The sequence below is a fragment of the Lysinibacillus boronitolerans JCM 21713 = 10a = NBRC 103108 genome, assembly GCF_000772935.1.
In the GTDB taxonomy this organism is placed as follows: Bacteria; Bacillota; Bacilli; order Bacillales_A; family Planococcaceae; genus Lysinibacillus; species Lysinibacillus boronitolerans.
Map to the genome: position 1 here is coordinate 115,343 of NZ_JPVR01000073.1, position 50,247 is coordinate 165,589.

Here is a 50,247-nt window from a genome sequence, read left to right on the forward strand (position 1 = left end):
ACGATACAAAACGAGTTTGCCCGATGGCTTTAATAACAGCATCCACTTCAATGATAAAATTGGAGCCCTTAACTTCTTCTGGGCGTTGTCGACCATCAGGACCCGCCTCACCGAGCTTCATTTTCACACATTCAATCCCTGTCACCTTACCTGCTTCATCGCCGATAATTTTCTTTGGTGCCGTTAGCCATTTAAATTCCACGCCATCCTGCTTGGCAAATTCATACTCAAATTTGTATGCCGTCATTTCTTTTTGTGTTCTTCTATAAAGAATTTGTACATTGTCTGCGCCTAAACGTACCGCACTTGTAGCACCGTCAATCGCCGTGTTTCCAGCACCGATTACAGCTACCCGTTTCCCTACAATATCATTTGTAAGCGGTCCCATTTTTGTTTTTCGAATAAACTCAATTGCATCATGTACCCCTTCTAAATCTTCCCCGTCAATGCCCAGATTCGGGACAGCACCCATGCCAACAGCTAAAATCACACTATCATAGTGCGCCAAAATTTCATCAGCAGAAATATCCACACCTACAGCTGTATTCGTTTGAATGTCCACCCCGAGCTGTTCAATCTGCTCGACTTCCCAATCTACCACATCATTTGGTAATCGAAACGCTACAATTCCATAGCTTCCTAAGCCACCAGCCTTTGCTTCAGCCTCATAGATAGTTACTTGATAGCCTAAGCGACTGAGTTCACGTGCTGCCGACAAACCAGCAGGACCTGCCCCTACAATGGCTACTTTCTGTCCATTATGTGGACCTGCCTTAAATAGCTGAGCATTGGTTTCCATTGCCCAATCCGTTGCATAACGTTGTAACTCACCAATTTTAATGGGCTTTGTTGAAGAATTTAAGACACACGCCCCTTCACACAGTTCTTCCGTTGGACAAACTCTTGCACAGCTTGCACCAATTGGGTTTGCTTCTAATATAGTCGTCGCAGAACCCTTCATATTACCAGATGCAATTTTTTTTATGAAATTTGGTATTTGAATACTTGTTGGACATGCTTTAATACATGGTGCGTCGTAGCAATACAAACAACGATTGGCTTCCTCAATAGCCTCATTTTTTGTCATCTTACCTTTTAATTCTACAAAATTACGTCTAAGCTGCACGGTCATTGCATTTTCTTGAATCGGAGCCATTTCCACATCCCCCTCATGTGTTCATTTTTTCCAATACTCTAATTACGAAACCGATTGCTTTGCTCTCCAGTCAAAACAATCGGTCCTATCCTACAGGAAGCTAAATGTTTAGTGCTTCCGCAGCTACTGTTTTTAATGGACGTTTAATGTATCGCCCACTGCCAAGTACCCCTACAAATTCTTTATTTTTAATGACATATTCCCCACGTACGAGTACACTAACAGGCTCACCTGTTACCTCCCAGCCTTCATATGGGTTATAGTCCACATTCATATGGTGTGTTTTAGCCGAAATTTGGCGCTGTGCCTCTGGGTCAAAAATGACGATATCCGCATCTGAACCAATTGCAATCGTTCCTTTTTGCGGGAATAAGCCAAATATTTTTGCGGCACTAGTAGAGATCATATCAACAAATTCATTGATGGAAATTCTACCTTTTGCCACGCCCTCTGAGTATAAAATACTGAAGCGGTCTTCAATGAATGGCCCGCCATTTGGAATTTTCGAGAAATCATTTAAGCCTAGCTGCTTTTTACCCTTAAAGCTAAAGGAGCATTGGTCTGAGCCGATTGTCTGAAGCTGTTTCGCCTTTAAGGCATTCCATAAATGTTCCTGATGATATTTAGGTCGAAGTGGAGGTGACCAAACATATTTGGCTCCCTCAAAGCCAGGTTGTGCTAATGCTGATTGATCGAGCGTTAAATACGGTGGACAAGTTTCACCATAAACATCATAGCCCTTCTCACGGGCAGCGATAATTTCATCTACCGCTTCTTTACATGTCACATGCACCACATAGAGCTTCGCACCAGCTATATGAGCTAATTCGATAGCACGCTTTGTTGCCTCGCCCTCCAATTCAGCTGGACGAGTCAGTGCATGATAGATGGGTTCCTTATGTCCTGCACGTCTTGCTTCCTCTACTAGTTCATCAATAACAGAGCCATTTTCACAATGGACCATCACAAGCGCACCGAGATCCTTGGCGATTTTAAAGGCTTTAAATAGTGTACGATCTGTCGCTTGAAATTCTTTTGCATACGCCATAAAAACTTTTACAGAGGTAATGCCCTCTTGCTCCAATAGCTGCGGTAATTCGGCTTCGGTTTCAGGTGTTAAATCACCAATCATCAAGTGGAAGCCATAGTCAATAGCTGACTTTCCTTTTGCCTTGTCATGCCATTTCTCTACTGCTGTCGATAATTTTTCTTCCCCTGCTGTTAAGCAGAAATCTAAAATAGTAGTTGTCCCACCAAAAGCTGCTGCAATGGTGCCTGATTTCCAATCATCATCTGTCACCGTATTATTAAATGGCATGTCTAAATGCGTATGGGGATCAATGCCACCAGGCAATACGTACTTGCCTGTAGCATCAATAATTTCAGCGCCAGCATCCGTTAAATTTTGTCCAATTTGAACAATTTTACCGTTATCAATTAAAATATCTGCCTCAAATACATCAGCAGCTGTTGCTACTCTTCCACCTTTAATGATTTTTTTCACTATGCCTCTCACCCTTCATCACAAAATTAGAGAATGCTTGATAGTTAATGCAGTGTATATGTTTCGCCCATACTAAACTTCGTTTGTAGCGTTAACACCGTTTCCAATAAAATATCTGCGCCCTTTGCACAATCTTCAAAGGCTGTTTCCTCTTCTTCACAATGACTCTTTCCTTGAATACTTGGAACAAAAATCATCGCGGAAGGAACCATACTTGCCATATACTGTGCATCATGTCCAGCGCCACTAAACATACGAAGAGATGAATAGCCAAAGCTTTGACAAGCTCTTTCTACTTCATTACAAATCGCACTATCAAAATACACGGTATCCCTGCCCCATAACTTGACAGGCTGAATATGGCATCCGCCTGCTGTCTCTGGAAGCGCGTTGAGAATATCCTCAACCTGTTGCATGACCTCTGGTTTCTGGTGACGTGAATCAATTGTAAATGTCACCTTATTTGGGATGACAGTATGAATATTCGGGGAAACATTCATACGACCAAAAGTAAAAACAAGTTGTTCGTCAATTTTTCCTAATTGCTCATATAGCTCTGTAATGATGGTCGATGCCACAATCATCGGGTCTTTACGCATTGACATTGGTGTTGTACCTGCATGGTTTGATTGCCCACTAATTGTAATTTCATAGCAGACCATGCCTAGTACACCCTCAACCACACCAATTTCCTGCTGTTTTGCTTCTAATACTGGCCCTTGTTCAATATGCAATTCGATATAAGCAAGTGCTTCCTTCAGACGATTGGCTTGCTCTCCCTCATAGCCACTTGCTTGTAAAGCTTCTTGAAAACGTATGCCATGTTTATCTGTGGATTGTAGCATTTTTTCTTTGTCGAATTTCGAGGTGATAACGCCTGAACTCATCATGGCTGGATCAAAACGTGCCCCTTCTTCATTCGTGAAATTGATAATCGTAAGTGGAATGTCCACCTCAATATCATTTTCCTTTATTGTTCGAATGGCCTCGATCGCTGTTAGTACACCTAACACGCCATCAAATCTTCCACCTTTTTCAACTGAATCTAGATGGGAACCCATGACAATGGGTGGCACATTTTTTTTGCCAGGGAGAGTGGCATAGATGTTGCCCATATCGTCCACCTGGATAGCCATCCCTAACGCTTTGCAACACTCACAAAAATAGTTTCTTGCTAATACATCCTCATTCGAAAGAGACAAACGTGTGACGCCACCATTTTCAGTGGCTCCAAATTGACTAAATTGTTCAATTAACTCTTGCAATCGTCTACTATTACATTTATACATATGCAAGTCCTCTCTTTCACAGTAGTTAATAAACATTCTAAAATAGATAAAATTTGTGAGATATGGATAGTAAACTAAAAAAATATGTGCAACTGCACATCATATATGGTAAGTTATGTTCATAATTAAGGGGGGGAAGTATGGGGACGATTCGTAAAATTGTAGAGGGAGTTCAATTCCCAATGCTCACATTAGTCGCTGGACATAGTGGTACGTATCGCAGAGTTACTGGTATTAATGTTGTGGAAAGCAGTGATTTAATCATGTTTTGTAGACCCAATGAATTGGTCGTCACAACAGGCATTCATTTAGATGCACAGCAAGATTCCTTGGAACAGCTTGTCAAACAGGCTTACACGAAAAAAGTAGCTGGCTTTATCATTAATACAGGACCATTCATTCCTAATATTCCAGAAGCCGTCATCTCTTTTGCCAATCAACATGATTTCCCTATTTTTCAAATGCCATGGAATTATCGCATTGCCGATCTATTAAAAACTACCTTTCAATTTATTGCCAATCACCATCAAGAGCTTTCTATCGAAGAAAAGGTTCTTTTCAATCTACTATTTCATTTCAAACAAAACGCTAACACAATGAAAGATCAACTAGCACAGCTAGGATTTCCTCAAGGAAGAGAACTAGCGATCATAACTTGTACAACCATTGGCTCTCAGGCAGCTATTGATCGTTATGAGGTGATGATCCAATTCGCTTTTCAAAATCGCTATCAACGCTTCTTAAAATTAAAGCATAAAAATCACCTCATCTTTTTAATTGATAAAGCACAAATCAATACACCTAATATACCTTTCTCAAAAGTTGTAGAAGAAATCTATGAAAAAATCACGTTAAAAAATGGCTACTTGGATATTATTATCGGCAAAGGCAACTTTCATAAAGAGCTAGAAAATGTTCGCAAAAGCTATGATGAGTCCTTAACCGTCATTCATTTCGCACAGCTTCATAACAATCGTTATTTATATAAATACAAAGAAATTGGTGCCTATAAAATATTGATGGCTGTAAAAAACCAGCCCCTCATGAAGTCGTTCAGTCAGGACATTTTAGGACAGCTTTATCGCTATGATGAATTACATGGGACAGACTATGTACCTTTTTTACGTATTTTTGTTGAGGAAAATGGCAGTACAAGCAGGATTAGTGAACGTCAATTTATACATCGTAACACGGTCCTTTATAAAATTAAGAAAATTGAAATGCTATTGGATATGGACTTAAGCAATCCCTTTACAAAGACTAATTTATATATTGCCTTTTTAATTGAAGATGTCTTAATGCATCAGTAGCCTGTTACGCCTTTAAATTAACTGAATTTTCTTTCTCATTAAATACTCCTTCTAAAATTCTTGAAGCATACATATAAAGTACAAATGGGGTCGACTGTGCATTTTTGTTGTCCACATCTGACGAAAACATATGCATGCTAATCAACTACCTGTTCAGAAGGAGTGAAGCTTCGTGACAAATGTAACAAGTCCCAATTGGCAAGTAAAAGATGAACAATTTGTATGGCACTCTATGAAGCCATACAATCCAAAAGCAACAATGATTGTCCAATCCTCTAAAGGGGCATGGATTACCGACATTGAAGGCAAACGCTATTTAGATGCAATGGCAGGTTTATGGTGTGTAAACGTTGGCTATGGACGAGAGGATATTGCCAAAGCTGCCTATGAGCAATTGCTAGAAAATACGTATACACCCTTATCTGTTGGGCATATCCCTGCTATTCAATTAAGTGAAAAAATTAGTGAACTTTTAGGGGATGATTATGTTGTCTTCTTCTCCAATAGTGGCTCCGAGGCAAATGAGGCGGCCTTCAAAATTGCTAGACAATATCATCAACAAAAAGGTCACGTCAATCGAACAAAAATTATTTCTCGTTACCGTGCCTATCATGGTAGCTCCATGGGTGCACTAGCAGCAACTGGACAAGCTCAACGAAAATATAAATATGAGCCACTGGCACCAGGTTTTTTACATGTCACACCACCTGACACTTATCGTGCCAATGAAGACCATATTCAAAGTAAGGACCCTTGTGCATTACCATCCGTCCAAGCAATCGATCATGTCATGACTTGGGAAATGTCAGATTCCATAGCAGCAGTCATAATGGAGCCTATTATTACTGGCGGTGGTGTAATTATGCCCCACGACAGCTACTTACAAGGAGTTAAAGCTGTTTGTGAGAAGCATGGCGCACTACTCATTGTCGATGAAGTCATTTGTGGTTTTGGTCGTACAGGCAAAGCTTTTGGATTCCAAAACTACGGCATCCAGCCAGATATTGTGACAATGGCGAAAGGCTTAACAAGCGCTTATATGCCACTATCTGCCACAGCGGTTCGTCGTGAAATTTATGAGGCGTTTGCTGGAACTGAGGACTATGACTTTTTCCGTCATGTCAACACATTTGGTGGATCACCAGCGGCATGTGCCGTCGCATTAAAAAATATTGAAATAATGGAGAAGGAAAATTTATTTGCCCACTCGGCTGCACTAGGTGCTACATTACTCACTACATTACAGGAGCAATTAAAGGAGCACCCGAATGTTGGAGATATTCGCGGGAAAGGCTTATTAATTGGCGTAGAGCTAGTGCAAGATAAAGTCAGCAAAACACCACTCGACATTACTCTTGTGAACAAAGTGATCACACAATGTAAGGAACAAGGGTTAATCATTGGGAAAAACGGTGTAACCGTTGCAGGCTTCAATAATGTGTTAACCTTATCTCCTCCTCTGGTTATTTCCACAGATGAGAAGAATTTCATTGTTGAAAAATTTGTGCAAGCCTTACATTCTATTAAACTGTAGGAGGAATAGCTAGATGGTAACGAATACAGACATACAGGAGTTAGGTCATTTTATCAATGGTCAAACAGCTCTAGGGAAAAGCGGTCAGTTTTCAGATGTTTACAATCCAAGCACTGGTGCTGTCATTGCTCGTGTTCCTTTGGCAACAAAACAAGAGGTACAGGAAGCAATAGCTGCTGCCCAAGCGGCTTTTCCTGCTTGGCGCGCCTTATCCGTTGGTAAACGAGCTGAAATTGTCCTTAAATTCCGCCAGCTCATAACAGAAAATATCGATGAGCTAATTGATATGATCTGCACGGAGAGTGGCAAAACGATTGAGGATGCCAAGGGCGAAATTACACGCGGTTTAGAATCTGTTGATCTAGCGATCAATGCCCCACATTTACTTAAAGGAGAGTATTCTGTGAATGTTGGTGGTCATATCAATGCTTATTCTCTGAAAGAACCATTAGGCATAGTAGCAGCTATCTCACCATTTAATTTCCCTGTCATGGTACCACTAGCAATTACAAGCATGGCGGTGGCTGTAGGGAATTGTGTGATTCTGAAGCCGTCAGAGCGGGTTCCTTGCTCTGCTTTATTTTTATCAGAGCTGTGGAAAGAGGCTGGCTTACCAGATGGGGTATGGACGGTTATTAATGGGGACAAAGATGCTGTTAATGAGCTATTATGTCATCCAGCCGTTGAAGCGATTTCCTTTGTAGGCTCTACGCCAGTTGCAGAAGCCATTTATGCTACAGCCTCTAAACATGGGAAACGTGTCACAGCACTAGGCGGAGGTAAAAATAATATGGTGGTTATGCCAGATGCTGACTTAGAACATGTAGCAAATGCTTTTTTAGGGGCTGCCTATGGAGCTGCCTCCCAGCGTTGTATGGCACTGTCAACCATTATTCCTGTTGGTGAGGATACAGCGAATAAATTAGTGGGTATTCTTGCCGATAAAATTGCCAAATTAAAAGTGGGTCCCTATACAGATGCCGAAGTTGATTTTGGACCAGTCATCACGCAGCAATCAAAGGACGCCATCATTGGCTATATTGATCGTAGCCTAGAAGAAGGCGCTACACTGGTCTGCGATGGGCGAAATCCGGAAATTGCCAAACAATCGAATGGCTTCTATCTTGGACCTACATTACTCGATCATGTAAAGCCTGGAATGGAAATTTATGAGCAAGAGGTTTTTGGGCCTGCACGTAATATCGTCCGCGTGGCAACATTAGAGGAAGCTATCGCCCTTATTAATGCCCATGAATTAGGAAATGGTGTAACCATCTTTACGAACAATGGTGCAGCCGCTCGAAAGTTTACTACTGAAATTGAAGTAGGTATGGTAGGCGTTAATGTACCGATTCCTATTCCAGTAGGCTATCATAACTTTGGTGGCTGGAAACGTTCGAGATTTGGGGAGGGACATATGTTTGGACCTGACCAAGTACGTTTCTTCACTAAAGCGAAAACCATTTCAGAAAAGTGGATAGAACAAGGGAATGATGTTACCTCATCCTTTGCATTTCCAAGTAATCAAGACTAATCATAAAAAACAAATATTCGCGTAGTCAGAAGCTACGCGAATATTTATGCTTGCTAGTGAAAAAACTGACAAGCCAAATGGTCACCAATTTTTACAGTTTAACTACTTGTTCTTTTTTTTCACTTCTTTTTCTCTTACTTCAGAGAAATCTGCTTCTTCCCCAGCCTCCATGCCATAGCTAGGATTTCTATCCATACGAGTGAATGTATCCACATCATCCTCGTCTTCAAATCGCTTTACAAGAATTGGAATCGAAATTAGCCCAGCAAGACCAACGAGTGCATAAATCCAACGAGATAAGACCGCCGTTTGTCCACCAAATAAATAAGCAACTAAATCAAATCTAAAGAATCCAATGAGTCCCCAGTTGATTGCACCTATAATAACTAATACTAAGGCGATTCTATATAGCACGCTCATGTGTACACCTCCTTTATCATCAATACTCCAAGCTATATTTCTTAGCAGGGAGGTGTCATAAAAAGCGATAAAATGACAAAGACTAGTCATTACAACCGCCGTTTTGACGGTCTTATTTTTTGCAATAACAACTTTTTTATACTGTGTACAAATGGCGTAATGACGTACTCTGATGAACGGTATTACTTGGATGGATTTTTATGTGTTTGCTCATGCTGAAGCAGCCATTCTTTGCGCCACATCCCGCCTCCATAACCTGTCAGCGTTCCATTAGAGCCGATAATTCGATGACATGGCACAACAATGCTGATATTATTTTTACCATTCGCACTGCCAACAGCCCTTACAGCTTTTTCATTGTTAATGGCAATGGCGATATCCTTATATGAAGCCGTTTCACCAAAGCCTACACTCGGTAATGCATGCCATACAGCCTGTTGAAAGTCTGTACCTTGAAATACATAAGGAAATGAGAACTCCTGGCGTACACCTAGAAAATACTCATGCAATTGCTTAACACACTCTAGTAAAACTTCAGGTGTGTCATGCTGAGGAGTGTTGACGACCTGCTCTCGCTCTGCAAAGTTAATGGCATCAATTGCTGTATCATTTCCCTCAACTTCTATAATTCCAATTGGTGATGGATAATCTAATTTATATCGTTTCATACAGTGACCTCCATAAATAAAAGGTGGCATACGCTTGCCAGCCTTGCCAATGTTTCGCGTAGTTCTTCATTTCTTCCATCGTTGGTTTTCGTTCGAATGCTAGTTGTATTTTTAAAGCATTATGCAGACCAACATCTGCTATCGGAAATGCTGTCGGTTGTTGCAGACATTTCATAAGCACATAATCTGCTGTCCATGCACCAATTCCTCGAATGTCCATTAAACTTTTTTTCATGGCTTCGTAGCCCTCTTTTTGACATAGCAAATCTTTTGTCAATTGACCGCTTGCTATACTTTTGGCAATATCAATAATGTATTCTGATTTCCTCCGTGTAAATTGGAGGTTTCTCAAATCATCTACCTGAATAGCCGCTATTTTCTCTGGCGTTGGAAACAACCAATAGCTTTGCCCTTCAAAGTAAACATATTCTCCAAAATGCTCGACAAATCGCTTTTTTAACGTATAGGCAAAAGTTAAATTTATTTGTTGACCAATTATCGCCCAAGCGATTGCTTCAAATAAATCAGGAATCCCGATTAACCGTAATCCGCTATATTTTTTCACAAGTGGCTTTAAGATTTGATCGTTTTTAGCCATCTGGTAATACCCCTGCAAATCCGTTGTTAAATCAAACCACTCTGCGACATATTGTGCGATGATTGCCTGTTCATGGCTAGATGGCTGTTTCATTGGAAATGTGACTATTATTTTATGATCTTGCTCAGTTATTTCACATAAAATAATTTGGTCATTCATCTTCAATAATTTGTAGAGCACATCATCCTTTATATGATGAAGAATTTCGTGAGGTGAACGCTTTAAGAACTGCAAACACTCTCTATAATTAAATGCTTGTGGTAACTCGATAACTAAATAACCACCATCGTTCGTCCATTTCATATCATCTCCACCTGCTACGATAGGTTACGATATTCTGTAGGTGAACAATTTTTCAGTCGTCGAAAAACTTTATAAAAGTTAGATGGACTTTGAAAGCCTGCTTCATAACAAATTTCTAAATTTGTATAGTCTGTATGTTTTAATAGATGGGCAGCCTTATCAATTCGAATTTTTTCTAAATATGTTCGGGGCGTCTCAGCTGTCTCTTGTTTAAATAGTCGTTCTAGATGAAAGGGACTGAGGCCAACATGTTCCGCCATATCCTGTAAAGTCACTCTTTGCTTATATTCGTTAATGATAAAAGTTGTGACACTTTTAATTAATTGCGTATGTGGGGAATGTTCGATTTCAGGCTGACATCGTTTACATGCCCGATAGCCAGCCGCCTCCACCTCTTGGATATCTTCATAAAATTCAACATTCATTTTTTTCGGTTTTCTGGATTTACAGGAAGGACGGCAATAAACCTTAGTAGTTTTAACCGCTGTATAAAAAAGCCCATCATAGGTTTGATCACAAGCTATAATTTTTTCCCACTTCTCCTCAAAAGATAAATGGATTGCATTGTCCACGATTATCTCACCTCATTCTTATTGGCTATACATATAACGAAGAAGTATCTTGGTCTTTTAATAATTGTGCAGCATGTTGTGTTAAATGCGCAATTATTTTATCTGAAAGTGCGTTGCCAATACTAAAACGCTTTACCCCTAATTCTTTTAATAGCTTGACATTCGTTAAACCAGGTAAAGAAAGAAGATTAATGGGCGCAATTACATTACAAGCCATCGCTTTTATTTCATTGACATCTGTTAAGCCTGGGATAAATACACCGCTTGCCCCACTTTCGATATAAGCTTTTGCTCTTGTCATTGTTTCCTCAAATGGTCGCTCCAATTGAAAATACGTATCTGTCCGGGCATTTATAAAGAAATTTTTATAACCATGATTATCTAATTCTTTCCTCACATTTGTTATCAAATGACAGTGTTCAATTATGCTTCTTAAGCCTGCTTGATGTTTAAGGGAATCTTCAATGTTAATTCCTGCTACCCCTACATCTGCCGCTCTTAAAACATTGTCGATAATTTTCTGCTCATCATGGCCATACCCCGCTTCAATATTTGCTGATACGGGGATATTCACTTGCTCTGTAATGGATTGAATAATGGTGAGATGTCGTTGAAAATCGATCTGTTCACCATCCGCATAGCCAAGCGAATTCGCTATGCCCCAGCTTGTTGTCCCAATAGCTTGAAAGCCTGCCTTTTCTAATGTTAATGCGGATAACACATCCCAAGCATTCCCAATAAATAATAGCTCTTGTGAAAAATGTAAATCATGAAATTGCTGAATTTTTGACATAATATAAGCCTCCATACTGTTTGTTAGACCTTATATTATCAGGAACTATCCGTTTATTTCGTCCTCAATCTTGCTGTTATGGTCTGTACTATTTTTGTGATATGGATAAGCCGTCAATGATGAATAAGACCAACTGGTGGTGCTATCGTGTTACAGAATGTAGCAGAGCTATTGAAAAATAATGTACGAGCCGGATACATCGTTGGTAGAAGGGGTGATGAAGTGTTTTAGTCATTTGTCCATATACTTATTAAAGGATGTTGTGCAGCTATCTGAAAATCTAAGACTGCAGCTTGAACAGCATTCGTTTCCAGTTGTTGGTCACAAATCAAGTAGCTTTGGTGTGATATGCTTTGTGAAGGATAATACATTCATTCCTTAATATTAAGATGTGATAAAGCTTTATATCAGGCCAAATACCATGGTAGAAATCGTTTGGAATTTTTACTAGATGATACAAGTCGGGAGATGAATAAAGAGGCATCATTAACATGACACCTCTTTGTAAAAGAAAACCTATTTTGATTCTAAAAAGCTGGCTTTGGAAAGAAACCAAAGTCAGCTCGCTATCCTTTTGAAACTAAATTAAGTAAGTGCCTGTTCCTTCGCAAGCTTTCGTTGTAAGGCAATTTCTTGGCGTTTTTCTTTCGTTACTCGTTGCCAAATGACTACTGTAATGAATCCAATAATAGCTAAGCCTAATAAAATACCAAAGAATACTTTATAGCCCGCTGTGCCACCCCAGTAATCTAAACAAGCACCTGCAATAATCGGCATAAAGATTTCACCACTATAACCAATTATCATCAGTGGCATGGACACCGTTCCTGTTGATTCTACTGGATAATCGCCTTCTACTAGGATTGCAAAATGCATAGCTTGCAAAGCATACATAGATGTATAGATAATCCCAATGAACACTAAAAGCATAAGGATAAAAGAAGCTTTTCCTGGCAATAAAATGAGCCCTACTAAACCAAATGCTAATAAAATATAGCCAATTAACACCATATTCGACACACCAATGCGGTCGCCTATGATTCCTGCACCAAAACTACCAATTGGACGACAATATTGCGAGAAATAGCCCAACGCTGCAGCAATTAACGTAGACGCACCAAATGCCGCTGTAGCATAAGGTGTGATGTAATAATAGCTTATAATCATTGCATAAGACGTAAAGATAAGGATCGTTGCTAGCCAGGTAGTTGGCATCTTCAATACTTTCCAAAGTACTGCCCAATCAAACGATTTACTGCTCTCCTTGTCTCCAGGACTGACAGTTGCTTGGTCTGGATCTTTATACAGCATCATAATCATGAAGCCCAACAAAAGACAAATCACAGAATACACCGTAATAACTGCTGAGAGAGCCATTTTATCACTCATATGTTTTGCAAAAAAAGCAAAGATCCCTAAAATCACAGCAGATTGAATAATATTGGTTACACCACGTCCGCCTTCAAAAAATCCAAAAGCTTTTCCTTGTTCATTTTCAGAGCCTAAAGAACGAACCGCTTTTACTAATGCTCCCCAGAACGTCATAATGGACGTGATGCCCCAAGCAGCATGAATCAGTAGAAGTACTGGATAGGGTGGATACAATAATAATGTAAACCCTAATAATCCTGTGGCTACTAAAGAAATAGTTAATAAATATTTCGTTTTCCAACGATCTGCACAAAATCCTCCAAAAATATAAGAAATTAAACAACAAACACCATACGCACTACCAAGTGTCCCCATTTGTGTATTGGTTAAATGAAACGCATCCAGAAAGACATCATAATAGTAGTTTCTAAAATAAGGCAATGCGTAAATTAATGCACCTGAAACAGCTAAAATAACTAAAGTAGCTGTATTCTTTTTTAACTTAGCCTCCATATGTTTACCCCTTATATGTTATTTACAAGCCGTGACGTTTAATTTTTTGATCCCATTCCTTATAGAAGACCTGTTTATCATTTTCTTTGATGGCCATTTCGCCAACAATTTGGAAGTTTTCCTGATCGGATGTTTTGGTAACAGTAATATCAGCGTCAATCCACCAGCCTTCACGACCAATTTTCATCTTTTGATAGATTGTATACTGAGCTGACAGTGGATCAGCATTCGTTAAGGTCAATTCTCGTTTCAAATTATGTTCTACAGTGACATCAATATCATCAAAGCGATAAATGCCTTCACCAAATACGCCTCCAACCCCATCTGTAATGCATGTCCATGTATCTGTTAAAATATCATAGGATATAGAACGATCGACTCTTCCTTCTTGTAGCGTTGTGATTGGCGTTAATGGTGCACTTTCAGCATTCATATTAGGCCCTACTACTTGCTGACCATGGAAGGTTGGCAATGATAAGGTAGCCGTTTCTAGATTTAATGTCAATGTAGCGTCTTCTGGCATTGGCCAAAACATCGGCCAAAACGTTGTAGCTAAGGATAGACGTAAACGATGCCCTGCTTTAAATTGATGTCCACAGCAATCTAACTGCACAAAGGCCTTCACTTTTTCACCAGGTGTTAACGGGTCTACACGATCATGCCCATTTAAGTGTGTGAGGTTCATCACGCCATAGGATACACGTGTGACAGCTCCGTCGGGTGCTACGTCTGATAGCTGTGCAAACAGCATTGCATGTGGTTTGTCACTCATTAATTCCACTTCAAATTTTGGATAGCCCACAATCTCTAAGGCATTCTCTAGAATATCCGTTTCAAAAACCATTGCCATTCCATCGTCTAATCGTTGGTCTGCTGGACTTTCCCCTAGTACGCCAGCGCCCATCCATTCACCAGATAAAAGACCATGATTTAAAGGGGTTTTTAGTAGGACTTGCTCTTGTTGCTCGCTACGATTTTCTATTAGTTTTCCATGTGTCAATTGATAAACATTTGTTTGTACCGCTTTCGCATCTGGCCATGCTTCTAATCCAACCCAATAGCCTTTGCTTATTGGTTTCTTAACGGATGGCTCCATGCTTTCTTCTACCCAAACATTCACCATTGGTCCTTCCATTACATCATTATCTATTCCTTTTAACCAATGATCCCACCATTTCACAGCTTCTTGTAGAAAGCCCATTGCAGGACCTGGCACTCCATCATGTGGATAAACATGTGCCCATGGGCCAATGATGCCTTTTCTCGGAACAGAAAGCCCTTCCATTAAACTTAGGACGGTATTCGTATAGGAATCTTCCCAGCCATCCAGCGCAAAAACAGGGATTTCTATGTCCTGATAATTCTCACAAACGGAACCATGTTTCCAATAATCGTCTCTTGTTTGATGCTCCATCCATTGCGCCATCCACAAAGGCATATTCTCTAATCTTTCCATCCATTTATCACGCCAGCCATCACCAACAATATGGGGATCAATCGGACGTAGCTGGTAGGCTAACATAATAGCGCCCCACCAGAAATTATCGTTTAATAAACAACCACCCTTATAGTGAATATCATTGTTATAACGATCATCTGTAAAGCCTACTGTAATAATCGCTTTTAACGCCTTTGGTCGACGAGCTGCTACTTGAAGAGAATTAAAGCCGCCCCACGATTTCCCCATCATCCCGATATTACCATCACACCAGCTTTGATTAGCAATCCATTCAATGACTTCAAGGGCATCATCCTGCTCTTGCTTAAGATATTCGTCCTTTAATAAACCATCTGACTCCCCTGAACCCCGCATATCCACTCGCACAACAGCATAACCATGTCCCGCAAAATAACCGTGCATAGGCTCATCTCTTGCTCTTGTCCCATCTGTTTTACGATAAGGAATATACTCTAAAATGGCTGGTACTTTCTCTCCCAATTTCACATTTGGTAGCCAAATACGACTAGAAAGCTTTGTGCCGTCTGCTAACTCGATCCATGTGTTTTCAATCGTTTCATATGTACACGCAAATTGTGTCACAATTTTTTTACTCATTGCATAATCCTCCCCTTTTGTCTAAGTGCAAGACTCCCTGTTATAGCACCCTCTTCGTCTAATTATTCAGAATCTTGATTATTTAGTAATCATGATTATAAAATAATTGTGATTAGTATATCACCTGAAATTCTAATGCACAACTCTGAAAATGATAAAAGCTAATGCTATAATGAAAGAAGATAATTAAAATTGTTATGCTATAATAAGTTTAAACTAGTTATAAATAGGTAAATATATACATTTAATTAATGATTTTACATTACTTATTTGTTCGTTAGGGGGATATTACTTTGAAGAAAAAGGAAATACAAAGGAGTCGTATGTGGAAATATTTTGTAGACGCTACTGCGGAAATCATCGAAGAAGAAGGGCTGGAACATGTCACGATCCGAAAGGTTGCTGATAAAGCCGGTTACAACAGTGCTACTATCTACAATTATTTTTCAGAAATATCGCATCTTCTATTTTTTGCATCCATGAGATGTATGCAAGACTATACCAACGAAGTTGCTCGCTACATAGAAAGAGGCAAAGACCCTATTGAGAAATACTTATTGGCTTGGGAATGCTTTTGCCAATATTCCTTCAAACAACCTCAGATTTTTCACGCCGTCTTTATTATGGATTTAGGGGAAACACCAGAGGCACTATTGGAAAATTATTATAATTTTTACCCGAATGATTTAATCAATATCCCTGAGGATTTAAAAACCATTTTATTTCAACACAGTCTAACAAAACGAGGGCGTTCTATGTTAGAGATCGCTTTAAAAGAAGGCTACTTAACTGAAGGTAATGTAGATGCCATCAATGAAATTACACTTTTAATTTGGCAAGGTATGTTTACAAACCTATTGAATAATCGTAAAAGTTATGATGCTGAACAAGCAACGGCAATCGCTATGAAATATATTACAGAGATTGTTCGTAATGCCAATCTTTTTGATGAGCAAAATAAAAACAAACAACAATAATTATGCAAGTAAATATAACATTGCCACTCTTCAAACGTATGTAAGAAACCCCTTCTAGCAATGCTAAAAGGGGTTTCTCCTATTTTTGCCAATGATTTAGTTCCTTTAACAATTCGGGTAGCTGCAATTTCTTGACATCGATAGGTGGCAATGCCTTAATAAACTCTTTCCCATATGACTTACTAGTAATGCGTCGGTCTAGGACAATAAAAGCTCCTTTATCCTGTGAAGAACGTATTAATCGACCAAAGCCCTGCTTAAACCTCATGATCGCTTCTGGTAAGGAAAGCTCAGTAAAGGAATTACGGCCTTGAGTAGCTAGATGCTTTGCCCTCGCCTTAAAAACAGGTTCTTCTGGTGAAGAAAATGGTAATCGTACGACAATGACAGAGGCCAGTGCATCTCCTGGAACATCTACTCCCTCCCAAAAACTGTTTGTGCCAAATAGAACGGCATGACTAAATTTTTGGAATGATTTTAGAATACGCATACGGCTACCGCCTGTAACACCTTGTGCAAATAGCATGTAATCATCTAATAGTTCACTATCTTGGATAAGCTCGACTGTTTTTCGTAGCATATCCTGTGCCGTAAAGAGTACAAAGCAACGCCCTTCTGTCATTCGAACAGTCCGCGTAATTGCATGGGCAACAGCCTCAATGTATTCCTCCTGGCTGACATGCTGAATATCTGGCATATCGGTGACGATAAATGCCTTTGCCCCAGCATAATAGGCTGGCGGAGCTTGGAGTTTCAAGACTTCTACATTATCAGAGATACCTAACTGGCGTGTAACAAAGCGCTCATTGCCTGGTACCGTTAATGTGCCTGATGTCCAAACAATACTTGCTTGCTGACGTAATGGTGCTAGTACTTGTTCAATTATTGGCGTTACATTGACAGGCTTCTTAAAGACATGGAGACTGCCAGGGACACTCCGTACATCAAATTCTAACCAAACAGAATTGCCGTCCTGTGATGACAGAAAAATATCGTCCCATTCAGCAATTTTTATCTTCACTTCTCGAATCCAATATTGCCATTCAGATAATACATATTGATCGTTTTTATCTAGCTGCTCAATCGCATTTTCGAACGAGTGCGTAATGCTAGTAGCAAGATCCAGCCATTGTTGGGTTAGTTTGCTTACTTGTGCAAACGATTCTTTCGCAAGTGAAACATCCTCTAAAAACAAGGTGCATTTACTACCTGCTTGTTTCCCTTTCATTTGTTGCTGCAATTTTTGAATAGTTCTCTGGATTGTTTCATCAAATGTCCGCTGCAAACGTATAAATTGTGCATCTAGATGCTGTAAATTTTGCATGGCCACTCGCTGTTTTTTCTTCGCTGCCTGGCAAAACTGTTGAAATAGAGCCGTGTCCTCCATCGTACCAATTTGTCCAAAAATATACTTCCACTGTGTATACGAGAAGACCACTTCATCCTGCTGCATAGCAGCCTGAATAAATTGATGCGCCTCATCAATAATCCAGCCATCTATTTCAGTAAAGAGTGGTGTTTGACGCACTAAATCACTTAAAACCATGGCATGATTCGTTACAATACAGTCAGCAACTACACTGTTCTTTAAAGCTTGCTCATAGAAATCAAAGCCCTTTGAAGGCTTGTCATTCGGTATTTTTCGGATTTTCTCTAAAAACAGTTGTCCACCACCAGAAACATTGAGCTCGCTCAACACACCTGTCTCTGTTTTGGTCAACCATACAAGTATTTGTAAAATAGTAAATGTATCATCATAGGATTCATCAGCATGTGCCATACATTGCTCAAAACGTTCGAGATCAATATAATGCTGCATTCCCTTCAACACACACAAATTCACTTTTGTCCCAAGGATTTTTTCGATCTTTGGTAGTTCTTCCTCTACAAGCTGTTCTTGTAAATAGGAAGTATACGTACTAATGGCTATCTTTTTATTGACAGCACGAGCAAATAAGATAGCTGGAAGTAAATAGCCAGCCGTTTTACCAATACCTGTAGAAGCTTCAATCACGCACTCCTGTTGTTCATGTAATGCCTGCCAAATCGTGTCCATCATGTCAAATTGTGCAGGACGTTCCTCAAAATTCGGCAGTGCCTTTGACATTAAAGCTATTTTCTCATCTACGGATTGAGGGTAGGCAATCGTTTCTGTCACATGCTCATGCTTATTTCGGCCATTACCAATCGCAAAATTACGGTAATAATGCACATTTTCGCGGCCCGTTGTATGCTGGCGCTTAATTTGCAACGCCTCAAAAAAAAGCTGAGAAATATTTGATTTCAAGCGAAATGAACGCTTATGCATCTGTTCAAGCGTTAGCTGTGGTAAACTTAGTAGCTCCTTCCAGCAATGCTTGAATAGCTCTGCTGTCGCGCGTGCATCGTCATCCGCTCGATGTGCATTTGCTAGCTCAATATTTAAATCAGCCGCTAAATCGCCTAGCTTAAAACCAAGGGACATAGGGAATAAAATTTTAGCCAGCTCCACTGTATCCATTTTTTTACCTTGCCACTTTGGAAGTCCAGCACGTTTAAACTCTGCTTGTAAAAAGGATAAGTCAAAATCTGCATTATGTGCGACAAATACACAGTCAGCAAGTAGCTCATATATGTAATCCGCATGCGCTTCAAATGGGAAGGCATCCTTTACATCCTCATTCGTTATATGCGTTAAATCTTGAATGAAGGTTGGAATAGCTTTCCCCGGATTAATAAACTTCGTATAGGTACGCTCAATTTCCCAATCCTTCATAATAACAATGGCAATTTGAATCATCCGGTCCCCATTGGCTGGTGAATGACCAGTTGTCTCCAAATCTACAATTGCATATTTTTGACTTTCCATCATACATCTCAACTCACAGTTCACATTAGATAAGTTGAATTTTATCATATAATGATCGCCGCGGCATCCTTTCTCCTCCTTTGTTGACTAACCGCATCCATACAAAAAAACGCAACCTTAGAGAAATCCCCTAAGGTTGCGTTGTGGAATCGTTATTAAGCGTTTACTCCAACAATGTTAAGCTTATTGTTTTTTGGCAACATCAACAATACGACCCTCTGTTGTTGTTTTCACTTCTTTAAGTGATAGTAATTGCTCTTGAAGGTTTTCCCAATCAGATAAGCCTAAATCTGTAACACGACCTTCTTCATATGCTTTAGCAAACATATCGAAGCCGTCTCCACCTTTAGCTGTGAAAGCATTTGTCGCCACTGTATACTTTTTACCATCTTCTAAAGCAACATATTTACCAGTCGCTTTATCTAAATATTCGATAGAAACAACACGTGAGCCTACTTCTTTTGAAGAGTCATATTGTAGTTTTGCTCCACCGATGTGTAAGAAGCCACCGTTTTCTTTTGGCGCATTTTTCAAGGATACTTCAAATGCTGCTTTAAGCTCTGCACCTGTAACATCCATTAATGCTAAAGTGTTACCAAATGGTAATACTGTAATCACTTGACCAACAGTAATATTGCCCGCTGGAATTGCAGCACGAATACCACCGCCATTTTGTAATGCCATTACAACTGTTTTATCTGTATATTTTTGTGCCTTTGCTAGCATACCGTCTGTAATAATATTTCCTAAAGCTGTTTCATTGCTACGAACACTGTTTAGATTGTCTTCAGTTGCACGTGGATTCGCTAATTCCTCAGCAATTTTAACACCGATCTCCTTGTTGCTAACTTCATTTACTTTTGCTGTAAATGGCTCAAGGATTTTCACTAACGCTTCATCTTCTACTACTTTACCAAGATCGATTAATTCTCCTTCATACTTCGTGACAATACCATTGCCATCAAATGTTACATCAAGTGTACCTAAATAATTTACATATTCATTAGCTTGTACGATTAATGTAGCATCTTTTGCTTCACCAACTGTATTTGTATCCACAACAAATGGTTTTTCTAGTTTTGTATGGTCATGGCCACCAACGATGACATCAATCCCTGGTACATTTTTAGCTAATAAAATATCATTATCTACATTTGGATTATCATTATAGCCAATATGTGTTAAAGCGATAATTTTGTTGACACCCATTCCTTCAAAGGCTGCCACTGCTTTTTTCGCTTCATCAATATAATTTGTAAATGTTATTTTATCAGGAGAAGCAATATCCATCGTTTCCTCAGTCGTTAAGCCGAAAATACCTACTTTTTCTCCATCAATTTCTTTCACAATACCAGAATAAATTTTACCATTCTCAGGCTCACTTGAAACTAAATCTGTAAATAAGCCTGTGAATTTAGCATCTGCTGAGAAATCAGTATTAGCATCTACAAATGGGAATTTAGCGCCTTTAACAAAATCCGCTAATGCTTGATGGCCTTCTGGTGATGAACCTAAATCAAATTCATGGTTACCAAATACCATTGCATCAAAGCCAATTTCATTTAATAGTGCTAGGTCTGCTTTACCATGGAACTCGTTGAAGTATAGTGTACCACTAAATGCGTCCCCAGCATGTAACGTTAAAACATTTTTCTTCGTTTCACGTTGTTCTTTCACTGCTGTCGCTAATTTTGGTAATTTATCTGCACGAGCATGTGTATCATTCACATGTAAAATCGATAATGAGAATGCATCTTCTGATTCAGGAGTTTCTGGTTTTTCTGGTGTTTCTGGGTTTGATTTTGTTAGAGCTTCTGCAATGAATGTTGCCAGTTGTCCACGTGTAACTTTTTCACTAGCCGCATGATTTTTTGCACTTTCTAGCTCTGGTAATGTTGGAATTGATGCTAAGATTTTTGCTAAATCACCATGTGTAATTGTTTGGTTTGGACGGAAAGTATTATCTCCATAGCCTGTAATGACATTTAATCCTACAAGGGCTGCAATTGAGCCATAATAAGGATTTGATGTACTAATATCCGTAAATTTTGGATCCACTACTTCTTTTGTATCCAATTTTAATGCGCCTGCAATCATTTTTGCAGCTTGTCCACGTGTGACATTTGAATCTGGTTTGAATGTACCATCTGGGTAACCACTAATAATCCCTGCTGCATAAAGTGTAGCAATGCTTTCAAAATCTGCATGACTTTCCTTTACATCCGAAAAAGGACTTGCTGCTGATGCTGGTACTACCGCTACCGCTGTTACAGCTAATGCTGCCGCAGTAACTGTTAAAAATTTGTTACGTTTATTTTCCATGACAAATGATACCTCCACTAGTAAAATGATGTACTAACAACTAAATTCTACATAAATATGACGCAAAATACTAGAACATTTGTAAAATTATAATTTTATAAACTAGTTTAATAGTAATAAAAGCAAATTTTTGCCAGTAACTTTTGGTATAAACGTAATCGCAAAAAAGGAGGATTGGCTATGCTTTGCCATCCTCCTTTCTAGTATTAATTTATACTATTGCTGAATTCACATCACCGTTGCCTCTGGCTCGTGTGCGATCATTTCCTTAATCGTGTTGCCCTCTCCCATGATGGCTACAGTTGGTTGATGGTCTTTAGCCTCATGATTATCTACATACACATAGGAAATAATGATGACAATATCACCACGCTGTACAAGTCTTGCTGCTGCGCCATTGACACAAATGACACCTGACCCTCGTTCACCCGCTATAATATATGTTTCAAAGCGAGCGCCATTATTATTATTAACGACATGTACTTTTTCGTTTGCCAGCATACCTACTGCATCTAAAATATCTTCATCTATTGTTATGGAGCCTACATAGTTTAAATCTGCCTGTGTCACTGTTGCACGGTGGATTTTACTATTCATCATCATACGAAACATTTTATAATCCCTCTTTCACAGTAAAAATACAATTATCAATTAAACGTGTTTTACCTATATAAACAGCTGCTGCCAACAAGACTTGCTGTGTTGTAGCTGTCACTGGTGTTAAATCGGGGTAGGCTAATAATTCAATATAATCAATTCGGCCATGTGTTCTTGCCTGAATATGAGCTTTTGCTTTAGCAAGTGCGCTATCAGCATCACCATTCGCTAAAAAGCTATCGCGTGCCAACTGCAATGCTTCATTGATCGCTGGAGCCTCTTGTCGCTCTGACCCACTTAAATAGACATTACGTGAAGATTTTGCTAAACCGTCCTCTTCGCGTACAATTGGGACAACACGTATTTCTAAAGGGAAATTAAAGTCACGTACCATCGTCGCAATAATCGCAACCTGCTGCGCATCTTTTTGCCCGAAATAAGCTCGATTTGGCATTGTTAAATGAAATAATTTAGAGACAACCTGTAAAACACCATCAAAATGACCAGGGCGACTCGCACCACAAAGAATCGTGGCCTGCTCACCTGCATGTAGGCGAATCCCTCCATCTTGGGGATACATTTCTTCCACATTTGGTGCGAACACAATATCCACACCGACAGATTCAGCTAATGCAGTATCTCTAGGCAAATCACGAGGATAACTTTCAAAATCTTCATTTGGTCCAAATTGCGTTGGATTGACGAAAATACTCATTACAACGACATCATTTTCTGCACGAGCTGTTTGTGCTAATGTTAAATGACCCTCATGTAAATAGCCCATTGTCGGAACAAGTCCAATCGTTTTTTGAGACTGCTTAGCTGCTTGAATTTCTTTGGCTAATGCCTGTATCGTCGTAACGACCTTCATCATTTAACGCCTCCATATAGCTGATCTAACGCTTCCTCTTTCATTGTGAAGAAATGCTTTGGAGCAGGGAAAGTACCCGCTTTCACCGCTTCTACGTAACGAATCATACCCGTGCTTACCTCTTTGCCCATATCAGCAAATTGTTGAACAAATTTCGGTACATGGTGCGAACCGTAGCTTAGCATGTCATGATACACGAGCACTTGTCCATCAGCCTCAACTCCAGCGCCTATGCCGATGGTTGGAATAACAAGACTAGCTGAAACGATCTCTGTCAGCTGATGAGGAATACATTCTAACACGACTGCACATGCACCAGCCGCTTCGCATTGTTTTGCTTCTTCAAGCAGTGTAGCAGCCTGCTCAGCTGTTTTTCCTTGTACCTTATAACCACCAAGCACGCCCGCTGATTGAGGCAACAAGCCTAAGTGAGCTACTACTGGAATACCAGCTGACGTTAATTTACGAATGACAGGTATAACCTCTCCTGCCCCCTCAACCTTTAAAGCATCTGCTCCTGTTTGCTGCATCATCGAAATGGCTGTTTTTAGTGTCTCATTGACATCGCCATGATAAGAACCGAATGGCATATCAACGACCATAAACGTATCCTTTGCCCCTCGTCTTACTGCTTTTGCATGATGAACCATATCCGCTACAGTCACAGGCATTGTAGAATCATAGCCAAGCACGACCATTCCAAGTGAATCCCCGACTAGTATCATCTCAACACCAGCTTCTTCCGCGAATTTAGCAGCTGGATAATCATAGGCTGTTACCATCACGATTTTCTCGCCTGCCGCTTTCATCTTTAAAAAATCTGTTGTCGTTTTCATTTTGTAGTCCTCCTTTTTTAAAGGAAGAAAACAGAAAAACCCTTCTGTGTCGAAAATGGACAGAAGGGTAGTGTGTCGTTCAATGATAAAAAGACCCCATAAAGAGGCAATAGCTTGCAAAATGAAAGCTATATTTGAACGTATCGTTTTCTTCCGTCCCTGTCTAAAAGATCAAGGCAGATATTTGGTAGTATAGTCTATTGCGTTTTTGAAGGTGCCGTTCACAATGGATACTGCCCTTCGCACATACTATAACAGATTTTCCTACTAATCTTCAAATATTATTTTCTTACAATATCTTCGTCTAACAACATTGGAAAAAATTTTCTTTTAGAATTGACATTCCATGTTATACGTCATATACTATCCCCATACTATATGCCATATAATATAAAATGAAGTATAGGTATTACATGTGAGGTGAAAAGATGACATTTCAGCTTGGTTCAGCTTTACTTGATGCTTGTGTACTGGCTATTGTTGAGAAAGAGGACGCCTACGGTTATTCTTTAACACAGCAGGTACAATCAGTCATGGAGATTTCAGAGTCTACACTGTATCCTGTATTACGCCGCTTACAAAAAGCGCATTACTTAACAACGTACGATCAGCCTTATCAAGGTAGAAATAGACGCTATTATCAAATTACAGAGCAAGGACGTATACGATTATTAGAGCTATTAAAAGAATGGCAAATGTATAAGGAAAAGGTTGATTGTGTACTTTTAGGAGGGAATTTAGATGGATAGAGCAAGCTATTTGAAACAGCTACGAGGAAAATTACGTCGGCTTCCTGCGCATGAGTTAGACGCTGCGCTTGCCTATTATGAAGAATACTTTGAGGAAGCTGGAGAGGAAAATGAACATCAGGTCATTTCACAACTTGGCTCTCCTTCACATGTCGCCTCACAAATATTAGCTGATTTCGCATTAAAGGATTTAGAAACCTCCTCGGCAAAATCAACAAAAAAGAATATGTCTGCCATTTGGCTCATTATTCTAGCTATACTGTCTGCGCCCCTTTCATTGCCATTACTTGCAACAGCCATTGCACTCATTTTTTCATTTGGCGCAGTCATTATCAGCTTAATCTTTGCTATTGTCGCAACTGTTATGAGTATTTTTGTCGGTGGCGTTGTGGCGATCATTTCAGGTTTCTTAATTTTAACAGAGCATTGGCCGACTGCACTGCTTTTTATGGGTGTCGGGTTAATCGTAACGGGCTTGGGAGTCTTACTGTTCCCAGTTGTTGCTCGTGTTATCAAGAAAACCGTTGTTGTCTCTGTTGAAACATTAGGCAGACTATTCCACAAAATGACAAAGAAGCGAAAAAAGGGGGACTTCTAAAATGACGTCAAAAAATACCCTTATTGCCATGACAATGATTGCATTAGGCATTCTACTTGCATTGATTGGCTATTTTTCAGGGGGTCGCTGGCTGATTCTAAAAGATTCAGAGGGGCTTTACGTCCCAAGTAATACTAAATTAATAAGTCAGTCACATGCTTTAGATGCATTCACAAGTATTAATATCGTAAATGATTATGGAGATGTGGAAATTGTTGCAAGTGATAGTGACTATAAATTAGACACAAAGGTCCTTGAGCAAGAAGATGTAACATATCATATTGATAACGGAACTTTAACCATCAAAACAATGGCAAAGAAAAAGGATGGTATTCAATTTGGCTTCGGTAACCTTTCTTCCCCTTCAATCAAACTCTATGTCCCAAAAGATACAAAAATAGAGGCGATTGTGATAGACAGTAATTTTGGCGATACAGCCATTCATGGGCTACAGTATCAGCAGCTTCATCTCATCCAGGATTTTGGAGATATTACTTTCAATAACTCGACTGGTGACAAAACAGAGATTAGGCAGTCCTTTGGTGATTTGACGCTTCAGAAACTTACTAGTAACGGCTTGACTATTGAGAGCGAGCATGGAGATATCGATATAGATGGCACATTAAATGGCCAATCAACCATTACCTCAAGTTTTGGCGATACAACGCTTCACTTACAAAACAAACAAAGTGATGTAGGCTATGCTCTCAAAACAGATTTCGGTGATGTGACCATTAATGATGAAGAACAAAGTGGCACCGTGACTCAAGTAACGAAGGGTGAGCACCAACTGAATGTTTCCTTATCACATGGTGATATAGATGTGTCACTAAAATAAAGAATAGACAATAAAAGAAGCTGCAAGTATGAACGTTACTCGCAGCTTCTTTTTATAATAGTTTGATGTCTCCCGCATAGATCGTGCGAATCGTTCCATCATCCTGCGTCAGCTGTAGGACACCATCGTCTGTAATGCCACTTGCAACCCCTTCAAAACGTTCGCGTATCGTCGTTACCTCAATACGTTGACCAATTGTACAGGACAATTGCTGCCATAGTGTTTTTAGACTCGCAAACCCCTCTTTGACATATAGCTCTGTAAACTGTTCTAAATAGTGTAAGATAGAGGCCACAAGTGCTGCACGATTGATTTCTTCCCCTGCCTCTAATCGTAATGAAGTGGCAATATCCGCGATTTCAGGTGAAAAGTCAGCTGCTGCTTGGTTCGCATTTATGCCAATTCCAACAAGTAAAGCTTGCACAAGATCCGCCTCAGCCTGCATTTCTGTTAAAATACCCGTACATTTTTTTCCATTAATCAATAAATCATTAGGCCATTTAATCGCTGGCTCTACATGTTTATATAAGGTTTTAATGGCCATCGTGACAGCTACTGCCACCACAAGTGTATAGGATGAGGCCTGTTGGGGCGTAACATCTGGCCGAACAATAACGGTCATCCAAATACCTGTCCCATGTGCAGACTCCCAAGGACGAGCCATACGACCACGCCCCGCTGTTTGCTCCTCACCAATGATAATCGTACCGTGTGGGGCTCCTTCCTGTGCAAGCTTATGTGCAATCGTTTGTGTAGAATCAACTACATCATAATAATGGATCTCACGTCCAAAATGCTCTGTCTTTAAAAAAAGCTCAATCTGTGTAGGGCTCAAGCTATTTGGTACGCCTGTCAATACATACCCCTTTTTCTTAATTGTTTCAAATGTATACCCTTCCTCTTGTAATGTTTGCATATGCTTCCAAACAGCGGTTCTTGAGACACCAAGAGAATCTGCTAACTCCTGACCTGAAACCGCTTCTCCATCAGCAGCCAATATTCTTTTTAAAATTTCGTCCTTTATGGAATTTGTCATCTTCACATCAATCCTTTAGTTAACTGTACTCTTGTTATGTAACTTATTTTGTCTTAATCATACTGTAAATTAACGTAAATGACCACCAACGATGGGGAATTTAATAAAAGCCATCTCCCGAAAATGAGAGACGGCTTTTGACTATCATGTATTTGGCTTTAAGTAAGATCCTGCTGCTCAAGCCAGCTTTTAATCTGTTGTCGATCATTTTGAAGCTCATGATGAAGAATGGCTGTCAGCAGATCCTCCAATGTGGCTTTTACCCACGGTCCACCTTTTTTGCCAGACCATTTCAGTAAATCAGCCCCATTCACCACTAATTCTTGCTTATGTTGAATCGGTAGCTTTGCCTGTAATTCTCGAATAGATTGTTGAGGGATTGAAGCATCTAATTGGAGAAGTCGTGCAAAATATTGCGCAGCCACTAGTTCTTCCTCTGTATAGATAAAATAATGACGATTTGTCCAACCATCTTTTAAAGCCTCAAAAGCGGTTAAAACGGATTTAATAAACGCCATTTCCTTATTAGATAATCGATAATCGCGCACTACCTCACGCCATGCCGTTCCTTGTAGTAAGGCAAAGTATGCCCAACCAAGAAGAGCATCCTGTGTTTGGAAATTACGCCATTGCGCAGCTTGAAAATCACCTGTTAAATAGGCCGCTAATCCGCTGTCCTCTAGTTTTTGTATACCCCCAAAAACGGTTTGTCCTACCCAAAGCTTATCAAGCTCTGCTTTAATGCGTTCTTTTGCAATAAAGGTCAAATCAGCAGCCCTTTGCTGGATGGCTGCTAATGTATTCACCTCAATCGTAAAATCAAGCTGTGCAGAGAAGCGAATCGCTCGTAACATCCGTAGAGCATCTTCTGCAAACCGTTTTTCTGCCTCTCCTACCGCACGGATCACGCGCTTTTCAATATCTTGACGTCCACCATAATAATCTACAAAAGAGCCATCACGACGCATGGCAATGGCATTCATCGTAAAATCTCGGCGTTGTAAGTCCTCTTTTAGAGATCGAACGAAATGGACATTCTGTGGTCTTCGATGATCTGTATATTCCCCATCTGTCCGATAGGTAGTCACTTCCACAGGTCCAGCGGGTACGATAACAAGTACCGTCCCATGCTGAATCCCAATATCTACAGTTTTTTGAAACACAGTTTTTACTTCTTCAGGCAAGGCATTTGTAGCCACATCTACATCATGGGCAGGACGATCGAGTAAAGCATCTCTTACAGCTCCACCAACAATAACCGCTTCAAAGCCTGCTTGTTCTAATTGTTCAATGACTGAATAGGCTGCTTGCCATTCTTTATTGTTTTGCATGATTTCTTTCCGCAACCTTCTCGTACAGATTTTCATATTGTTCCACAATTTTGGATGAGTGGAATTTTTCACTTACTGCACGGATGGCCGCTTCTCGGAAGCGCAGTAATTGTTCCTCATCTTGCAATAAATGGGTTGCATACTCCGCAACTGCATCTGTATCCCCTAATTCTACGATATAGCCATCTACGCCATGCTCAATGACTTCAGGAATACCACCTACGTTTGATCCAATACAAGGTACACCACAAGCCATCGCCTCTAACAACACCAGTCCAAACGATTCTTGCTGTGATAATAATAGCTTAAGATCACTAATCGCATACAGTTCAGCTAAGTTTTCTTGTTTCCCTAAAAATAAAACATCCTTCATATACGGACTTCCTTTTACTTGGTCCATGACACGATGCTTTTCTGGGCCATCCCCTACTAATAAGAGCTTTGCTTTCATGTTGGCACGGATTTTCATAAAGGCGTCTACAATGTGTGGAAGGTTCTTTATTTTACGGAAGTTGGATACATGAATGAGGACTTTTTCATCTTCTTGAATACCAAATTGCTCTTTTAAGTTTCCTGAATTTCGTGGGAAGTATTCGCGTTCATCCACAAAGTTATAAATCGTTTCAATTGGTTTTACTGTATCAATCAGTTCATAGGTTTGTTCTTTTAATGCCTGTGACACGGTTGTCACAATATCAGATTTATCAATCCCATACTTAATGGCCTGTGAGAGCGTAGAATCTTGCCCAAGCACCGATATATCTGTACCATGAAGGGTTGTGACGATGCCAATGTCTCGACCGCTCATTTCACGTGCTAGCACCGCACATACTGCATGTGGGATAGCATAATGCACATGCAGCACATCCAACTCTTCATCCTTGATGACGTCTGCCATTTTACTCGCTAATGCAATATCGTATGGAGAATATTGAAATACTGAATAATTATTAACTTCGACTTCATGGAAAAAGACGGTTGGATAAATTTTATTCAATCGAAATGGTACGCTTGAGGTGATGAAATGAATTTCATGTCCTCTTTCTGCAAGCATTTTGCCTAATTCTGTTGCGATGACACCAGAGCCACCAACTGTAGGATAACAGGTAATGCCGATTTTTAGCTTTTTCATTCGATGATCATCCTTTCTGAATCACGTCTTTTGTTAATTTCGTCTTTCTTGTATCAGTCTCCAATCCACAAAGCCTTCTTGTAGGCCTTTTAGTAATATTTCTGCTGTTCCCATATTTGTTGCCAGTGGCACTTGGTAAACATCACAAAGACGGATTAGTGCAGAAACATCTGGCTCATGTGGTTGTGCTGTTAATGGATCACGGAAAAATACCACCATGTCCATATCATTATTGGCAATCATTGCACCAATTTGTTGATCGCCACCAAGTGGTCCTGAACGAAAACGTGTAACCTCCAAACCAGTAGCTTCGATGACACGTTGTCCTGTTGTACCGGTAGCATATAGCGTGTGTTCTTGTAAAATATTTTGGTAAGCAATAGCAAACTGTACTAAATTATCTTTTTTACGATCATGTGCAATCAATGCGATTTTCATATAGCTTCCATCCCAATCTTTAGATGATGTTTTCTAAACCATAAACAAGCTGATCCATTTTCATAACCTCTTCTATGCAAAAAGCAACACCAGACATAAAAGAATTACGGTTTAATGAATCGTGGCGAATCGTTAGTAGCTGCCCATCCCCTCCAAATAATACTTGCTGGTGTGCCACTAATCCAGGTAAACGTACGGAGTGAATGCGCATACCGTCAAAGTCTCCACCTCTTGCACCTTCAATGGTTTCTTTCTCTTCTGGATGTCCTTGTGCCTTTGACGTACGGACTTCTTGTATTAACTGTGCCGTTTTCACCGCCGTTCCAGATGGTGCATCAAGCTTCTGATCATGGTGCATTTCTATAATCTCTACATCTGGTAAGTATTTGGCCGCTTCTTTTGCAAACTTCATCATTAGGATAGCACCAATCGCAAAGTTTGGTGCAATAATGCAACCTAACTCTTTTTCTTTGGCCATGGCTGATAATTCCTCTAGTTGTGCATCTGTAAATCCTGTTGTACCAATTACAGGTCGTACATTTAAATTCAGTGCTTCCTTCGTATGTTTGTAGACTGCATGTGGATTAGTTAAATCCACTAGTACATCCGGTGCAGTTGCTTCTACAAGATCATGCATTTCTGTAAATATAGGCACTGTATAGCTTGCTGGAAACATATCTAAATCAGCTAAAGTTTTTCCTACTTCCTTATAATCTAGTACAGCTACTAATTCCATTTTGTCATGTTTCATGACCGTATGTACAGCCTCAGCTCCCATTTTTCCTCTTGCTCCCGCAATAGCTACACGAATCGACATCATTCTTCATCCTTTCTAGTCCAACGATCCTTATCTCTAGTTTCAAATTTATGTATGACGCGTAAAAGTGCTTCATCTAGTTTAATACCTTGGGCATTTGCAAAACAGACAAGTACAAAGAAAAAGTCTCCTAGCTCCTCTTCTATACTGTTTGTATCCTCAGTACTCTTTTTCTTTTTTTGTCCATAGACATCCTGAACTTCGCGTGAAAGTTCACCTAATTCTTCTGTTAGACGTGCAAGTAATTCGAATGGTGGAAAATATCCTTCTTTAAATTGACCTATATAGTCATCGACACGCTGTTGTAATGCTTGCATTGTTAGTTGATCTGCCATAAAAATCACACTCCTATTTACCATCGTATAAAATTTACACCATTGTTGTCAAAACCAATAAAATGTCAGATAATAGATAACACTACTTCATTTGTTTGGAACTACAGGAGGTCAAATGCTAAAACAGATTAAAATTCGTAATATTATCGCGATTATGCTCGGAGCAGCCGTTTTCAGCTTCGGCTTTGTTCACTTCAACATCCAAAATCAACTGGGTGAAGGTGGACTAAGTGGGATTACACTCATACTATATTTTACATTAGGATGGGACCCCGCCTTAATGAACCTGTTATTAAATATTCCCATGTTTATCATAGGTTATCGATTACTTGGAAAAAAATCATTTGTCTATACGCTTGTCGGCACTTTATCCGTATCTCTTTTTCTAAAAATTTTCCAAAAATATCAATTTACTATCCATTTAGAGGATGACATGTTGCTTGTGGCACTTTTTGCTGGTGTCTTTGTTGGATTGGGACTTGGGATTGTCTTTCGTTTCGGTGGCACTACAGGTGGTGTCGATATTTTGGCACGACTAGGGCATAAATATTTTGGCTGGAGTATGGGGAAAACCATGTTTGTCTTCGATGCCATTGTCATCATCCTTTCTTGGCTGACGTTCTTGGATGCCCGTTCGATGATGTATACATTAGTAGCCGTATTTGTTGGAGCCCGTGTCATTGACTTTGTACAAGAAGGTGCCTATGCTGCTCGTGGTGCGCTCATCATATCGGAAAAGTCTGGAGCCATTGCTGAAACAATCGCTCTTCGAATGGAGCGTGGTATCACAATTTTAGAAGGACATGGTCATTTTACCAAACAACCTAAAGAGGTAATCTATTGTGTGATTGGTCGCAATGAAGTTGTACGGTTAAAATCTATTGTGCATGAAGTTGATCCTCACGCATTTGTTTCCATCATTGAAGTACGAGATGTGGCAGGAGAAGGCTTCACACTAGACGATCAAAAGCAACCCCTTCATTAAGCATACGAAGATAAAAAACTTGCTATAGTGGTGCACCACTATAACAAGTTTTTTCTTAGTCGTCGCTACGCATATTGGTAAAAATTAAAATTAAACGTAATAACTCTAGTACAGCTACCGCTGCCGCTGCTACATAAGTTAATGCTGCAGCACTTAATACTTTTCGTGCTGGTCGTTCTTCTTCATTTGTAATAATACCAAGTGAATTCATTTGAACTAATGCTCGCTTCGAGGCATCAAACTCCACCGGAAGTGTCACTAATTGGAAAACAACACCTGCTGCTAATAATATGATACCTAATAGCAGGAAATTCGTACTACTTGCAAAAATACCAATCATTACGAAAATCCAAGACGCATTTGAAGAAATATTTGCTACTGGGACTAGCTTACTACGTAATGTAAGCATCGAATAAGCTTCTTTATGTTGGATGGCGTGACCTACCTCATGGGCAGCAACCGCAGCACCTGCAACACTTGCTTCATAAAAGTTACTTTCTGATAAAGCCACTGTTTTGGTTGCCGGATTATAATGATCAGACAACACACCTTGCGTTGGCACAACTCGTACATCATATAAGCCGTTTGCATCTAAAATCGCACGCGCTACCTCTGCACCAGTTTGCCCCTTCATTGTACGTTGCTTTGCAAATTTATTATACGTACCCTTTACCTTCATTTGAGCATAAAGTGGAAGCAGCATAATAATCACAAAATAAACAATATACATGCTCGTTGACAATTTTCTAACCCCTTTCTACCTCGATACTATAATTCTATAATTTATACCCTAATTCGGCAAATATTTGCGCCACCTAATTGAGAAAATGGCAAGTAAAATACATGCAATTGATAACCAGAATGTAAAGTAACCAATATAGCTTGTGTAATTGGCTAAATCTCGATACATAGGCATTTGCCCAAATACATAGTCAATGACATCATTATGCAGTGTCCAAACAGCTGCTATCACAACATGCCAATAAGTGAAGACATATTTCTTCATATATAGTACAGCTTGTACAGCCATGGCAAAATGTGAACCAACTAACATCCACCCCTGCCAGCCAATAGAACCTGTTTCAATTAATGTCCAAATATTCATCACATCTGCCCATAAGCCATATTTCACCAACGTAACAAGGGCAAGTACTTCCATTAATGGCCAGCTTTTCCCCATAATCCAAGCAAGCAACACAAAACAAAAGAATAAACTGGCTGTCGGGCTATCTGGAACAAATATATAAAAAATAGGCTCTGTGATGGCGAGCTGCCACCCATACCAATAATAGCCATAAATTGTACCTAGTAGATTAATAATTAGCAGTGCAATCAAGAATGATTTATGGGTCAGAAGGTACCAAATATTTGCTCTTGTTAGTTGCATGATGTTAACTCCTTCCGATAAAAACAATCCATTATTTATGTATAGTTGTGAAATTCTAGAGCTTTACTCTACCTTTCAATTGTATCTCACCATCAATATGTGTTAATTTATTGTTTTAATTCGCTTACTTGTTTCAAGAATAAATGTTTTTTCGACATCTTTCGCTAAAATCCTTTATACAAGGGAACCTTTTTGTATGGCTTCCAGTCCCAATAGTATAACAAGGTAGAAAAAAAAGAGCCAGTTTCCTGACTCTTTTACTATTACTCTGCTTTTAAGCTTTCGATGAATTCAGCAAGTTTTTGAAGATCTTCATCTGAACCTGTCCATAATCCTGGTGGCATTTTACCACTTTCAGAACCATTATGAGCAATGTCCTTAATTTGATCAGCTGTTAAACCAGTGTTCATTAGAGATGGCGCACCAGCTCCACCTTCTAAACCTTCACCGTGACATGTAATACATGCAGAACCAGCATAGATTTTATAACCTTCTGATTCTTTATCGAACTCAACAGTTTCTACGATTGCACCCATAGCTTTTTGAGCTTCCCAGTCGTGGTTAACAACTGACTCCCAAGTTAGGTAGAACATAGCAGCTAAAGTTAATAACATAAACGCTGTTGGCAATGGACGTTTAGATGGACGACGTTCTGGACCCTTGTCTAAAAATGGCATTAATAATAGCGCTCCAAATGCAAGACCTGGAATTACAATAGCTCCGATTACATTGTATGGACCAGAAGCAAATGAGTATTTTAAAAGTTGATACATAAATAAGAAGTACCAGTCCGGTAGTGGTGTATATGCTCTAGTTGGATCTGCCGGCCCTTCAAGTGGTGACGGGTGAGCGACAGTTAGTAATAAGTATCCAATTAAAAATACAGCACCTACCATCCATTCCTTCAGTAAGAAGTTCGGCCAGAAAGCTTCCGTCTTACCTGGATATTCGGAATAATCCTTTGGAACGTTCGGCATTCTGTGATTCGCTTTAATACGAGAATCGCCGACAAATTTCATTCCTTTTCCGCGATGCATAGTGTCCCCTCCTTTTAAAGATCATCGAACCGTCAAGACAATTACAACGGTCCTGAAATTCCTTGACGACGAATCATGATAAAGTGCGCTGCAAGTAACCCAAACAATACTGCAGGTAAGAAGAATACATGAATCGCAAAGAATCGAGTTAACGTTTGAGCACCAAGAATCGTTGTGTCACCCGCTAATAATACTTTAATCATCCCACCGATAAACGGTACAGATGCTGCAATTTCGATACCTACTTTAGTAGCGAATAATGCTTTCATATCCCATGGTAATAAGTATCCTGTAAAGCCAAGACCCATCATTACACCAAAAATACCTACACCAACCATCCAGTTTAACTCACGAGGTTTTTTATAAGAACCTGTGAAGAACACGCGAAGTGTATGTAAGAACATCATTACGATAACTAATGAAGCCCCCCAGTGGTGCATACCGCGTACGATTTCACCAAATGCTACTTCGTTTTGTAAATAATAAACTGATTTCCAGGCATTCACAACGTCTGGTACATAGTACATTGTTAGGAACATACCAGATAGAATTTGAATTACTGTGATGAAAAATGTTAATCCACCAAAGCAGTAAACGAATGCTGAAAAATGATGTGCAGGGTTAACGTGCTCTGGCACTTCGTGGTCGGCAATATCACGCCAAATCGGTGTAATATCTAGGCGTTCATCGACCCAATCATAAATTTTATTTAGCACAGTTGTCGTACCCCCTTACTTATTTAACTAGAGTATTTGCTTTTGCTGGACCAATCATTAAATAGCCATCTTGTTCTTTTACTTCAAATTCATCCAACGGACCTAGAGGTGGTGTACCTGCAATGTTTTTCCCGTTTTTCTCATAACGACCTGCGTGACATGGGCAGAAGAATTGTTCTGGGTGTGCAGAATCTCCATTCCAGTCAACCATACATCCTAAATGCTTACAAACTGGTGATAGAGCAATGATTTGATCGCCATTTTTATATACCCACGCTACGTTTGTAACGTCCGATTTGTACCATGCATCAACTTGTTCGAATGAAAAGTCAACTTTAACAGGTTCATCAGTGAGATCAGCGATTTTATGCTCTGTTTTTACAAAATCTCCACCATCATGTTTTTGTAACACTGGATCAATTGCGAATCGAAGCATTGGCATTAACATGCCTGCCGCCATAAATCCACCTACACCAGTAAGTGTATAGCTTAGAAATTGACGACGTGAAACTCGATTATTACTCATTATTTTCCCCCCTCTAACTTAAAGGTCAGTCCAACGGACATACTTTTACAAATAGTAATACTAGGACATATATATGATATATCAAGTCCATAGCTTGGTCAATATAGCATTCTGTGGAAAGCTGGAGAATGTGAACATTTATTGAAACTAATTGTTAAATCTGTGCCCATTTAGTCGAAAGCATTGGAATCACTTGACGCAATTGATCTTCTAGAATGGATTTTTTCACACTGGCATCCATACTTTCTAACGGAATCGCTGGTAACCAAATCATATTGACTACCTCTCCACTCTTTGTCCAATAATGGTCACAAGTAATGAAGAACACATGCTTAAATCCAGCATTATGTAATTGTGCTTCTAATTGCTGTGGTAAATCATCGTTTTTTAAAGTTGTCATATAAGAAAATGGTGGCATGACTAGTAGTCGTCCTTTAAACTGCTGCTCTATAAAAGAAGTTAAAGACATGACAAAATCTACCTCGGCACCACTTTGTTTCATTTTTTCAGAAGAGAGATCAATGGATACAAGTGGAACAATCGCGGTATCAATAAAATCTTTTTGTGCCATAAACGATGTAACATCGTTTGCATTAAAATACATTCAACAAACCTCCTTTTATCGCAAAATAAAAATGTCCTTTTCCACTCTACAATAGGATACCCAATTAAAAGTGAAAACAATCATTCACTAGTAATGTTACCATATTGAAATGGATAAAGGACATTCAATTTTTACCTATAATTAACGTAAATTAGCCGTTTCCTTCAATGCTTGTAACAAATTAGACAATTCATAAAAACGCGCTTCATCTCCCTGGTCGAGGGCTTCATCAATTTGTGCGAGTAATTTCTCTTCTTGGAATACGAGTAAGCTATTGGAAAGCAGCTCTTCTGCCAGTATACGATCTTTTTCACTGACGAGCAGTGTTTCTGGCATATAAGGGTTTTCTTCAAGAACTGCTAAGTATTGTGCACTTGGTGGTATATTAGGAAAATTCAATTGTATATACATATCTTCTTGTTCATGTAAGCGTAAATCATGGAAAGACTTCTCAGCATCTGCCGTCATCACATTGCCTTTATAGAAACGAAAAGGCACACCTGTTGAGTCTACTGTCGACATCACCATTGCCCTAGGACAATAGTGAGCTTCTTCCACAAAGCGGATTCTTTTTAATAAGTCATCATTACTTAATAAGTAATTTAAAATCCATACACACTCACGACGTTTCAATTGATAATTTTTTAAAAACCATCGAACAAATGCTTTTTTATCAACAACTGATACAGAAGCAGTCATACCCACTCCCTCCTTTACTCAAATTCTAAGGTTTCTAACTTCTCCTGCCACTCTGGTTCACCCGGTTGAATGTTGATTAATTGTCTAAGAACCTCTTTTGCCTCTGAACGCTTTCCTTCTTCTAATAAAAAGTAAACATATTTTTCTAAAAATGTTGCGTCTTCCTTAAAATCATTATATGCCAAACGGTAAAATTCGTATGCACGGTCGTACAATTCTAAATTTTCATATGCCTCTGCCGCAAAAGGGTATAAAGTGCTCCATTCAAAATCATTTTGCTGTAATGTCTCAAATAGCTCGATCACATCCTCATGGCGCTCCTGTTGACCAAACACAGAAATAAGTGCCAGTACCGCTTCCATATATTCAGGATCGAGCGCTATAGCTTCTCTCAGATGTTGCTCAGCTTCTTCTGGCAAACCATTTTTCAAGGCCATTTTACCAGCGAATAAGTAAAGTGATTTATCATATTCATCACGCTTTAACCCCTCTTGAATGGCCGCATACGCTTTTTGATTATCCTCTGTCATTGCATAGCTCTCCGCAAGCAATAAATAGGCTGAGAAGTAATCAGGATCTAATTCTTTCAATTCCTCTAGTTGTTTAATAGCCATCTCGTATTTTTGTGACTGGAAGGCTGAATAAGCAGCACCAAATAAAATATCGGGCTTTACTTCATCGTCAAGGGCTTTGACATAATAATCGAATGCCGTCTCATAGGCTGCCCCTGCACGATAAACCTCCGCTAGTCGTTCGACAAGTGGAATACCAGCAAATTCATTTTGCTGCTCATATAAGTCCTCATACAGTCTTGCTGCCTCTAAAAAACGGCCTGTTTCAAATAAAAGCTCGGCTTTTGCAAAATGCAATAATGGCTCGTCTGGTAAAATCGCTAATGCTTCATTTATACGCTTTTCTGCAACCTCAAATAACCCTTGCATTTGATAATAATCGGCTAACACCAATAACGCTTGTGGATATTCTGGGGAGGTTTCTTCAATTTCTAATAATAAATCTAATGCTTCATCTTCATTACCAAGCTCCATTAGGACATTGGCATGATCTATTTTTAACTGTGCTTCTTCTGGGAATAAAAATTGCAAATGCTCCAGCACACGGTCAGCTTCCTTCATGTACCCATACTGCATAAAAATCTCCGCTAGTGCATAGATCTCCTCGGGTAGCTCCTTCATTAAAAATGATTCTAGTAGCTGATCTATTAATGCTAAATCCCCTTGTTCAAGTGCTTGCATCATTTCAGTCATCGCATTGTTCACAGTCATTCACCTATTCTTTCGTTGATACCTTTATGCTACAAAACATTTACTTCTGAAACAAGAAAAAACTCCCCAAAAGCTTGGAGAGCCTCTCTTTAATTGTTACTTCACTGCCTCAATATGCTCAAAAAACGATGGGTAGGATACAGCAATACATTGTGCATCATCTAGTGTAACAGCTCCGTCTGTTATTAAAGCTGCAACAGCACCCATCATGCCGATACGATGATCGCCATATGTTTGAAGGTTTGCTCCTTTTAAAGGCGTTGGTCCCTCAATAATCATACCATCTTCTGTTGCTTCGATCTGGGCACCAAGTTTCTTCAATTCAGTCACAACAGCCGTGATACGGTCAGTCTCCTTCACCTTTAGCTCCTCGGCATCTTTAATGATCGTTTGACCATGTGCTTGCGTAGCGAGTAATGCAAGGATTGGAATTTCGTCAATTAAACGAGGAATAATGTCCCCCTCAATTACTGTACCAGTTAAAGAAGAGGTCGCGATTTGGATTGTTGCTGTAGGTTCAGCTTGATTATCGTCATTCGGCGTTACCGTCATCGTGGCGCCCATTTTTTGCAGCACCTCAATAATGCCATCACGTGTTGGATTAATGCCCACATTGTTGAGTGTTAGCTGACTATTTTCGCAAATGGCTCCTGCCACTAAGAAAAAGGCAGCCGATGATATATCTCCTGGCACAGAAACATGCGTCCCATTGAGAGCTTGTCCTCCTTCAATGGATACTACGCCATTATCTACTTCTACATGTGCACCAAATTGACGCAGCATTCTCTCTGTATGATCTCTCGAAACATCCATTTCTCTAACAATGGTTGTTCCTTCAGCACGCAAGCCCGCTAGTAAAATAGCAGATTTCACCTGTGCACTTGCTACAGGCATCTTGTAATCAATGGCTTGTAATTTTGTTCCTTGAATGGCTAGTGGTGTATATTGCCCATCTGCACGCCCTGTAATTTGTGCACCCATCTGACGCAGTGGATCTATAACACGTCGCATTGGTCGTTTTCCAATGGATGCATCTCCTGTCATGACAGAGTGAACAGTAGAACCAGCTAAAATGCCTAGCATTAAGCGTGTTGTTGTACCAGAGTTACCCGTATATAACACTTCTGTCGGCTCCTGCCAGCCTTCCATCCCTGGACTATGAATGGTTACATTTGTCCCTTCCACCTCAATCTGAACGCCAAGTTTCTGGAAGCAATCAATTGTACTTAAACAATCTTCACCTAGTAAAAAGCCCTCTACTGTCGTTGTGCCACTAGCAATGGCACCAAACATCACAGAGCGATGGGATACAGATTTATCGCCTGGAACGGTTAAAGAGCCCTGTAAAGAAGGCTTGTTGTATTGCAATACTTTTTCACTCATGAACTTTATTCCCTCCAATATGAAGATAGAAAGCGCCGAAATGCCGACGCTTTCTTATGCTAAGAAATATACGTTTCGAAATTTGCTCGTTTTTGAATACAGGCTGCAGCACGTTCGCGATCATTTTCACTTTGGAAGCTAATGACTAGAATACCGAAAACATCTTCTCGTGATTCAACAATGCGTAGATTCGTAATACTAATTGCTTCATCCGCTAAAAAGCCCGTCACTTCAGAAATAACACCTGGATAGTCAGGAACATCAACATAGAGGTCGAATGGTGTATACATAGCCCCTGCACTAATCGGTAATTCATCTCTCAGTTCTTTAGCAACTGCAAAATAGTTTTCAATATCCTGTGAAGAACCCTCCATTAGCAGTTTCTTAATGCGCGTCATTTCTTTTTCCCAGCCATCTAATTGCGTGAGGAGCTCCTCGCGATTTTGCAGCGTAATATCTCGCCATAAGATGGGGTTCGAAGAGGCGATTCGTGTCACATCACGAAAACCTCCTGCTGCAAGAGAACGTGTCATTGGGTACTCCCCATTTTCGCCACCTAATTGATGGACAAGTGAGGCCGCGATAACATGTGGAAAATGACTCACCACCGCTGTCATGTGATCATGCTCACTGGCAGATACACTGACTACTTTTGCATGGGTAAATTTCAGCAAACTTTCAAGCTGTGCCATATGAACAATTTCTTCCCCAGCGAGTGGCGTAAGCATGTAATATGCGTTTTCAAAAAGATGCGCTTTAGCAGCCAGCACACCGCTTTTATGAGACCCCGCCATTGGATGTCCACCAATAAACGTTATCCCAAGTTCTCTTAATTCGCTGGCTTTTTGCATAATTAATTTTTTTGTACTCCCTGTATCTGTTACAATGACTTTATTTTTCAATGGCCATGATTTTAATTGCTCCATCCAATCCAGTGTTGCATTAACGGGTGTCCCGAAGATAATAACATCAACCTCAGCCGCAACAGCCAGTGGATCTGCGACAATATCATGCACAATATTTAATGTTTTCGCATGCTCACGTGTTTGTGCGTCCATGTCATAGCCAATAATTTTTGTTTCAGGTGCTTTTTGCAAAGCAAGGGCAATAGAACCACCGATCAATCCAAGCCCTATAACGAGTACTTTGCGAGTCATGCAAATACCCCTTGTTGTTTTAACACTTCATCAAGTTGGCTAAGTAATGCTGCATTTTGAGCCTCTGTTCCAATTGTCACACGGATAAATCCTGGTAACCCTAATGCATTACCACTGCGCACAATAAAGCCTCTTTTCATCAGCTCTTGGAAAACAACATCACTATCAGCATGAGTATCAAAGAAAATAAAGTTTGTATCAGATGGGAAGTATTTTAAATTATGCTTTTCACAAAATTCTACATATTGTTTTTTGCCTATTTCATTAGCTTCACGGCAGGCTTCAATATATTCTTGGTCACTGAGCGCTATGGCAGCAACAGCTTGACTTAAGATTGTATTATTGAATGGTGCACGAACAGGATCTAGCTTAGCAATAACATCAGGTTGGCCAATTGCATAGCCAACGCGGAACGAAGCTAAGCCATAAGCTTTAGAGAATGTACGAAGTAAAAGAACATTCGGATATTCATCAATGATTGGTAACGTATCCTTGTGGTCTGGATGTGTAACATATTCAATGTATGCCTCATCAAGCACGACAAGGACATCGCTTGGAACCTTTGCAAGAAAGGCACGCAATGCAGCATCAGGAATGACAACGCCAGTCGGATTATTTGGACTACATACCCAAACAATAGAAGTTTGGTCATCAATTGCAGCCAACATTGCCTCTAGATCATGTGCTCCATCTTGACAAGGCACTTTACGTACTTCAGCACCTTCAATTTCAGCATTGTGCCAGTATTGAGAGAAGGAAGGGTCGGCCATAACCGTGTTTACCCCTGGATACAACAGAGCACGAGTAATAATAGCAATGATGTCATCGGAGCCGTTACCAAAAAGAAGCTGTGTCTCTTTCACACCTAGATGATTTGCCACAGCAGTACGTAGGTTTTGTGCATAGCCATCTGGATAAAGTGCATGATTCACTGCATTATTTTGTAAATAAGCTGTTACCTTAGGTGAGCACCCGAATGGATTTTCATTCGACGCCAATTTAATAACTTCCTTTAAGCCATATTCACGTTGTACTTCTTCAATTGGTTTACCTGGCTTATATGCTTGCATACCGTCCAATTGTTGTTTCCACTTCATCTAAAACATCTCCTCTACTTATTTAGCCTGAGCCAAATCTGGTCTTAATTTTACTGCATCATTGAGATACAAGTGCTTTACATCTTTTTGGGCTACCTCTACGTTTGCATGTATTAATACACGAATACATAATGGTAACGCTTCTGGCACATCCATTTCATGTGTACACATAACAGGGACATATTGCCAGCCATCCATCAAGCGTACTGCACGAGCAGGAAATGCTGAGGTAATATCTGGCGTTGTTGAAATGAGGATTGATGCGATATCATCAATTTCCACATTATTTGCAGCCACAACCTCACGCACTAATCTTGCTGTCTCATCCCATACAAGCTCTGGCTTGTCAGATTCAATTGTTATTGCTCCTCTAAGTCCACGAATCATACAAGCACCTCCGCTAATAACTGTCTATATTCAGCATCTATTTCTTGACATTCTTCTAAATCAATAGCTTTGACAAAAGGCTTACCAATTTTCTCCAAAAGAACAAATTGTAAGATGCCATATTCTGCTTTTTTATCTTTCATTAGGTAGCTAGATAATTGATCAAATGAATAATCACGCACAGCTTTAAAAGGATAGCCATTTTTTAACGCAAACTGTAAAAAGGATTGGGTGAACGTACGATCGAGTTCTCCATATCGTTCACTCAATAGAAGACAATAGACGAGTCCAATCATTACCGCCTCACCATGTGCCACTTTGCCATAACCCGCAGCCGCTTCAATGGCATGTCCATATGTATGGCCTAAGTTTAAAAACTTTCGAACGGATTGCTCTGTTTCGTCCTCAGCAACAATTTGTGCTTTCACTTCAATTCCTTTTTTTAACTGCTTTGCTAGTTCATTTTGATTAAAATGAATCACCGAATCTCCTGTCATTAATTCCTCTAGCCAGGTCGGGTCAGAAATCATGGCATGCTTAATTAACTCTGCTGTTCCTGAACGTACCTCACGCTCTGATAAGCTTTCTAAAAGGGCTGTATCATATATCACGCCTTCTGGCTGATAAAATGCGCCAATCATATTTTTCCCTAGCGGATGATTAATGGCCGTTTTTCCACCAACTGCGGAATCATGCGCTAGAATAGTCGTTGGAATTTGAATAAACGGAACCCCACGCATATAGGTTGCCGCAACAAAGCCTGTTAAATCGCCAACTGCTCCTCCTCCAAAGGCAAAAATGAAGGATTTTCGGGAGCATTTTTGCTCTAATAAAAATGTTTGAGCTGCGTTGTATTGATCAAAGGTTTTACATGCTTCACCACCTGGCAAAATAAAGACCTCAAACTGGTACGGGAAATTTGCTTTGAAGTACTCTCCCTGTGCTGCCCAAACATTGACATCTGTAAACACAAAGAGCTTATCCGCATTTTGCAGTTTATCAGCAAATGCCTCCACAGCTTCAGTTAGAAATTGATGCCCAAGAACAACTTCATATTGATGCGATTTTGTTGCTACTGGTACACGCATAACTTAGAACCCCTTTGTATATTGACGATGCTCGTCAATTTGAGCTTGTAATTGTGGTAGTTGATCACTATGGAATTGCTCTAAAATTGCATTCGCTATTTCCCAGGCAATAACATGTTCTGCAACTACAGATGCTGCTGGTACTGCACAGCTATCAGAGCGCTCAACACTCGCTTTAAACGGCTCTTTTGTTTCAATATCTACACTTTGTAATGGTTTATATAAAGTAGGAATTGGCTTCATCACACCACGTACAACAATTGGCATACCTGTTGACATACCACCCTCTAAGCCACCGAGTCGATTAGTTGCACGAGTATAACCTTCTTCTTCAGACCAAATGATTTCATCGTGCACTTCAGAACCCTTTCGACGTGCCATTTCAAAGCCAAGTCCAAATTCTACTCCTTTAAATGCATTAATGGATAGCATGGCTGCTGCAAGTTTCGCATCCAGCTTACGATCATAATGTACATAAGACCCTACACCTGCTGGCATGCCTTCCACTATGACTTCTACAACACCACCGATCGAATCACCAGCTTTTTTCGCTTCATCAATTGCCTCAACCATTTTCGCAGAGGCGATAGGATCTACACAGTAGCAAGGATCCGCTTCGACAATGGCACGAATTTCTTCTGTTGTTTTTCCTTCTATTAAAGATGTATCGGCTTTGATTCCCACTATCTCTGTAACATGTGCAACAATGGAAATGCCTAGTTCATTAAGTAACGCCTTTGCCACAGACCCAACTGCTACACGTACAGTTGTTTCACGCGCAGAGGAGCGCTCTAATACATTCCTTAAATCACGGTGACCATATTTCATGCCTCCGACTAAATCAGCATGACCTGGTCGAGGGCGTGAGATTTGACGCTTGATATCTTCAGGATTGATATCATCAGCTAATGGCTCTGCTCCCATAATTTTAGTCCAGTGCTTCCAGTCATCATTTGTGACAACGAGTGCAACAGGAGATCCAAGTGTCTGACCATGACGAACACCAGCTACAATCTCCACTGTATCTGTTTCGATTTGCATGCGGCGCCCTCGTCCATGACCTCCCTGGCGACGTTTTAAATCGTGATTAATTTTTTCTGCTGTAATGGGTAAGAGTGACGGTAAACCCTCAATAATTGTCGTTAATTGAGGTCCGTGTGACTCACCTGCTGTTAAGTAACGCATAAACACTTTCTCCCTTCAACTCGCTAAAGTATGTATTTTTCACTATAACATATATTCTTTAAAAAAACAGTCCTTTTACGAATGTCTTTTAAGTAGTTACCATTTTCATAGATCTAAATGTGAATATTCTGAATGAAAGTTGTAAAAAAACAACTAGCTAAATTTTATAAAAAATACGCCTTTGCTTATGATAAGCGAAAAGCGTATGAATTATCTATGTTTAATGCTTGGTCAACTATATGTACAATTGTGTCATTTGTACAAAGCTTTTCATCCATATTATTAATTATTTTTACGATAGAAGAACGTGTCTTCCACATCAAATTCATAACGTGCTGGATTAAAAATTTGTTCTGTCGATCCAACAAATAAAACGCCATCCTTGCGCAGTGCTTTACTAAAATTATTATAAATTTGATCTTTCGCTTCTTCTGTAAAATAAATCATGACATTGCGACAAACAATTAAATCATAATTGCTGTCATAAGCGTCATTCAATAAATTATGTTTCTTAAAGGTTACACAACGCTTAATTTCATCCTTCACCCGATAGAAGGAGCCTTCTTGCTCAAAATACTTTGCTTTAATATCACTTGGCACCTCTGCTAAAGAGCGTTCAGGATAGACACCTAACTTCGCCTTTTGTATCACATTCTCATCTAAATCAGTGGCAATAATTTGAATTTGAGATAAAGGCACCAATTGAGATAAAACCATTACTAAAGAATATGGCTCTTCTCCTGTCGAACAAGCAGCACTCCAAATTTTTAAACGCTTATTAGTTTGTAAGAGCTTCGGAAATATTTTCTTTTGTAATACTTCCCAGCGCTTTCCATTGCGATAAAATTCAGAAACATTGATCGTCATACGATCTAAAAATTCATTCATTAAATCACGATCTTGTTCAAGTGCCTTTAGAAAGTCTACAAAATTACGATAGCCCTTTTTCTCATAAAGAGAGGTTAATCGTCTTTTCATTTGCGCTTCTTTATATAACGCTAAATCTATTCCTGTTTTGCGCTTAATACCTTCTATAAACTGTTCATAATCAGACATATGGTCATCTTCCCCTCTAGCGTCGTATTACCATTATAGCGGAAAAGTCCCAATCCTGAAATAGTCTTTCTCATGTAAGCAAATCTACTTGCTTGCGTTTTGTTTTTCCTCTAAAAGTAATACTTTCGACTGTTCTAATTCAAGTCTCATTTTTTCTGTCTCAATCGTATACGTTTCTAACCTAAGCTTTTCTAATTCTACTTCTTTTTCAACAGCTTTTAGTTTTATTTTTTGTTGTCTAGTACGAGCGTCTGTAAAAATTCCAGCTAAAGAAATAATGACGCCTCCAATTATCGCTACAATGGCAATTGACAATCCCTTCACTTCCTTTCGTTATTACGATTATACGGCAAAATGGAAAAAATAGTTTCATTTTTCAGGAATTTATTCCAATAAAAAATGAAGGTAGTTTTGACCACCTTCATTCTATCCATTATCGTTAGACTTGTATGCGGTATTCTTTTAAATCTTCTCGTAATTTAGCCTTTAAGAATTTACCTACAGACGTTTTCGGTACCTCGTCAATGAAGACAATATCATCAGGAATCCATGTTTTATGGAATTGTTGCTGTAGACTCTCTAGTAATTCTTCTTTAGTAATCGAATCCTTAAACTCTGGCTTTGCTACGACACAAGCTAATGGTCGCTCCAACCACTTTTCATGTGGAATGGCAATAACAGCCGCCTCAAAGACCTTTGGATGGGACATTAATGCATTTTCAAGCTCTACTGAAGAAATCCATTCGCCACCACTCTTAATTAAGTCCTTTGTACGATCGGTGATTTTTATATAGCCATCTGTCGTCATCACTGCAATATCGCCTGTATAAAGCCAGCCGTCTTTAAAGGCCTCTTCCGTTCGTTCATCCTGATAATATGCATTGGCAATCCATGGGCCTCTAATCGTAAGCTCTCCCATCGTTTTACCATCCCAAGGCACTTCACCATTTTCATTGACAATCCTAGTATCAATAAGAGGCATCGTCATACCTTGTGTTATCCGAACATTCATTTTTTCATCATCCGTATAGTCCTGCATATGTGTTAAATATGTGGATAGGCTTACAAGAGGTGAGGTTTCCGTCATACCGTAACCTGTCATGTACGGGATATTAAGTTCTTGCTCAAAACCTCGAACAAGACCAAGTGGTGAGGCAGAACCTCCACAAACAATTAATCGCATAGACGATAGGTCACGAGGATTTTGACGCTGCTCCTGTAGTACGCCTAGCCATATGGTCGGTACCCCTGCTGTCAATGTGACTTTATACACATCAAATAATTCAAGCAATAGCTGTGGTGTAAACATCGGACCAGGTAAAACCTGTGTAGAACCAAATGCGACACTGGCAAATGGTAATCCCCATGCATTCGCGTGAAACATAGGTACAACAGGTAACACTACATCCGACTCACAAATCGCAATACTGTCGGCAAGACCAGCTGCTAAACTATGGAGTACAATACTACGATGTGTATACACTACTCCCTTTGGCATGCCCGTCGTTGCACTTGTATAGCACATGCCTGCAGGTGTATTTTCATCTAAATCTTCTGGGAATGTGAAATGTTCATCTGCCTCTGCAAGTAGCGCTTCATAGGAAAGAGCATTTGGAATCGGTAAAGTTTCTACCGCAACAGCATCACCCATAATAATAAAATGCTTCACCGTTTTCAGCTGAGATACGATTGGTGCAATCAATGGCACGAGATTATCATCTATTAATAATATTTCATCCTCAGCATGATTGATGACATAAGCAATATGCTCAGGGGATAATCGAATATTAATCATATGCAATACGGCTCCTGCACATGGTACAGCAAAGTAAGCTTCCAAATGGCGATGGTGGTTCCAAGCATATGTGCCCACCTTCATTCCTTGCTTCATACCCAGTTTCGTCAGAGCATCAGCTAATCGGCGAGTCCGTTTGACATAATCTTTATACGTAAATTCGTGAATTGTAGTGGCACTTGTTCGAGAATAGATTTTCTTTGAGTGAAAAAATCGTTCTGCGCGATTCAAAAAACTTGTTAATAATAAAGGTGTATCCATCATATGCATTATACCGCTTCCCTTCATCTACGATTTTTTGAAACGATCAACACTAAAACAATTTAAACGAGAATTGGCCGTTACCTTGGTTGCATACGAATGGCACCATCCAATCGAATGACCTCTCCATTTAACAAGCCATTATGAATAATACTTTCAACCAAAAGAGCATATTCCGAAGGTTTACCAAGTCGTTTAGGGAACGGTGTCATTTGAGCAAGGGCTGTTCTTGCAGGCTCAGGTAACGAAGCAAACATCGGTGTTTCAATTAATCCTGGCGCAATGGTCATCACTCGGACACCGATTTCCGCAAGCTCTCTTGCAATCGGTAACGTCATCGCCGCTACGCCCCCTTTTGACGCGCTATAAGCAGCTTGTCCAATTTGCCCATCAAATGCAGCCACAGACGCGGTATTAATAATGACGCCACGCTGTCCATCCTCATTTGGCTCATTATGCTGCATTTTATCCGCAACTAGACGAATGACATTAAATGTACCAACTAAATTAACCGTAATCACCTTTTCAAATAGAGCAAGGGCATGTATACCGCGCTTTGAAATAACTTTACTCGCATCTGCTATGCCAGCACAGTTCACTGCAACATTGACCTTACCAAAAGCTGCAACAGCCTGCTCTAGGCCTGCCGCCACGTCCTCTTCCTTTGTGACATCCACTCGTGCATAAAGGACATTTTGACCTAATTCCTCCACTAGAGCTTGTCCACGCTCATCATTCAGATCAAAAATAATCGCTTTGCCACCCTGCCCTACCAATTTCCGAACGGTTGCCTCTCCTAACCCAGAGGCACCCCCTGTTATGACTGCCACCACTTCATGTTCTTTCATCAGACATATCCCCTTTTACATTTTTTCAATGATTGTGGCATTGGCCATTCCCATTCCCTCACAAATAGCCAACAAGCCGTAACGATAATTCTCTCGCTCCATGCGATATAGCATAGTCGTTAACAATTTCGTACCAGTTGCCCCTAATGGATGTCCCAGTGCAATTGCACCACCATCAGGATTGAGCTTTTCTGGGTCTCCTCCTATTTCATGCAGCCATACGAGCGGCACAGGTGCAAAGGCCTCATTTACCTCATATGTGTCAATATCCTCTATCTTGAGACCTGACCGTTCTAATGCTTTTCTAGTAGCCTCGATTGGCCCTGTCAGCATTAATGTCGGATCAGAGCCCACGACCACTCTTGTTACAATTTTAGCGAGTGGTTGAATGCCCAGTTCTCTTGCTTTATCCAATGCCATCACGACTACAGCTGAGGCCCCATCACTCATTTGGCTCGCATTGCCCGCAGTAATCACACCATTCTCCTGAAAAACGTTTTTTAATCCATTTAAAATGTCAACGGTAGTTTCTGCTCGAGGACCCTCATCAACGGCAAATGTTGTCACTGTGCCATCCTCTTGTGGAACTTGAATAGGTAGTATTTCAGCTTGGAAATGACCCGCTTCAATGGCGGAAATTGCCCGTTGATGGCTTTGATAAGCATAGCTATTTAGCTGATCTTTCGATAAAGACCATTGGGAAGCAATTTTCTCTGCTGATAATCCTTGATGAATAATATCATAATTTTCCTGTAAGCGTTTACCAGCATGTGCGTGTTGCATGTTTGAGCCCATTTGTACTCTTGACATACTTTCTACGCCACCAGCAATGACAATGTCCATATCTCCCGCTAAAATGGCCTGTGCCGCGAAATGCACGGCTTGTTGGCTTGAACCACACTGACGATCAATGGTTACTCCTGGCACACTATCTGGGAATCCAGCCATTAATAAAGAGGTACGCGCAATATTTGCCCCTTGTTCAGCTGTTTGCGTCACACATCCCAAAATAACATCGTCTACTTGTTCCTTACCAATGCCTGCACGCTTTACAACCTCCTGTAATACATCCGCTGCTAAATCATCTGCTCGAACTTGACTTAACGCGCCCTTACTTCTACCTACAGCAGTTCTCACAGCTGCTACAATCACCACTTCTCTCATGTCCATAACCCCTTTTTCACGTCATCCTCATAGTTTATTGACGAGTCTACTAAACTATTCCTAACTTAATTATCAGAATATTACATTATTTATTGTACATGAGTAAGAAGTTTTTAACAATTCTATATCGGAGTGATTCCTCCCCTTTTTGCGCAATAAAAAAAGCAATCTCATAAATTGAGATTGCTTGATCTATTCGAAATTAAACTAAATCTTCACCGAAGAATAAGCCGATTTCGCGCT

The 50,247-nt window shown here is 39.9% G+C and carries 48 protein-coding genes (1 of these 48 running past the window's edge); 8 read left to right on the forward strand and 40 right to left on the reverse strand.

The window, feature by feature from the left end:
* The 3 genes from CD31_RS11030 to CD31_RS11040 form a co-directional block, all read right to left on the reverse strand.
* On the reverse strand, positions 1-1,156 hold the 5' portion of the coding sequence (locus tag CD31_RS11030; protein ID WP_052125373.1) for an NAD(P)-dependent oxidoreductase. Its footprint begins 212 nt before the window's first position; 1,156 of the gene's 1,368 nt are visible here — the first part of the coding sequence; its start codon is at positions 1,154-1,156; its stop codon lies beyond the left edge, outside the window.
* Between the two features lie 100 nt (positions 1,157-1,256).
* Positions 1,257-2,660, reverse strand: a complete 1,404-nt coding sequence (gene hydA, locus CD31_RS11035) for a dihydropyrimidinase (protein WP_036077638.1) — start codon at positions 2,658-2,660, stop codon at positions 1,257-1,259.
* A 44-nt stretch (positions 2,661-2,704) separates the two neighbouring features.
* A complete protein-coding gene (locus CD31_RS11040) occupies positions 2,705-3,949 on the reverse strand; it encodes a Zn-dependent hydrolase (protein ID WP_036077641.1) in 1,245 nt (414 codons plus the stop codon).
* Between the two features lie 140 nt (positions 3,950-4,089).
* On the opposite strand from CD31_RS11040, the gene CD31_RS11045 reads away from it, so the two are divergent.
* The 3 genes from CD31_RS11045 (at position 4,090) to CD31_RS11055 (ending at position 8,327) form a co-directional block, all read left to right on the forward strand.
* A complete protein-coding gene (locus CD31_RS11045) occupies positions 4,090-5,259 on the forward strand; it encodes a PucR family transcriptional regulator (protein ID WP_036077642.1) in 1,170 nt (389 codons plus the stop codon).
* Positions 5,260-5,431: 172 nt separating this feature from the next.
* Entirely contained in the window at positions 5,432-6,793 is a 1,362-nt protein-coding gene (locus tag CD31_RS11050; protein WP_036077645.1) for an aspartate aminotransferase family protein, read from the forward strand.
* A gap of 13 nt (positions 6,794-6,806) precedes the next feature.
* Positions 6,807-8,327: a CoA-acylating methylmalonate-semialdehyde dehydrogenase gene (locus CD31_RS11055; protein WP_036077646.1), complete on the forward strand. Its 1,521-nt coding sequence runs from the start codon at positions 6,807-6,809 to the stop codon at positions 8,325-8,327.
* A gap of 102 nt (positions 8,328-8,429) precedes the next feature.
* Here the strand turns inward: CD31_RS11055 and CD31_RS11060 are convergent, their stop codons facing one another.
* The 7 genes from CD31_RS11060 to CD31_RS11090 all read right to left on the reverse strand — a co-directional run bounded on the left by CD31_RS11060 (position 8,430) and on the right by CD31_RS11090 (position 15,621).
* Positions 8,430-8,747 (reverse strand): DUF378 domain-containing protein, encoded by a 318-nt coding sequence (locus tag CD31_RS11060; RefSeq protein WP_036077648.1) that lies wholly within the window; start codon positions 8,745-8,747, stop codon positions 8,430-8,432.
* 182 nt (positions 8,748-8,929) lie between these two features.
* Positions 8,930-9,415 (reverse strand): methylated-DNA--[protein]-cysteine S-methyltransferase, encoded by a 486-nt coding sequence (locus CD31_RS11065; protein WP_016992599.1) that lies wholly within the window; start codon positions 9,413-9,415, stop codon positions 8,930-8,932.
* Positions 9,402-10,316 (reverse strand): DNA-3-methyladenine glycosylase family protein, encoded by a 915-nt coding sequence (locus tag CD31_RS11070; protein WP_036077650.1) that lies wholly within the window; start codon positions 10,314-10,316, stop codon positions 9,402-9,404. Before CD31_RS11070 ends, CD31_RS11065 begins: the two co-directional genes overlap by 14 nt.
* Positions 10,317-10,330: 14 nt before the next feature.
* Positions 10,331-10,888: a bifunctional transcriptional activator/DNA repair enzyme AdaA gene (locus CD31_RS11075; protein WP_036077653.1), complete on the reverse strand. Its 558-nt coding sequence runs from the start codon at positions 10,886-10,888 to the stop codon at positions 10,331-10,333.
* 25 nt (positions 10,889-10,913) lie between these two features.
* Positions 10,914-11,681, reverse strand: coding sequence for an isocitrate lyase/PEP mutase family protein (locus CD31_RS11080; protein WP_036077656.1), 768 nt, complete (start codon positions 11,679-11,681; stop codon positions 10,914-10,916).
* 585 nt (positions 11,682-12,266) lie between these two features.
* The gene (locus CD31_RS11085; RefSeq protein ID WP_036077658.1) at positions 12,267-13,565 is read right to left on the reverse strand and encodes an MFS transporter; all 1,299 of its coding nucleotides are present in this window, start codon (positions 13,563-13,565) and stop codon (positions 12,267-12,269) included.
* A 22-nt stretch (positions 13,566-13,587) separates the two neighbouring features.
* Positions 13,588-15,621 (reverse strand): CocE/NonD family hydrolase, encoded by a 2,034-nt coding sequence (locus CD31_RS11090; RefSeq protein WP_036077660.1) that lies wholly within the window; start codon positions 15,619-15,621, stop codon positions 13,588-13,590.
* A 323-nt stretch (positions 15,622-15,944) separates the two neighbouring features.
* On the opposite strand from CD31_RS11090, the gene CD31_RS11095 reads away from it, so the two are divergent.
* On the forward strand, positions 15,945-16,598 hold the full coding sequence (locus CD31_RS11095; protein ID WP_052125374.1) for a TetR/AcrR family transcriptional regulator: 654 nt from the start codon (positions 15,945-15,947) through the stop codon (positions 16,596-16,598).
* A 79-nt stretch (positions 16,599-16,677) separates the two neighbouring features.
* Here the strand turns inward: CD31_RS11095 and dinG are convergent, their stop codons facing one another.
* From dinG to panB, 5 genes are all read right to left on the reverse strand, one after another.
* Positions 16,678-19,449, reverse strand: a complete 2,772-nt coding sequence (gene dinG / locus CD31_RS11100; RefSeq protein WP_036077664.1) for an ATP-dependent DNA helicase DinG — start codon at positions 19,447-19,449, stop codon at positions 16,678-16,680.
* Between the two features lie 180 nt (positions 19,450-19,629).
* Entirely contained in the window at positions 19,630-21,768 is a 2,139-nt protein-coding gene (locus CD31_RS11105) for a 5'-nucleotidase C-terminal domain-containing protein (RefSeq protein WP_036077667.1), read from the reverse strand.
* Positions 21,769-21,996: 228 nt separating this feature from the next.
* Complete coding sequence (panD, locus tag CD31_RS11110; RefSeq protein WP_036077669.1) at positions 21,997-22,380, reverse strand: aspartate 1-decarboxylase; 384 nt, start codon at positions 22,378-22,380, stop codon at positions 21,997-21,999.
* Position 22,381: 1 nt separating this feature from the next.
* The gene (panC, locus tag CD31_RS11115; protein ID WP_036077715.1) at positions 22,382-23,236 is read right to left on the reverse strand and encodes a pantoate--beta-alanine ligase; all 855 of its coding nucleotides are present in this window, start codon (positions 23,234-23,236) and stop codon (positions 22,382-22,384) included.
* Entirely contained in the window at positions 23,236-24,072 is an 837-nt protein-coding gene (panB, locus tag CD31_RS11120; RefSeq protein WP_036077671.1) for a 3-methyl-2-oxobutanoate hydroxymethyltransferase, read from the reverse strand. Before panB ends, panC begins: the two co-directional genes overlap by 1 nt.
* Positions 24,073-24,500: 428 nt before the next feature.
* Here panB and CD31_RS11125 point away from each other — a divergent pair, with 428 nt between their 5' ends.
* Genes CD31_RS11125 through CD31_RS11135 form a run of 3 tightly spaced genes read left to right on the forward strand, consistent with a single transcriptional unit; the run spans position 24,501 to position 26,257 of the window.
* Positions 24,501-24,821 carry a PadR family transcriptional regulator gene (locus CD31_RS11125; RefSeq protein WP_004232706.1) on the forward strand — a complete coding sequence of 107 codons (321 nt, stop codon included), beginning with the start codon at positions 24,501-24,503 and terminating at the stop codon, positions 24,819-24,821.
* Complete coding sequence (locus CD31_RS11130; RefSeq protein ID WP_016992608.1) at positions 24,814-25,419, forward strand: DUF1700 domain-containing protein; 606 nt, start codon at positions 24,814-24,816, stop codon at positions 25,417-25,419. The genes CD31_RS11125 and CD31_RS11130 overlap by 8 nt, the downstream gene beginning before the upstream one ends.
* A 1-nt stretch (position 25,420) precedes the next feature.
* Positions 25,421-26,257: a DUF4097 family beta strand repeat-containing protein gene (locus CD31_RS11135; RefSeq protein WP_036077674.1), complete on the forward strand. Its 837-nt coding sequence runs from the start codon at positions 25,421-25,423 to the stop codon at positions 26,255-26,257.
* 52 nt (positions 26,258-26,309) lie between these two features.
* On the opposite strand, the gene CD31_RS11140 is transcribed toward CD31_RS11135, so the two are convergent.
* The 6 genes from CD31_RS11140 to CD31_RS11165 all read right to left on the reverse strand — a co-directional run bounded on the left by CD31_RS11140 (position 26,310) and on the right by CD31_RS11165 (position 31,346).
* The gene (locus CD31_RS11140; protein WP_036077677.1) at positions 26,310-27,293 is read right to left on the reverse strand and encodes a biotin--[acetyl-CoA-carboxylase] ligase; all 984 of its coding nucleotides are present in this window, start codon (positions 27,291-27,293) and stop codon (positions 26,310-26,312) included.
* Between the two features lie 158 nt (positions 27,294-27,451).
* The gene (locus CD31_RS11145; protein ID WP_036077679.1) at positions 27,452-28,624 is read right to left on the reverse strand and encodes a CCA tRNA nucleotidyltransferase; all 1,173 of its coding nucleotides are present in this window, start codon (positions 28,622-28,624) and stop codon (positions 27,452-27,454) included.
* The gene (gene bshA / locus CD31_RS11150; RefSeq protein WP_016992614.1) at positions 28,611-29,756 is read right to left on the reverse strand and encodes an N-acetyl-alpha-D-glucosaminyl L-malate synthase BshA; all 1,146 of its coding nucleotides are present in this window, start codon (positions 29,754-29,756) and stop codon (positions 28,611-28,613) included. Before bshA ends, CD31_RS11145 begins: the two co-directional genes overlap by 14 nt.
* Before the next feature lie 33 nt (positions 29,757-29,789).
* Positions 29,790-30,194 carry a methylglyoxal synthase gene (mgsA, locus tag CD31_RS11155; RefSeq protein WP_036077680.1) on the reverse strand — a complete coding sequence of 135 codons (405 nt, stop codon included), beginning with the start codon at positions 30,192-30,194 and terminating at the stop codon, positions 29,790-29,792.
* A 19-nt stretch (positions 30,195-30,213) separates the two neighbouring features.
* Positions 30,214-31,011 carry a 4-hydroxy-tetrahydrodipicolinate reductase gene (gene dapB, locus CD31_RS11160; protein WP_036077681.1) on the reverse strand — a complete coding sequence of 266 codons (798 nt, stop codon included), beginning with the start codon at positions 31,009-31,011 and terminating at the stop codon, positions 30,214-30,216.
* Entirely contained in the window at positions 31,011-31,346 is a 336-nt protein-coding gene (locus CD31_RS11165) for a nucleotide pyrophosphohydrolase (RefSeq protein ID WP_036077682.1), read from the reverse strand. Before CD31_RS11165 ends, dapB begins: the two co-directional genes overlap by 1 nt.
* Before the next feature lie 115 nt (positions 31,347-31,461).
* On the opposite strand from CD31_RS11165, the gene CD31_RS11170 reads away from it, so the two are divergent.
* Positions 31,462-32,331 (forward strand): YitT family protein, encoded by an 870-nt coding sequence (locus tag CD31_RS11170; protein ID WP_004232676.1) that lies wholly within the window; start codon positions 31,462-31,464, stop codon positions 32,329-32,331.
* A 55-nt stretch (positions 32,332-32,386) separates the two neighbouring features.
* Here CD31_RS11170 and CD31_RS11175 read toward each other — a convergent pair whose 3' ends face one another.
* The 19 genes from CD31_RS11175 to CD31_RS11265 form a co-directional block, all read right to left on the reverse strand.
* Entirely contained in the window at positions 32,387-33,061 is a 675-nt protein-coding gene (locus CD31_RS11175) for a zinc metallopeptidase (RefSeq protein ID WP_036077718.1), read from the reverse strand.
* Between the two features lie 60 nt (positions 33,062-33,121).
* Complete coding sequence (gene lhaT / locus CD31_RS11180) at positions 33,122-33,718, reverse strand: lipoprotein heptaprenylglyceryl N-acetyltransferase LhaT (protein ID WP_036077683.1); 597 nt, start codon at positions 33,716-33,718, stop codon at positions 33,122-33,124.
* 263 nt (positions 33,719-33,981) lie between these two features.
* Complete coding sequence (locus tag CD31_RS11185) at positions 33,982-34,755, reverse strand: menaquinol-cytochrome c reductase cytochrome b/c subunit (protein WP_016992617.1); 774 nt, start codon at positions 34,753-34,755, stop codon at positions 33,982-33,984.
* Positions 34,756-34,796: 41 nt separating this feature from the next.
* Positions 34,797-35,471: a menaquinol-cytochrome c reductase cytochrome b subunit gene (qcrB, locus tag CD31_RS11190; protein ID WP_004232663.1), complete on the reverse strand. Its 675-nt coding sequence runs from the start codon at positions 35,469-35,471 to the stop codon at positions 34,797-34,799.
* Positions 35,472-35,490: 19 nt separating this feature from the next.
* The gene (locus tag CD31_RS11195) at positions 35,491-35,997 is read right to left on the reverse strand and encodes a QcrA and Rieske domain-containing protein (protein WP_036077685.1); all 507 of its coding nucleotides are present in this window, start codon (positions 35,995-35,997) and stop codon (positions 35,491-35,493) included.
* A gap of 154 nt (positions 35,998-36,151) precedes the next feature.
* On the reverse strand, positions 36,152-36,601 hold the full coding sequence (locus tag CD31_RS11200) for a DUF2487 family protein (RefSeq protein ID WP_036077688.1): 450 nt from the start codon (positions 36,599-36,601) through the stop codon (positions 36,152-36,154).
* Positions 36,602-36,742: 141 nt separating this feature from the next.
* On the reverse strand, positions 36,743-37,300 hold the full coding sequence (locus CD31_RS11205) for a ReoY family proteolytic degradation factor (RefSeq protein ID WP_004232655.1): 558 nt from the start codon (positions 37,298-37,300) through the stop codon (positions 36,743-36,745).
* A 14-nt stretch (positions 37,301-37,314) separates the two neighbouring features.
* Positions 37,315-38,583, reverse strand: coding sequence for a tetratricopeptide repeat protein (locus CD31_RS11210; RefSeq protein ID WP_081977494.1), 1,269 nt, complete (start codon positions 38,581-38,583; stop codon positions 37,315-37,317).
* A gap of 96 nt (positions 38,584-38,679) precedes the next feature.
* Positions 38,680-39,966, reverse strand: a complete 1,287-nt coding sequence (aroA, locus tag CD31_RS11215) for a 3-phosphoshikimate 1-carboxyvinyltransferase (protein WP_036077690.1) — start codon at positions 39,964-39,966, stop codon at positions 38,680-38,682.
* Between the two features lie 59 nt (positions 39,967-40,025).
* Complete coding sequence (locus tag CD31_RS11220) at positions 40,026-41,123, reverse strand: prephenate dehydrogenase (RefSeq protein ID WP_036077692.1); 1,098 nt, start codon at positions 41,121-41,123, stop codon at positions 40,026-40,028.
* A complete protein-coding gene (gene hisC / locus CD31_RS11225; protein ID WP_016994407.1) occupies positions 41,120-42,220 on the reverse strand; it encodes a histidinol-phosphate transaminase in 1,101 nt (366 codons plus the stop codon). The genes CD31_RS11220 and hisC overlap by 4 nt, the downstream gene beginning before the upstream one ends.
* A gap of 18 nt (positions 42,221-42,238) precedes the next feature.
* Complete coding sequence (aroH, locus tag CD31_RS11230) at positions 42,239-42,607, reverse strand: chorismate mutase (RefSeq protein WP_016994408.1); 369 nt, start codon at positions 42,605-42,607, stop codon at positions 42,239-42,241.
* Positions 42,604-43,695, reverse strand: a complete 1,092-nt coding sequence (gene aroB, locus CD31_RS11235; RefSeq protein WP_036077695.1) for a 3-dehydroquinate synthase — start codon at positions 43,693-43,695, stop codon at positions 42,604-42,606. The genes aroH and aroB overlap by 4 nt, the downstream gene beginning before the upstream one ends.
* Positions 43,696-43,698: 3 nt before the next feature.
* Positions 43,699-44,880, reverse strand: a complete 1,182-nt coding sequence (gene aroC, locus CD31_RS11240; RefSeq protein WP_004232644.1) for a chorismate synthase — start codon at positions 44,878-44,880, stop codon at positions 43,699-43,701.
* Positions 44,881-45,162: 282 nt separating this feature from the next.
* Positions 45,163-45,936, reverse strand: coding sequence for a CheR family methyltransferase (locus CD31_RS11245; RefSeq protein WP_036077697.1), 774 nt, complete (start codon positions 45,934-45,936; stop codon positions 45,163-45,165).
* 84 nt (positions 45,937-46,020) lie between these two features.
* Positions 46,021-46,251, reverse strand: a complete 231-nt coding sequence (locus CD31_RS11250) for a hypothetical protein (protein ID WP_016994411.1) — start codon at positions 46,249-46,251, stop codon at positions 46,021-46,023.
* A 124-nt stretch (positions 46,252-46,375) separates the two neighbouring features.
* Positions 46,376-48,001 carry a long-chain fatty acid--CoA ligase gene (locus CD31_RS11255; RefSeq protein WP_036077699.1) on the reverse strand — a complete coding sequence of 542 codons (1,626 nt, stop codon included), beginning with the start codon at positions 47,999-48,001 and terminating at the stop codon, positions 46,376-46,378.
* A 71-nt stretch (positions 48,002-48,072) separates the two neighbouring features.
* Positions 48,073-48,840 carry a 3-hydroxyacyl-CoA dehydrogenase gene (locus tag CD31_RS11260; RefSeq protein WP_036077701.1) on the reverse strand — a complete coding sequence of 256 codons (768 nt, stop codon included), beginning with the start codon at positions 48,838-48,840 and terminating at the stop codon, positions 48,073-48,075.
* Positions 48,841-48,855: 15 nt separating this feature from the next.
* A complete protein-coding gene (locus CD31_RS11265; RefSeq protein ID WP_036077704.1) occupies positions 48,856-50,004 on the reverse strand; it encodes a thiolase family protein in 1,149 nt (382 codons plus the stop codon).
* Positions 50,005-50,247: the final 243 nt, after the last annotated feature.

Bases quoted from the DNA above. Each gene is read 5' to 3' on its own strand.
- CD31_RS11040 (WP_036077641.1), bottom strand. From the start codon at position 3,949: ATGTATAAATGTAATAGTAGACGATTGCAAGAGTTAATTGAACAATTT.
- CD31_RS11045 (WP_036077642.1), top strand. From the start codon at position 4,090: ATGGGGACGATTCGTAAAATTGTAGAGGGAGTTCAATTCCCAATGCTC.
- CD31_RS11055 (WP_036077646.1), top strand. From the start codon at position 6,807: ATGGTAACGAATACAGACATACAGGAGTTAGGTCATTTTATCAATGGT.
- CD31_RS11060 (WP_036077648.1), bottom strand. From the start codon at position 8,747: ATGAGCGTGCTATATAGAATCGCCTTAGTATTAGTTATTATAGGTGCA.
- CD31_RS11065 (WP_016992599.1), bottom strand. From the start codon at position 9,415: ATGAAACGATATAAATTAGATTATCCATCACCAATTGGAATTATAGAA.
- CD31_RS11070 (WP_036077650.1), bottom strand. From the start codon at position 10,316: ATGAAATGGACGAACGATGGTGGTTATTTAGTTATCGAGTTACCACAA.
- CD31_RS11080 (WP_036077656.1), bottom strand. From the start codon at position 11,681: ATGTCAAAAATTCAGCAATTTCATGATTTACATTTTTCACAAGAGCTA.
- CD31_RS11085 (WP_036077658.1), bottom strand. From the start codon at position 13,565: ATGGAGGCTAAGTTAAAAAAGAATACAGCTACTTTAGTTATTTTAGCT.
- CD31_RS11090 (WP_036077660.1), bottom strand. From the start codon at position 15,621: ATGAGTAAAAAAATTGTGACACAATTTGCGTGTACATATGAAACGATT.
- CD31_RS11095 (WP_052125374.1), top strand. From the start codon at position 15,945: ATGTGGAAATATTTTGTAGACGCTACTGCGGAAATCATCGAAGAAGAA.
- dinG (WP_036077664.1), bottom strand. From the start codon at position 19,449: ATGATGGAAAGTCAAAAATATGCAATTGTAGATTTGGAGACAACTGGT.
- CD31_RS11105 (WP_036077667.1), bottom strand. From the start codon at position 21,768: ATGGAAAATAAACGTAACAAATTTTTAACAGTTACTGCGGCAGCATTA.
- panD (WP_036077669.1), bottom strand. From the start codon at position 22,380: ATGTTTCGTATGATGATGAATAGTAAAATCCACCGTGCAACAGTGACA.
- panC (WP_036077715.1), bottom strand. From the start codon at position 23,236: ATGAAGGTCGTTACGACGATACAGGCATTAGCCAAAGAAATTCAAGCA.
- panB (WP_036077671.1), bottom strand. From the start codon at position 24,072: ATGAAAACGACAACAGATTTTTTAAAGATGAAAGCGGCAGGCGAGAAA.
- CD31_RS11125 (WP_004232706.1), top strand. From the start codon at position 24,501: ATGACATTTCAGCTTGGTTCAGCTTTACTTGATGCTTGTGTACTGGCT.
- CD31_RS11130 (WP_016992608.1), top strand. From the start codon at position 24,814: ATGGATAGAGCAAGCTATTTGAAACAGCTACGAGGAAAATTACGTCGG.
- CD31_RS11135 (WP_036077674.1), top strand. From the start codon at position 25,421: ATGACGTCAAAAAATACCCTTATTGCCATGACAATGATTGCATTAGGC.
- CD31_RS11140 (WP_036077677.1), bottom strand. From the start codon at position 27,293: ATGACAAATTCCATAAAGGACGAAATTTTAAAAAGAATATTGGCTGCT.
- CD31_RS11145 (WP_036077679.1), bottom strand. From the start codon at position 28,624: ATGCAAAACAATAAAGAATGGCAAGCAGCCTATTCAGTCATTGAACAA.
- bshA (WP_016992614.1), bottom strand. From the start codon at position 29,756: ATGAAAAAGCTAAAAATCGGCATTACCTGTTATCCTACAGTTGGTGGC.
- mgsA (WP_036077680.1), bottom strand. From the start codon at position 30,194: ATGAAAATCGCATTGATTGCACATGATCGTAAAAAAGATAATTTAGTA.
- dapB (WP_036077681.1), bottom strand. From the start codon at position 31,011: ATGTCGATTCGTGTAGCTATTGCGGGAGCAAGAGGAAAAATGGGAGCT.
- CD31_RS11165 (WP_036077682.1), bottom strand. From the start codon at position 31,346: ATGGCAGATCAACTAACAATGCAAGCATTACAACAGCGTGTCGATGAC.
- CD31_RS11170 (WP_004232676.1), top strand. From the start codon at position 31,462: ATGCTAAAACAGATTAAAATTCGTAATATTATCGCGATTATGCTCGGA.
- CD31_RS11175 (WP_036077718.1), bottom strand. From the start codon at position 33,061: ATGTATATTGTTTATTTTGTGATTATTATGCTGCTTCCACTTTATGCT.
- lhaT (WP_036077683.1), bottom strand. From the start codon at position 33,718: ATGCAACTAACAAGAGCAAATATTTGGTACCTTCTGACCCATAAATCA.
- CD31_RS11185 (WP_016992617.1), bottom strand. From the start codon at position 34,755: ATGCATCGCGGAAAAGGAATGAAATTTGTCGGCGATTCTCGTATTAAA.
- CD31_RS11195 (WP_036077685.1), bottom strand. From the start codon at position 35,997: ATGAGTAATAATCGAGTTTCACGTCGTCAATTTCTAAGCTATACACTT.
- CD31_RS11200 (WP_036077688.1), bottom strand. From the start codon at position 36,601: ATGTATTTTAATGCAAACGATGTTACATCGTTTATGGCACAAAAAGAT.
- CD31_RS11205 (WP_004232655.1), bottom strand. From the start codon at position 37,300: ATGACTGCTTCTGTATCAGTTGTTGATAAAAAAGCATTTGTTCGATGG.
- CD31_RS11210 (WP_081977494.1), bottom strand. From the start codon at position 38,583: ATGACTGTGAACAATGCGATGACTGAAATGATGCAAGCACTTGAACAA.
- aroA (WP_036077690.1), bottom strand. From the start codon at position 39,966: ATGAGTGAAAAAGTATTGCAATACAACAAGCCTTCTTTACAGGGCTCT.
- CD31_RS11220 (WP_036077692.1), bottom strand. From the start codon at position 41,123: ATGACTCGCAAAGTACTCGTTATAGGGCTTGGATTGATCGGTGGTTCT.
- hisC (WP_016994407.1), bottom strand. From the start codon at position 42,220: ATGAAGTGGAAACAACAATTGGACGGTATGCAAGCATATAAGCCAGGT.
- aroH (WP_016994408.1), bottom strand. From the start codon at position 42,607: ATGATTCGTGGACTTAGAGGAGCAATAACAATTGAATCTGACAAGCCA.
- aroB (WP_036077695.1), bottom strand. From the start codon at position 43,695: ATGCGTGTACCAGTAGCAACAAAATCGCATCAATATGAAGTTGTTCTT.
- aroC (WP_004232644.1), bottom strand. From the start codon at position 44,880: ATGCGTTACTTAACAGCAGGTGAGTCACACGGACCTCAATTAACGACA.
- CD31_RS11245 (WP_036077697.1), bottom strand. From the start codon at position 45,936: ATGTCTGATTATGAACAGTTTATAGAAGGTATTAAGCGCAAAACAGGA.
- CD31_RS11255 (WP_036077699.1), bottom strand. From the start codon at position 48,001: ATGCATATGATGGATACACCTTTATTATTAACAAGTTTTTTGAATCGC.
- CD31_RS11260 (WP_036077701.1), bottom strand. From the start codon at position 48,840: ATGAAAGAACATGAAGTGGTGGCAGTCATAACAGGGGGTGCCTCTGGG.
- CD31_RS11265 (WP_036077704.1), bottom strand. From the start codon at position 50,004: ATGAGAGAAGTGGTGATTGTAGCAGCTGTGAGAACTGCTGTAGGTAGA.